Origin of the sequence: Gramella sp. MAR_2010_147 (assembly GCF_900105135.1) — a bacterium.
Lineage (GTDB): Bacteria > Bacteroidota > Bacteroidia > Flavobacteriales > Flavobacteriaceae > Christiangramia.
In genome coordinates this window covers 807,399-865,069 of sequence record NZ_LT629741.1, presented here as the reverse complement: position 1 = coordinate 865,069, position 57,671 = coordinate 807,399, and the positions used below count along the sequence as shown (strand labels likewise).

The window sequence follows — 57,671 nt, the reverse complement described above, 5'->3', positions numbered from 1 at the left end:
GCAGGTAATCAAGGATGAACTTATTGAAGTAAAAGAGAAGTATGGTGATGAGCGTCGTTCTCAAATAGAGTATGCGGGAGGAGATCTTAGTATTGAAGATATGATCCCAGATGAAAAAGTGGTAATTACTATTTCTCATGCAGGTTATATTAAAAGAACATCACTTAATGAGTATAAAACTCAGAATAGAGGAGGAGTTGGGCAAAAAGGATCTAATACCAGAAATGAGGATTTCCTTGAATATCTTTTCGTAGGAACTAATCATCAGTATATGCTTTTCTTTACTCAGAATGGTAAATGTTACTGGATGCGTGTTTATGAGATTCCAGAAGGAAGTAAGGCTTCCAAAGGAAGAGCCATTCAAAATCTTATAAATATCGAACCAGAGGATAAAGTGAACGCATTTATATGTACGCAGGATCTTAAAGATGAAGAATATGTAAATGATCATTTTGTGATCATGGCCACTAAAAAAGGTCAGGTCAAGAAAACCCGACTTGAAAAGTATTCTCGTCCTAGAACCAATGGAATTAATGCTATTACTATTAAAGAAGGTGATGAATTGCTTGAAGCAAAGTTAACTACTGGTAATAGCCAGGTAATGCTTGGTCTTAGAAGTGGGAAAGCCATTAGGTTCGAAGAATCCAAAACCAGACCTATGGGAAGAAATGCCTCAGGTGTAAGAGGGATCACACTGGCAGACGATAGTGATGAAGTTGTAGGAATGATTGCTGTTAATGATTTTGAGTCTGATATCCTGGTGGTTTCTGAAAATGGATATGGAAAGAGATCCAGTCTTGAAGATTACCGCATCACGAACCGTGGAGGGAAAGGAGTGAAGACGATCTCTGTAACCGAAAAAACAGGACAACTTGTCGCAATTAAGAATGTTTCAGATGTTGATGACCTTATGATCATTAATAAATCCGGGATAGTAATTCGTATGGCTGTAGAGGATTTACGCGTTATGGGACGTGCTACCCAGGGAGTTAGACTTATCAATTTAAAAGGTAATGACGCAATTGCTGCGGTGGCAAAAGTTTTACATGATGAAGACGACGTTGAGAATATGGAAGATGCGGAAAAGCCTGTAGGCGGTGAAGATTTGGCGAATGGCACAACTATTGCAGATGATAGTGAGGAATAAATAAAAACCAAAATAAAAATGAAAACTAATATCTTGACAGCGGCGGCAGTCTCATTTCTAACCATGACTGCAGTTGCACAAAAGGACGAAGTAAAAAACGCTGAAGACGCAATTGAAGATGGTAATTATACTGAAGCAAAAGCTCAGTTGAAAATTGCTGAACCAAATCTTGGCGAATTAAATGATAAGTGGAAGGAAAACTTCTATCTATATAAAGGAAAAGCCTATTCTGCGGGTAGCCCTACTGCTGAAGATATGAAAACAGCTGCTATGGCCTATCAAAAAGCAGTAGATATGGGAAGTGATGATGCAGCCGAGGAGCTGAATGCTCTTAGAAATAATCTTATTCAAGATGCAATTTCAGATCAGAACAAAGAAGATTATGCAGCTGCAGCAGATAAGCTGTATACGAGTTATGAATTGAGCAAACAGGATACGATCTATTTGTATTATGCTGCTAATAACCTGGTGCAGGCAAAAGACTATGATAAAGCAGTGGAATATCTGGAGCTATTAAATGAATTGGATTACGACGGTTCTGGAAAAGCATATACTGCTGTAAATATTGAGAGTGGCGAAAGAGAAAATTTAGGTTCTAAAGAACAAATGGACTTAATGATCAAGACTAATCAATATAAAGAACCACAGGTTGAAGATATTCCTTCGAAAAAAGGAGAAATAGCCCAGTTAATTGCAAGGATATATATGAGTCAGGAAGATTATGACAAGGCTATTATTGCAATAGACAAGGCAAAAGCTACTAACCCTGAAGATCTAGGTTTACTTCAGTCTGAAGCTAACATGTATTATCAAATGGGAGAAAAAGATAAGGCAAGAGAAATTCTTGAAGAAGTAGCTTCCAAAGATCCAACTAATCCTGAGACTTTTAACAATATCGGATTAATGTATACTGAAATTGAGGATACTCAGAAAGCTGTAGAGTATTTCAATAAAGCTTTAGAGATCGATAATGAATTCAACCAGGCCAGAGTAAATTTAATTGCGGCTAAGCTAAGTAAGGAAAGAGCAATTATTGACGAAATGAATGACTTGGGAATGAGCAAAGAAGATAATGCTCGTTATGATGAATTAGATGCCAAAAGAAAAGAGCTTTATAAGGAGGTTCTTCCAGACCTGGAAGAAGCAATGAGAATTGATCCTGACAACAAAGAAATTGTAAGAACTGCAATGAATATGTACACCAATCTAGGTAATCAGGAAAAAGTTGATGAGCTAAAGGCTAAATTATAAGCTTAATAGACAAGCATCAGATATAAAAAAACCACCGGATTCCGGTGGTTTTTTTGTGCTAAAATTTGAGTTTCTAAATGATCTTTTTAATAACCCGAAGCTTGTGGGTGTGTCGTTTTAATTCAGCGTTAAAGATTCCGGAATGATCTATACGGTCTATTCTTACCTTTCCATCCACATGGATTATATAATTATCTTTCATGATAAGACCTACATGGTTAATTATTCCGTCGTTATCATCAAAAAATGCAAGATCCCCAGGTTCACTTTCTTCAATAAAGCTTAAGGCTTCCCCTTGTTTAGATTGATCGGCTGCATTTCTATGAATTACATAACCATTCAATTTATACACAGTTTGGGTAAATCCGCTGGAATCTATACCAAACGGACTTTTTCCTCCAGAAATATGAGGGGAATTCAAATATAAAGCTGCTGTATTGATTATATTATCTTTATTTAAAGCCATAGGTTTAGTTCCTGCGCCTTCAAATTTGTGACCTAATTTTGCCGTAAAATTTAAAACCGCACCTAAAGGAACAGGCATGAGCAAGCCATTTTCATCGGTAATATATTCAATAAGATCAGAAGACACCTGAATATCATCCTCTTCCAGAGAATAATATTCAGTTTCTTCAATTTCTTTATACTGCTTTTTATCTATCCAGGCTTCAAAACCGTCATAAGAATTTCGAATCCTGCTCCATTGGGCCCTTTCTTCCAAAACTTTAAAATGTTCCCCATATAACAACTGAGAAGTCATTTCACTATGATGGGTTGCAGAAGCCCTAAGCGGTACAATACTTAAATGGCAAATCCCGTATTGCATTAAATCTAGTTAATTAACTTTTAGGAATTGCGTTCAATTATCATTGCAGAAGCACCACCACCACCATTACAAATAGCAGCAGCTCCCAGTTTTCCGTTATTTTGTTCCAGAACATTTAATAAAGTGATAAGGATTCTTACCCCACTGCATCCAAGAGGATGACCTAATGAAACGGCTCCACCATTCACATTAGTATTTTTATCATTTAGTCCTAAAATTTTCATATTGGCAAGGCCAACTACAGAGAAAGCTTCATTAAATTCAAAGAAATCTACTTCATCCATTTTTATTCCGGCTTTGTCAATTGCTTTTGGTAATGCTTTAGATGGAGCAGTAGTGAACCACTTAGGTTCTGTGGCGGCATCTGCAAAACTTTTAATTGTAGCCAATGGCTTTAAACCTAACTCTTCTGCTTTTTCCCTGCTCATTAGAATAACCGAACCTGCACCGTCATTAATAGTAGAAGCATTTGCAGCTGTTACGGTTCCATCTTTAGAGAATGCCGGTCTAAGAGAAGTGATCTTATCCATTCTAACATTCTTAAACTCCTCATCTTCTTTTACAACAACAGGATCACCTTTTCTCTGCGGAACTTCAACAGGAACCACTTCGTTATCAAATTTACCTTCTTTCCATGCTTTTGCTGATCTTTCATAAGACTGAACAGCAAATTTATCCTGGTCTTCCCTGGAGAAATTATGTTCAGTGGCACAAAGGTCTGCACAAACTCCCATCGCATTATGATCGTACGCATCTACAAGTCCATCCTTTTGCATCCCATCTTCAAGGGTAGCAGGACCAAACTTCTTCCCGTTTCTCATATGCACGTAATGGGGGATAAGACTCATGTTTTCCATTCCTCCGGCAACAACAATTGAGGTATCTCCTAACATAATTGATTGTGCTCCTTGCATCACAGCTTTCATACCGCTGGCACATACTTTATTTATTGTGGTACATGGAACCGAATCTGGTATTCCTGCACCTAGAGAAGCCTGTCTTGCCGGAGCCTGACCTACACCAGCCTGAACAACATTTCCCATTAAAACCTCTTCTACCATTTCAGGTTTAAGGTTGATCTTTTCTAATGCTCCTTTAATGGCTATGGATCCTAATTTTGTGGCTGGAATGCTTGATAAGCTACCTAGAAAACTACCAATTGGAGTCCTCGCAGCGCTTACTATTACTACTTCTTTATTCATGTTTTAAATTTAATTAATTCAAGAGTTGCGAAGTTAGTGATTTTATAAGGAATTAAATAACCTAAGCTTATTCAGACCTATTTTTACTACATTTGAGCATTACCTGAATATCTATGAGCGATTTCGTTAATAAGCTTTACAAAAATCAGGCGCTTTTCTATAAAGTTTTCCTGTTTGTGCTTACCTCTGTTTTAATCGTTTACCTTCTTCCTAAGGGCGGTAAATTTAAATACGATATCCCAAAGGGTAAGCCCTGGCAGTACGAAAACCTTTATGCCCCTTTCGATTTTGCCATTTTAAAGACAGACGAAGAAGTATCGGCAGAAAGACAGGATATAACAAAATCGCATATACCTTATTATAACTTTGATACAAAAAAACCTGAAAAAGTTAATGAGGACGCATTAAATGAGGTGAAGAATGTTTTTGCTGATACGACCTTAAATGTCTATGAAACGATTATTGATGATTTTGTTACTAAAACCGTCAATGATATCTATGAGTTTGGTTTGTTACAGGAAAGTGAACGCTTAGATCCAGATCAGTCAGTTTATCTGTTAAAGGGAAATGAAGCCTCTGAAGTTGCCTATAGAAGGATATTAAAACAAAGCCAGATTAGAAGTTTTTTAAATGAAGAGATTGCAAATGCCGGCTTCTCATCCTTTAAAATTGAACTGCTTGAGGTGTTTTTTAATTCGGTAGAGCCTAACGTAACTTTTAATAATCAGCTTACTCAAAAAGAACTTGAAAGCAAATTGAATAATATTTCCTATACCCGGGGAATAATAGAACAAGGCAGTAGAATAATAGCAAAAGGTGAGGTTGTTGAAGGTAATAAATATAATGTTCTTAGATCTTTAAAAGCAGAATATGAGTCACAGGTTTGGAGCAAATCTAACTATAATTGGATCATCGTTGGTTATAGTACGCTTGTTGCTTTAGCTTTATTAATGTTGCTACTGTTCATGAGAAAATATCGAACCGCGATATTCGAAAATAATGTAAAAGTAACGTTCATTTTTTTCAACATCATCTTTATGGTGATGCTTACTACCCTGGCTGTAAATTTTAATATAGATTATGTATATGTAGTTCCGTTATGTATACTGCCATTAACATTAAAGGCATTTTTTGATGCCAGATTAGGACTTTTCACCCACGTGATCACCGTTCTTCTTTTAGGGTTTATTGTCCCCAATAGTTATGAGTATATGTTTTTGCAGATTATTGCAGGGATTGTGACCATTCTTACCGTTAGTGAGTTATATAAAAGAGCTAATTTATTTATTTCGGTTGGACAGATCACGCTGGTTTATATTATCGCATATTTTGCTTTTACAGTTATTCAGGAAGGAAATATTGATGATATGAAACCTGAGGTATTTCTAACCTTTTTGCTCGGTGGTTTAGCGACATTGTTCGTTCAGCCACTGATTTATGTTTATGAAAAGATCTTTGGAATGGTAAGCGATATGTCTTTACTGGAACTTTCAGATACGAATTCAAAATTATTAAAAGAACTTGCAGAGAAAGCTCCGGGAACTTTTCATCATAGTTTAAACGTGGCAAATCTGGCTGAAGCTGCTGCTAATGAAATTAATGCAAATGCCATGCTGGCCAGGGTAGGAGCATTGTATCATGATATAGGGAAGATGTATAATCCAACGTATTTTACAGAGAATCAAACTACCTCTGTTAATTCTCATGACGAATTATCGCCCAGGGAAAGCGCTCAGATCATTATAGAGCATGTAATTAAGGGTATTGAAATCGCCAAAAAGAACAATCTGCCAGATAGGGTAATAGATTTTATTAGAACGCATCACGGTACCAGTACGGTTTACTATTTTTATATGAAAGAAAAGGAAGCGAATGAAAATACGTCTTCCGAAGATTTTAGATATCCTGGACCCATACCGTTCAGTAAAGAAACGGCAATACTAATGATGTGCGATAGTGTGGAGGCTGCCAGTAAAAGTCTTAAGGAGCCAACGTCGGTGCTTATAGATAATTTTGTAGAGAAGATCATCAATAAGCAAATGGAAGAGGGACAATTCTTAAATTCTAATATTACGTTTAAAGAAATACAGATGGTAAAGAAAATCCTTAAGCGTAAACTTAAGAATATCTACCATCTGCGTATTGAATATCCTGAATAGTTCTAGTGAACATTTAAGATTTTATGCTCCTTATCGTTAAATTTAAAGCTTTCTCCGGCTTTTTTTCCTTTCATTTCTTGATAGATAGGCGCATCTGTAGAAATTGCATACACTGTGCTGCCTTCCTCTAATGTAATTTGTCCTAGCGCAGCCGAGATAAAATAATAATTTTCAGAAGTTTCTATTACACTTCCAAAGTCGATCTCTTCTGTATAATGTTTTCTATCTATCTTACTAATCTTTTCTTTCATTTTTCTTGAATTATCGAGATATCCAGCATATTTCTCAAAATCTCCCAATAACTGCCCTTTGCTATCGTCTTCATCATAATCTGTATGCGCATCATTATTTTCCATGGATTCTTTTATCTGATCCATTTCATTCTGATATTTATTGATCTGCTTATTTACCGTTTCCAGGCATTTGTGATATAATTCCTCTTTATTAGCTACCATTTTTATTTTATTTTCAAAATTGAACTTAAAATTACTCAAGGAAATTTTGCTTACCGAAGATTTAGGAAATATTTAATACCAGGTTTTTAATTAGCCTATAAGCTTATATTTGTGCTTTATAAGCCTTTAAACTTATTTATTAGTAAAATAAGCTTATAAACTTATTTTTTTGTATATTTGGATATGATTTCAGTAATCTCAGCCGATTTATTATCCTCATCCAGTTATCCAGAAGCTTTACTGGGAAAGGTTATTACTGTGCTAAATCAAGAGTTTCAATATATAGATAAACAGACAAAAAAAAATACTGGTTTTAAGATTTTCAGAGGAGACAGTTTCCAGGGGGTAGTTTATGAGCCTTCACAGTCTTTACATACTGCATTAACGCTAAAAACCTCTATCAATAGACTTCATTTAAAAAGTGACCTCTCTAATAAGGCATACAAAAAGGAAGTTGATCTAAGGCTGGCAATAGGTATTGGAACCTACGATTTTAAAAGAGATTCTATATTGGAGTCAAACGGGCAGGCTTTTCAATTTTCTGGAAGAACCCTGGATGACATGAAAAAAGAGAATCGCAAACTTCAGCTGAAATCTCCTGATGAGAACATTAATAACGAATTCAACACATCTTTATATCTTTTTGATACCATTTCAGATAAATGGAGTACAGCTTCTGCAGAAGTAATATATTACCTTTTAAAGGGATTTAAAGAGACTGATATTGCTTCTGAACTTGGAATTAGCCAGTCTGCAGTAAACCAACGAAAAAAAGCCGCAGGCTGGGATGCAATTGAAGCATTGCTTATTCGTTATGAAACCGTAATAAAAGAACATTTTCCTCAAGCAGAATAGTATGCTTATATTTTTACAATTATTATTGGCACATATTATTACCGATTTTGTTATACAACCAACTAAATGGGTGAACCATAAAAGACACTATAAAGGAAAGTCAAAATTTCTATATATACATTCTTTTATCGCGGGAATCTTAACCTTCCTGTTTCTTGCAAAACTAGAATGGTGGTACATCGCAGTATTTATAGGGATAACCCATTATTTTATTGATCTATGGAAATTGCAGTTTAAAAAGGACAATCTTAAAATGTTTGTGGCAGACCAGGTATTGCACCTTTTTATTATCATTTTGGCCTGTTTATATCTTGTTTCAGGATTTGGAGAAATACTTCCCTTTTTCAGCAGATTATTTAGTTCTGAAGCAGTCCTGGCAATTTTAACAGGTTATTTAATTATCATTTTCCCTACAGGATTTTTAATAGGAAAAGCAACTAAAAGATGGCAAAATGAGGTGGAAGACGATCTTCGGAAAAATAGTCTGGATGCGGCAGGTAGATTTATCGGGATCTTTGAAAGGGTTTTAGTGCTTACGTTTATACTTACCACTAATTTTTCAGCAATTGGTTTTCTAATCGCAGCAAAATCTATACTTCGTTTCAGCGATAAATCTGAAACCGGAGCAAGAAAGCAAACCGAATATGTGCTCATAGGAACCCTTATGAGTTTTACAATAACGATCTTAATAGGCTTTCTAATACGCCATATCGCTTTCTAGAAGCTGAATATTGCTTTGAATTCTTTCCTTTACAATATTCATCATCCTTTTATTCAAAGCAGAGGAATTTTTAATATAAATATCATATTCCTCTAAAGTGAACTGTCCAATAATAACCCCCTTAAGACTATTTCTAAACTTGATATCTCTTTGAATAGCATTTTCAATATACTCAAACCTTTTTTCGAGTTTCAGTTCATAGAACCTGTTCTTGTGTTTGGTAATATAATTCCTGAAAATAGCCAGTAAAAGTTCATTCTGTAATTTAGCAACAGGACGAAGGGTTTCATTTTGAAACTTTTCATCAGAACTCATATTATTGGTAATTCTTGCTGAAGGGATCTCAGGCCTTAGATCCTTTAGGTTAATATCTCTCGGATTCATGGCAGTAATGTTTCTTAAATATAATTAATAAAATAGCTGCATTTACTATGCCGTGATGAGACTTGTAAACCGTTTATAAACAATAGGAGTTAAATATGTCTTAATCGCCCATCTTTCTTTTGTTCATCTTATTATATTTAAAAGAAAAGCTAACGAATACAAAAGAATGATAGAATCTAAAAACCCATATACAGGCGAAATTCTTGAGAAATTTAAAGAATTAACCAAGCCGGAAATAGATAATGCTCTGGAAAAGGCAAATTCCAGATTTAAAGAGTGGAAAAAGACCAGCTTTAAGGAAAGAGCCGGTTTAATGAATAAAGCAGCAGCTGAGCTTAAAAAGAATAAAGAAGAATACGCTAAAGACATTAGTCTGGAAATGGGAAAGCCCATCACACAGGCAATCACTGAAGTTGAAAAATGTGCCTGGGTTTGCGAATATTATGCTGAAAATACTGAAAAACACTTATCTTCTAAAAATATAAAAACCGATGCTGCTAGAAGCTATGTTAATTATGAGCCTATAGGAGTGGTACTAGCCGTTATGCCGTGGAACTACCCATTCTGGCAGGTATTTAGGTTTGCAGCTCCAGCTTTAATGGCAGGTAATATTGGAGTTTTAAAACATGCCAGTAACGTAATGCGTTCAGCCAATAATATTCAAAAAGTATTTGAACGAGCAGGATTTCCGGAGGCTTGTTTTCAAAATATGGTTTTAGGAAGTAGCAAAATTGAAGATATTATAAGAGATCCCAGAATTAAAGCAGTAACTCTAACAGGGAGTAAACCTGCCGGCGCTGCCGTAGCATCTACGGCTGGTCAAGAGATTAAAAAATCGGTTTTAGAACTGGGAGGCAGTAATGCACTGGTAATTTTTAAGGATGCCAACATCTCTGAAAGTGTAAAAACCTGTGTGCAGGCGAGATTCCAAAATACCGGTCAAAGTTGTATTGCGGGAAAAAGGCTCATTATTCACGATAGTATCGCTGAAGAATTTACTGAAGAATTTGTAAAACAGGTAAGGGAATTAAAAAGTGGAGATCCATTAAATGAAGATACATTTATTGGAACCCTGGCGCGTGTTGATTTAGCTGAAGATCTCGAAAACCAAATTCAGGATTCGGTAAAAGCAGGCGCAAAGATAGTCTTAGGGGGAAATAGAAATAAAGCCTATATGGAGCCCACAATATTAACCGATGTTACTCCAGAGATGAGTATGTTTAAAGATGAAACTTTTGGACCTGCGATTGGAATAACTACATTTAACAAAGATCAGGAAGCTATAGATTTGGTGAATATTTCAGATTTTGGATTAGGAGTCTCCATCTTTACCGAAGACATGCAGTTTGCTGAAAAAATAATTCCTGAATTTGAAGACGGGGCTGTTTTTGTAAATGAGCTTGTAAAGAGTGATCCAAGGCTTCCTTTTGGAGGAACTAAAATATCAGGATATGGTAGAGAACTTTCTGAAGACGGAATAAAAGAATTTGTAAATAAAAAGACAGTATACTTTAAATAATTATAGATGAAATTTGGAAAAGTAGACGATCCGGGAAGTATTGATTTTAGCCTCCCGCCAACCCATAAACAAACTAAAGAAGTTCTTAGTGCTCAAAGTGCTTCTCAATTTAAGGATGTAAGAATAGGTTGTGCAAAATGGAACAGGGCAGATCTTAAAAATTTTTATCCAAGGGGAACTAAAGATGAGCTTGAATATTACTCCTCTCAGTTTAATTCTATAGAGCTCAATGCTTCTTTTTACCGTATGTTTCCTGAAGAACAGTTTGCAAAGTGGGAAGGAAAAGCAAAAGATGATTTCAAATTCTTCCCAAAAGTTCCAAGAATTATAAGTCATATTAAAAGACTTAATGAAACTGAAGAGATAACGGACGATTTTATAAAGAATATTCTACCTCTTCAAGAGAAGATGGGAATGGTATTTCTTCAGTTAAGAGAAGATTTTGGACCAAAAAACATGGAAAGGGTTGAAAAATTCTTTCAACACTGGCCAAAAGAGGTTCCCTTATCTGCAGAATTTCGTCATGCTGATTGGTACAAAGATGATGATGTGGCAGATGAACTGAACCTGCTCATGATGAAATACAATATTTCTCACGTCATTACAGATTCTGCAGGAAGAAGAGACTTACTACATATGAGGTTAACTACAGATTCGGCTTTTATCAGATATAATGGAGCAAATCATAAAAGCGACTATACAAGATTAGATGACTGGTTAGAACGCATTGTTGAATGGCATGAAATGGGTTTAAAGAACCTCTACTTTTTTGTCCATCAAAATGTAGAAGAAGCCTCACCATTATTATCGGCATATTTTATTGAAAAGTTCAATAAAAAGTTTAATACAGGAATTAAGATTCCAGAAACATTAAAATAAAATGGCACAAAAGATATCTGTAACCGTAGACAGTGTTGTTTTTTGTAAAGTAAACAACCAGTTTAAAGTATTGCTAATTCAAAGAATGAAAGAGCCTTTTAAAGATGAATGGGCTTTACCCGGAGGATTCGTAAATGAAGGGGAAGATCTGGAAACGGCAGCAAAACGAGAATTATTAGAGGAAACAGGCGTGAAGGTCGAGTCTATGCAACAAGTTCAGGCTTTTGGCGAACCGGGGAGAGATCCCAGGGGACATACGATTTCTATTGCATTTTTAAGCAGAATATTTTGTGAGGAAGATTTAAAAGCTTCAGATGATGCAAAGGATGCGAAGTGGTTTGAAATTGAAAAGCTTCATGAGATGAAATTGGCATTCGACCATGATGAGATCATAAATGTTGCACAACAATTTTTATAATCAAACAAACATTAAAAAGAACAATTTTTAATTTTAGAATATCATTTTGAGAATTACGTAATTTTAATAGCAGACTTGTAATTACTCACTTTTTCTCTTTATTTTCGAAACAAAAACATGAGATTTCATACCCGTAAATGGATCAAACCTGAAGATCTTAATCCTAACGGAACTTTATTTGGAGGTCGCTTATTGGAGTGGATTGATGAAGAATGTGCATTGTATAGTATTGTACAATTAGAAAATCCCAAAACAGTGACTAAATATATGAGTGAGATAGATTTTAGAAGTTCTGCTCACCAAGGCGATATTATAGAAATAGGGATTGAGGTCACAAAATTTGGATCGGCTTCCCTAAGCCTGAAGTGTGAAGTTCGTAATAAGATGACCCGGGAAACGATCATCACCGTAGACAAAATTGTAATGGTCGCGCTGGATAAAGATGGCAAACCGAAACCGCATGGAAAAACTGAGGTTGAATTTGTAAAGGATAGACTGAAATAGGGATTAGTCCTTTTTTGAAGTAGATTCCACATTAGAAGCCAATCTAACCGGAAATTCCTTTTCTCCACCGTAAAGTTTAATTTCCTGGATATCGGCTGGCATATAGTAACCATTTTCTTCTAAAGCCTCCTTAACAACTCTAACTACATTTCCCTTTGTAATAAGTGCTTGCATCCTGAAATCTGTAGTGTCTACCCAAAAGAAAACCTTTAGATTAACAGTGCTGGTTGCAAGTTCATCTTCAATAACAAAATTTTGATGTTCTTCATTCTCAATTACCATTGGCTCTTTTCTTAGAGCTTCCATCACCGTTTTCTTAGCACCATCTATATTATCTTCATAAGCAATACCTATGGTAAACGTCCATCGAAAAAAACCATCTTCAGTATAATTTGTAACAGGCTCAGTTAGTACATCGCTGTTAGGGATATACACATCTTTGCCGTCAAAAGTTTTAAGCTTGGTATATCTGAATTCCAAAGTTTTAACCTTACCAAAATTTTCTCCAATCTCAACAGTATCATTTACATCAAATGGTCTGTTAAATGCTAAAATAATTCCGGCAATAAAATTTTCGCCTATATCCTTAAATGCAAAACCCAGCACTACGGCACTTGCCCCAGCAGCTGTTAAGATTCCTGTAGCAATTCCTCCAAGACCGGCAGCCTGCAGCCCAAGCATAATGGCAGTGATTATAATAATAAACCTGATCGCTTTCCCCAGGAACCTACTCATTAATGGATCTGATGTTCTGGCAGAGATCCTTCTTTGGAAAAATTTTCCCAGCCAAATTCCAATAAGCACTCCAAGAATAATAATTAAAAGCCCCATTCCAATTCCCGGGAGTTGATCTATGAAGTTATTATAGAATTGATTAAAGGAGTTTGAAACAGTCTCTGTTTCTTCAACTTCAGAATTTTTCATTTTAAGGTTTTCCCTAAATTTAATTATTAGATAAGATAGAATATCCTAATAAACTGTTAGTTTTTACTGATTACTTGAACCATTCTGCCCTTTTTCAGCATTTTCTGTTTGCTCATCGGCGATTTGTTGTTTTGCATTTTTAACTTCCGACTCACTGGCAGGTTCAGGTTTTTGCTCCTCGGCAAGTTCCTTCTGAAGGTATAGTTCTGCATAAAAAGGGAAATGATCAGATTTAATATCACTTCCAATTCCAATTTTCTCAACTCTAAATTCTTCAGAAACAAATATGTGGTCTAGAGACCACCTCATAATAAGACTTTTAGCATTGAAGGTATTATAAAAACTTCTCCCTTTTCTTACGTCCAGAAGCTCTCCAACACTTTGGAAGAGGCTGGTAGTATTAGACCATGCAACGTCGTTAAAATCACCAATAACCACCACCGGTAAATCTGAATCTATAGCTTCAAAGGCTGTTTTCATCATTTCCGCATCCCTGTCTGAAGAAGATGGATTGTGTTGTGGCATTGGCGGGGTTGGGTGAATCGCATGCAATTGGATGCGATCCCCAGAGCGTAACTCTATTTCAGCATGTATAGATGGAATACTATCATCTACCACATATTTAACCTGGGGTTTGATCAATTTTAACTTGGAATAAAGGATCATTCCGTATGTGTTGTCCAAAGGCACTTCAACTTTATATGGATAATCACTTCCCAGTCCAGATTTAATAGCATCATTCCAACTGGCATCTGTTTCTGTAAAAACAGCTACATCCGGGTTTAGTTTTTTCATTTCAGCTATTAATAAATCAGGTTCTTTATTCTTCTGCAATACATTAGAAGTGAGCAGCATAAACCCAGTCTCCTTATTCACTGCTTCAGTAGGTTTCCCAATATCATACGGCGCAAAAGGAGTGTAAGGATATATTTTTGCAAACTGAAAAATAAAACAGGCAACGAGAACTGCCATAAATGTATAATCCCGCCAGGACTTAATTTCGAACCTGAAAAAATAGGCGGCAATTGCAGTTAATGTTAGTAAGGTGAGCTGAATATGCGGATAATCAAACATTCGAATCCACCAAAAGTCGGCAGCAATAAGGGGAATTAAAGTGATTACAACTGCCAGGATACCGAAGCCCTGAAGAAAAGGTTTTAATTTCATGTTTGATTAGTTAGTTAAGACTCAGATTTTTCTCCTAGAAAATTTCGAATATCATCTCCCGAGGGAGCTTCAAAAAGCTTAAGATCAAAATAGGGGATAGCTGCGATAAGGTGATCGAAAATATCAGCAGAAATATACTCAAAATTTTCCCAGCGCTTGTCTTTACTAAAACATAATATCTCCAAAGGAATTCCATTGGCTGTTGGAGCCAGGTGTCTAACTATAATATACATCTCCTTATGTATGGCAGAATGCTCATGCAGGTAAGAATCGGCGTATTTTCTAAAAATCCCTAAATTGGTTTGGTTACGCCCGTTGATAAGTAAACTCTTATCTATATTATTAGATTCATTGTATTTATCAATTTCAGTTTGGCGAGTTTCAAGATAGGGGGCGATTAGTTTAATTTTTTTAAGTTCGGTGATTTTTTCAGAAGTAAGAAATTTCACAGAATTCTGCTTGATAAAAACTGACCTTTTAATTCGCCTCCCCGGAGATTCCTGCATTCCTCTCCAGTTCTGGAAAGAGTCTGAAATTAAACTGTAAGTAGGGATAGTGGTATAGGTGTTATCCCAGTTCTGAACCCTTACGGTCGCGAGATTAATTTCGGTTACAGTACCATCAGCTCCGAATTTTTCAAAAGAAATCCAGTCTCCAATTCTAACAATGTCATTTACTGAGACCTGGATAGAAGCCACTAAACCAAGGATAGTATCTTTAAAAATCAACAAGATCACGGCAGAAGCCGCACCCAGAGAAATGGCAAATCCAACTACAGATTTACCAGTAATTTCTGAAAAGATAAACATAAGACCCACGATCCAAATGAAGATCATAATGATCTGGCTAAAGCTCTCTATTGGCTTGTCATTAAACTCTTCCCTCGTTTTAAGATAATTTCTGGTGGATCTTAGAATACTTCTGCAAATCCATATCACCAGAATTATAACATAGATCTTTAATACAAAATAAAAGACTTCAAGAACTTCCGGGAAATCAACAAAAATTAGTGGAAAGGTTTTATAGACCACCAATAAAGGTATAAACCGGCCAACATATTTTGGAAAATTGCTCTTTATAAGAAAATCATCAATAGTGGTCTTTGTTTTATTGGTAAAAAGCTTAAAGCCTTCAATAATAAAACGTTTTATGAGGTAGTTTATCCCCAGGACAATTAAGGTAAGCGCCACCAGATTAATAAGCAAATTGAGGTATTGAGCGGCAACCGGATTCATCCCATGGTCAACAAACAATTCTTCAAGAAAACAGATAAGGTCTATTAATCCTTCTTCTATATCCATGTATTACAGGTATTTCTTTTCAACATAAAATGGTCCAAAGGGTAGTACAGAGCATCCAAGAATGATCCCCATTTGTTTGAGACTCCAATTCATGGGTCTATATAATAAAACACCCCCAAGAACATAGGCTATAAAAAGAATGCCATGAGCCATCCCAACCTGTTTTACCATTTCTGGCATATCAAAAATGTACTTCAATGGCATCGCAATGAATAATAGCAGTAAGAATGAGATTCCTTCAAGAATACTAATCCATTTAAAAAACCTGACCTGACTTTTAAGAGACATAAACTATATTTAAATCTGGACAAAGATAATTTATAAAATAGACATGACATTAAGGAGTGATAATAGCTTTAAGATGTTTTTAATATAATTGAAGGTTGGCTATTTGCTATTTTTATTAATTTGCAGCGGTAAATTAATTTTATGAGTTCTAAAAGAGTATTGGTTACTGGGGGATTAGGGTTTATAGGGTCACATACAGTGGTCGCCCTTCAGAATGAAGGTTTTGAAGTTGTAATTATAGACAATCTTTCTAATTCTTCTATTGATGTGCTGGGAGGTATTACTCAAATTACAGGAAAAACACCTGAATTTGAAAATATTGATCTTAGGGATAAATCGGCGGTAAAAAGCTTTTTCGAAAAATATCCAGACATAGAAGATGTAATTCATTTTGCAGCATCAAAAGCGGTGGGCGAAAGTGTTTCAAATCCGTTATTATATTATGAGAATAATATTTCAACGCTTGTATATTTACTTCAAGAACTCAATAAAAAGGAAAGTTCAAGATTTATATTTAGTTCCTCATGTACAGTGTATGGGCAGGCAGATAATCTTCCCATTACAGAAGACGCTCCGGTAAAAGAGGCAGAATCGCCTTACGGAAATACAAAGCAAATAGGAGAAGAAATTATTAAGGATACCTGTAAAACCAAAAATTCTTTCAAAGCTATTTCTTTAAGATATTTCAATCCTGTTGGAGCTCATCCTACAGCGGAGATTGGGGAATTACCAATAGGAACTCCTCAAAATCTTATTCCGTTCATTACCCAAACAGCCATTGGTAAAAGAAATAAATTATCTGTCTTTGGAGATGATTACCCTACTGCTGATGGAACTGCTGTTAGAGACTATATACACGTTATGGATCTGGCAGAAGCCCATGTCCATGCTCTGGAAAGATTAATAAACGGGAAGGAGAAAAACAATTATGAAGTTTTTAATTTGGGAACAGGAAAAGGAAATTCTGTTTTAGAAGTGATCAATTCATTTGAAAAAGTTTCTGGAGAGAAGCTGGCTTATCAAATTGTAGGTAGAAGGGAAGGTGACATCACGGCGGCCTATGCAGATACTATAAAGGCAAATACAGAGTTGAACTGGAAAGCTAACAGATCTTTAGATGATGCTTTGAAAAGTGCTTGGAAATGGCAACTCGTAGTTAAAAACAGGGAAGAGGAAGATCATTAATGAATGAAAATCTTTCTATAAAATAAAAATACCGGCCAAAAGCCGGTATTTTTATTTTATAGAAAACTGTACTATCTCGTTCCATTAACTAGAAATGCATGGATAACTCCCGGAATCCATCCTAAAGCAGTTAGTAGTAAACTAATTAAAAAAGTGACTCCTAATCCATGCTTCATAAATACCGCTAATGGTGGTAATAGAATGTTCAGTATAATTGTAAGTAATGACATAATTTTGGTTTTTTGGTTAATCGTTAGATTTAATACAATCGAAGATAATACGATTAAAAGGCTAAACCTTAAACCTTATGATAAGTTTAGAACTTTGTTTAGGAAAGAGTTAAACCATTTCAAAAATGACTAAAGCATACAGATAAAACCTTGCAAACCTTAATAAGCCAAAGATTAAATAGCTGGAAAAAGGAAATCTGATTATTCCTGCCGCGATACTTGTCATTGCAAACGGAATAGGTAAAAGGGCTCCTACAATGATTAAAAAGCCTCCCCATTTTCTTGTATTCTTGATATGTTTGGCCATTTTAAGCTCCATCGCTTCATGAACCGCCGGTATTTTGGTGATACCAACGCCAATCCAGTAAGATACTATCCCTCCAAGGTAAGACGCCGTGGCGAGCAGAGTTAAAAATAGAATAGGACTCACAGATTTTCCTGCCCAGGCAATAAAAAGTTCAGGTGGTACTAATCCAAGAAGTGATTCAGATAGAAAGAAAATGCTTAACACCTCCAATGGAGCATAGGTCTGTGTAATGGTTACCAGCATTTCTTCTATATCCAGAAGATAACGATCTATGGCCCATAAAGCTCCTACAAATAATACAATAGGTAGAATAGCCTTTTTAATACTTTTCCAAACAAAGGAATAAAAACCAGTGTAATTGTAGTATTGATGTAATAAGCGGATTCGCGACTTCTTTTTAGATTTCGCTTTTTCTTTCATCAATTAATTTCTTTAATAGCAATTTCAGAAATACTTCTGAAGATATAATTGAAGACTAATAATCTTCTCCGGCATCTTCTTTTAATGCCTTTACATACTCACGAAGTTCCATTTCATTCAGTTTATTAGAATGTTCGGCCATCAGGGAAAGCATATACTCTAAACTTTCCTGGCCTGTAACATCCTCTGTTTCTATAACCTCAGTTTCCTCTTCACCTTCTTCATCCAATTCCAGAGGTTCATCATCTGGGATCGCTATTAAAAAGTCATCATTTTCATTGATGTGTTCATAAGTTAATCTAGTGACCTTGGCAAGCAAAGGGATGTTCTCTTCAACCACAAGTTTTCGAAGCTCTTTTAGATCTTCAACAATTGTATTTGTGATAATTCCATTACGCATAAGATCGCGCTGAATTTTATTGAGTAACTTCTGTGCTTTTATATTTTCCAAGGTATCTATATTAAATTACTAAGTACTGAGTTTACGAAAATTCAATTGTAAACAGCTGAATTTTTCTCAGGGACAAAGTTAGTTTTTTTACGATTCTATAAAAGTCTTTTGTGAGGTTTTATAAAGTATTTAACCTTTAAAATTAACACAATCTTAGAGCTTTAAATTTCAGGAGCATAAGTGTCTTTACTAGCTTTAAATTTCAAAAAAAAACAATTATGAGTACGAAGAATAAAACTGCTTTAGTAACCGGCGGAAGTAAGGGTATAGGTTACGGAGTTGCAGAAACTTTATTGAAAATGGGATATAAAGTTGCTGTAACTAGTAGGTCGCAATCTGCAGCTGATAAAGCAGCTGAAAAATTAGCAGGTCATGGAGAAGTAATAGGACTGGAAGCTGATGTTAGAGATTATGATAGCCAGAAAAAGGCAGTAGATCAATTAATTGCTAAATGGGGGCAGCTTGATGTTCTTATTGCTAATGCAGGGATCGGTAATTTTGGATCTGTGGAAGATTTAACGGTAGCTGAGTGGAATGATACTATTGATACAAATTTAACCGGAACATTTTTTAGTATTAAAGCTTGTGTTGAAGCGTTAAAAAAATCTGAAGGATATATTATTACCATTTCCAGCCTGGCAGGAACAAATTTCTTTGCTGGAGGCGCTGCTTATAATGCCAGTAAATTTGGTGTTACTGGCTTTACACAGGCTGTTATGTTGGATCTTCGTGATAAAGGGGTAAAAGTGAGTACTATTATGCCGGGTTCTGTAGCGACTCATTTTAATGATAATGAGCCTTCTGAAGCCGATGCCTGGAAAATACAGAGTGAAGATATTGGAGAATTAGTGGGAGATCTCTTAAAGATGAATCCAAGAACGTTGCCAAGCAAGATCGAGGTTAGACCTTCCAGACCTCCTAAAAAGTGATTATTTATCATTTAAACTTTTACAAAGCCTTATCATTTTGATAAGGCTTTTTTGTTTTAACATGGCTTGGGAATTCTGGTTAAAATATTTACAAAACCTTGAATTTTCTTAGGGTTTAGACTGATTTCAATTAATTTAGAAGGAATCAAAAAAATAAATTGAAATGAGTATTAAAGGAAAAACTTATGTGATTACCGGAGCATCAAGCGGTATAGGGGAAGCAACAGCTTTAAAATTAGCAAAGGAAGGAGCGAATGTGGTTTTAACAGCCAGAAGAGAGGACAGGCTTAAGGAATTAAGATCTAAAATAGCCAAGGAGAACGCAGGAAAAGCTTTAGTTGTTCCAGGAGACGTAACTAAAAAGGAAGACTTTAAAAATCTTGCAAAAAAGACCAAAGAAGAATTTAATAGTATAGATGGCTTGATCAATAATGCAGGTCTAATGCCTTTATCTTATGTAAAAAATCTTCATACAGATGAATGGGATAAAATGGTTGATGTAAATATTAAGGGAGTTTTGAATGGAGTTGCCGCGGTACTTCCAACGATGATGGAACAGAAAAGCGGTAATATTATTAATATTTCGTCAAGCGCAGGCCGAAAAATATATCCTGGCGGTGCGGTATACTGTGCCACGAAATCTGCTGTAAGAATGTTTTCTGAAGGTTTAAGACAGGAATTAGCACCAAAATTTAATATCAACGTAACCTCTATTGAGCCTGGTTTTGTAGAAACTGAATTAACCGATACGATCACCGATGATGAAATAAAAGAAGACCTTCTTTCTAATTTTAAGGAAATGACGCCTTTACAGGCAGAAGATATAGCAGAGTCTATTTTTTATGCTTTATCTCAACCGAAGCGTGCTAATATCAATGATGTATATATTATGCCTACAGAGCAGGAACAATAATTAAGAAATATATGATCTAAGAAAGAGGTCTAAAAAGTCTTGTTTGAGTAAAACTGAACTCGTTTCAGCTTTTAAACTGTGGAGATATTAAAGTAACTCCATGATGCGTTTTCCGGACTTTTTAAACCTCTTTTTATTTATACTTTCACTACCATTTTTCCGAAATTCTTACCATCAAAAATATCGATAAAAGCTTGTGGAGTTTGCTCAAAACCTTCTACAATTGTTTCATCGTATTTCAGTTTTCCCGAATTTAACCAACCGGCAAGATCAGAAATCGCTTTTTGATAATCTGCAACATGATCCCTTACCAGGAACCCCTGCATTAAAGCTGATTTTTTGATCAAAATTCCTTCAGGTCTTGGGCCTTTAGGAATTTCAGTTTCATTATAAATTGAAATTGCCCCGCAATTGATGATTCTGGCAGCTTTATTAATATTTTGTAGAGCGGCATCTAAAATCTCACCACCTACATTGTCAAAATAAACATCTACACCATCTGGACAGGCTTCTTTTATCGCTTGAGTCATATCTTCGGTAGTTTTGTAATTGATACCAGCATCAAAGCTGAATTTCTCCTGAATATGATCTATCTTTTCATCACTACCCGCGATTCCAACTACCCGGCAACCTTTGATCTTCCCAATTTGACCTACTACGCTACCAACAGCACCTGCAGCTCCAGAAACCAGAAGTGTCTCTCCTTTTTTTAAAATTCCAATTTTATGGAGTGCGAGATAGGCCGTGAGTCCGGTTAATCCAAGTACACCTAAATATGCCGAAAGTGGAGCGATAGAAGGATCTATTTTCCGAAGATCTTTACCGCTATGCGATTGTTGTTTTTTCCAGTCCAGCATTCCCATTATATGATCACCTTTTTTAAAATCGCTATGGCTGGAATTCTTAACTTCTGCAATTACCATCGATTCTAAAGGTTCACCAACCTTAAAAGGTTCTATATAAGATTTCTCATCTCTCATTCTACCGCGTAAATAGGGATCTACTGAAATAAACTTAGATTCCAGAACAATCTCGCCATTTTTGACTTCCTCTATTTCCTCAATTTGAAAATTCTTAAGGGCAGGCCTGCCTTCAGGTCTTGAATTCAGTAATATTTGCTTATTCATTTTCCATATGTTTTAACCTCAAATTAAACTGAATCATGAAATATGACAAATAACAGATGCCAAATTCTCCTTAAATATTGAAAATTGTACAATTGCCCTTATTAATTGAGGTTAAAGCTTTAATTTCAAAGCTTAAAATTAAGTTGACTTGACCATTCCGTTTAAAAAATACCAAAACGATTTTATTAAATTTTTGAGGAGTACAGACTTCTCAAAAGCCATTGTACTCACCATTGCAATTGTGACTCCTATCGGGATCTTTTCAGAGGTTGGGAATCTTGAAATAGGTATTAGTATTGCCATGGGCTGCCTTTTATCTTCCCCAAGTGATGTGCCCGGAAGTTTCAAGCATAAGGTTAATGGGGTGTTAGCGGCAGCATTGCTTGGAGCTACTTCATTTCTAATTGCAGGTTACGCAGCTACGTTTCTATGGGCGGTAATCCCCATGTTACTTCTTATGATTTTCTCCATATCTTATTTATCTGTATATGGGTTTAGAGCTTCCCTGGTTACTTTCGCAGGATTGCTGGCTGTAGTATTGAGTTTTGCCAATCTTTCATCTGGTATAGAAATCTGGCAAAAATCGCTTTTAATTCTATCCGGGGGTATATGGTATTTAATCATTAGCATAGCATGGTATTTCATTAAACCTGAAAGAGCTACAGAACAACTTCTAGGGGAAACAATGGAGATCACCGCCGATTACTTGAGATTAAGAATTAAGTTATTAAGATCAGACCACAACAACCAGGAACTTCAAAAGGAATTATTTCAGCTTCAAACCGATCTAAACGAGCATCACGAAAGTCTTCGGGAAATATTAATCCGCTCCAGAAAAACTTCCGGAAGTTCCGGGTATGCACGAAAAAGATTATTGATTTTTATAGACCTTGTGGATATGCTGGAACTAGCTATGGCTCATCCAATAGATTATGAAAGAATGCGAAAATCTTTTGAAAATGATGGAGAAACTTTAAAGATATTCGGTGATTTCACTTTAAAATTGGCAGATCAGCTTGAGAAGATTGGACTTGCAGTACATAAACATATTGAGTTACCAGAAAATAAAGTTCCTGATGAACTTAAATTGGTAAAAAAAACCTTGAATGATTTTCGGAATAGTATACAAATTGAAGAACGAAGGGAAGCAATGCTTTTGCTTAGAAATCTTTTTGACTATCAATCTAAACAAGCTCAAAAGATCAATAATATAGATAGGATCTTAAGAAACCTTGACAACAAAAAGAAGTTTCTATTTAAGGAGAAAGAAGTTCAAAAATTCCTGACACAGCAGGATTATAGCTTAAAAACAATTTTTACAAATTTAAACTTTAGTTCGGCCATTTTCAGGCATTCTTTAAGGCTGGCTTTGGTGGTTTTAATAGGATATTTAATTGGTAATTATTTTTCTGTTCAGAATTCATATTGGATTTTATTGACCATTGTCGTGATCATGAGACCTAATTATGGTTTAACCAAGGTTAGAACCCGAAAGAGAATCGTAGGCACCTTAATTGGTGGCGCAATTGCTATTGGTATTGTTTTTTTTACTCAGAACACTATTGTTTATGCAATCCTGGGAATTCTTTCTTTAACCCTTGCTTTTTCCTTAATTCAGCGTAATTATACCACCGCAGCAATATTTATTACCCTGAGTATTATTTTTATTTATGCTTTACTTCAGCCAGAAGTACTTAACGTAATTCAATTCAGAATAATAGATACATTGATTGGTGCCGGTCTCGCTGCTTTTGGGAACCTTATTTTGTGGCCAAAATGGGAAGCTCAAAATATCAATAATGTGATCGCCACATCTATTAAAGCAAACCTTGACTACCTGGATCAAATTGATGAGTATTATCATAAAAAGGAAAATTTACCATTGTCCTATAAATTGGCAAGAAAAAAGGCTTTTATTGAAATGGGAAATTTGAGTGGAGCTTTTCAAAGAATGACCCAGGAGCCAAAATCAAGACAAAAATACCTGCCTACAGTTTATGAGATCGTTGGGTTGAACCATACATTTTTAACAGCTTCAGCATCTTTAGGTACTTATATTAGAACGCATCCTACAACAAGAGCTTCTGCAGATTTCGATATTTATACCAGTGCGATCTCTGTAAATCTTAATAATAGTGTAAATATTCTGGAGAAAAGAGAGTTATTAAAAAACGTGACAAATGAAACTTCAAAAGCCGGAGAATCGCTCCACAGGAAGTTTGATGAACTTGCCAATGAAAGGAATGTTGAAATAAAGGCTGGAAAAGAAAAAATAGATGAGCAGATGCGGTTAAAACTTCAGGAAGCTCATTTGGTGACCGGGCAATTGGAATGGCTGCTGGATATTTCAGAAAAACTTCAGGATAACGTTGGGAGTTTAAACAGAAAAGAGAATGAGTAAAAGAGATTTTAAAAAATATATACGATCACTGGAGAAAGAAGATCTGGAGGAACAAATTCTGGACCTTTACAATCGCTTTGATGACGTGAAGATTTTTTACAATTTCGTTTTTAATCCAAATGAAGAGAAGCTGGTTAAAGAAGCGAAGTTTAAGATTTCAAAAGAATATTTTCCGCCAAATAATAGAAAACCAAAAAAACGGAGATCTATAGCCCATAAATTAATCAAGCATTTTCTAAAGTTAGAGATGGAAGCTCATTCCCTGGCAGATGTAATGTTTTATAATATCGAGATCGCCCAGACTTTTTCTAAGGATAAAGAAAATATAACCGAGTCTTTTGAAAAAAGCATGCTGAAATCTTATGAGCAGGCTACAGAATATGTTATAAGTAATGGGATATCCTCAGAATTTGGAAGCAGAATTAATAATATTGCCGAAGAAGCAGGTTCTCAAAAATGGAAAAACGCTTATCAGTTTGACAGGCTAAGAGATCAATTTTTATGATTACTAACTGGTAAAGCGATGATATGCGTAATTATATTTTGCTTTGAAAAATTTAAAACAATAAGCCATCCTTTAGAGATGGCCTTCAAAAACAATTAAATTCACTAAAAATTACTTTTTAGGTTTTCTTTGTTCGTTCGATTTTGGAGCCTGCTTTGGCTGACTCTTCTGATCATTTTTCGGTTTTTTTTCTTGTGCCATTATATAATTATTATACTTCTAAAAGTACTTTAGAAATTGTCAGGTTGTTTTCTCATTAATAAATATTTAACCATAAGTTTTAATAATATTATTTTATCCCAAAGCCTTTGACTTATAGCTTTCTGAGTTCCCCGTATTTCAGTAAATTTGAATTAGATTACTGCATTGCTATGAAATTAGAAAATATTATAAAAGAGATTGAAGATCAAAAACATCTCCCAAATCTCAATTTTAGCATTAAGGAAAAAACAGAGGCTTTCACAAGAAAGCTTTTTTATACGCTATTTGATAGGCAAACTCCTGTTAAGGATAATCTTATGGAATTAGGGATGGATTTTGAGGTGCTTGCAAAATTGGTGTGTTGGGAGCCCGGTTCACCATGTCAGGATATTTGGAGTGATTATTTGAATAAACTTCCCGAGATTCTTGAAAAATTGAATCTAGATGCCCAGGCAATTGCTAAAAATGATCCTGCAGCTAATTCGGTAGAAGAAGTTTACCTTTCTTACCCAGGATTTTTTGCAATCGCCATTTATAGGTTAAGCCATGAATTTTACAAATTCGGGCTGCCTCTTGTTCCACGACTAATGACGGAATGTGCTCATAGTATCACCGGTACAGATATAAATCCAGGTGCGAAGATTGGTAGTTCTTTTTTTATAGACCATGCCACAGGAGTTGTGATAGGGGAGACCGCTGTAATTGAAGATAATGTTAAGATATATCAAGGGGTAACCCTGGGAGCATTAACGGTTAGCAAAACTTTAAAAAACATAAAACGTCATCCTACTATTAAAAAGAATGTTACTATTTATGCGAATGCAACTATTCTGGGAGGGGAAACCATCATAGGTGAAAATAGTGTAATTGGTGGAAACGTCTGGCTTACCAAATCGGTTCCTGAAAATTCAATGGTTTCTCATACTCCTCAAATTAATATCAAAAATAATTCAGATAAATGAACAATTCAATCATAGATCTTGTTGGAAATACGCCCCTTGTAAAAGCAAATAGATTAATTGATAAACCAGGTGTTGATCTATACTTTAAGCTTGAAGGTCAGAATCCCGGGGGAAGTGTAAAAGATCGTGCCGCTTTCAATATGATTAAAAGTGCTTTAGATCGTGGAGATATAGATAAGAACACCAAACTTATTGAGGCCACCAGTGGTAATACGGGAATAGCACTGGCTATGATTGCCGGGATCTTTGGTTTGAACATAGAGTTAGTAATGCCAGAAAATTCTACCGTAGAGCGGGTACAAACAATGAGGGCTTATGGAGCAAAAGTTATTTTAACCAGTGCTGATGACGGGATTGAAGGTTCCAGGGATTTTGCCGAGGAAAAGATGAAATCTGGAGACTATTTCATGCTGAATCAATTTGGTAATGATGATAACTGGAAAGCTCACTATAGCACCACAGGACCCGAAATATGGAATGATACAAATCATGAGATCACGCATTTTGTTTCATCTATGGGTACAACCGGAACGATTATGGGAACAAGTACGTTTTTAAAGGAAAAGAATAAGGATATCCAGATCGTGGGTGTTCAACCCACAGACGATTCCAGGATTCCAGGAATTAGAAAATGGCCTGAAGCATATCTGCCAAAGATCTTTAACCCGAATAAAGTTGATAGGGTTTTAGAGGTTAGCGAACAGGACGCCGTTGAAATGAGCCGCAGATTGGCTGAAGAAGAAGGGATTTTTGCCGGGATGAGTAGTGGTGGTGCAGCAGCTGCTGCCGTAAGGCTTTGCAATGAACTTGATAGGGGACTTGTGGTAAGTATAGTATGTGATAGGGGAGACCGGTATCTGTCTTCAGATCTATTTGAACAATAAATAAGCTGTATAAATTTTAGCGTCAACTCTGTGTATATCGATCTGAGAGATCTATGTTTATTAACTACTATTACATTTTAACATTATTAATTCCTGTCTATTAAGATTAGACAGCTGCTAAAATTTATACAGCCCTTTCATTACTTTTGCTAATCTAATGATGCTACTCCACTATAAGAGCTACCTGGAGTAAGCTTCATTTTTGCCTTTTCATTTCCTCTCTCTAAGGTAAAAATATACTTCTGCTTATTTATTTGATCGCCGTTACCAAAAGCAATATATTTATTAGAGGTCATGGTCCATCCTTTATACTGAGCATAAACCTCATTCCTTACGTTGTATGGTAAAGCGATATCTTTAAATTTTTGCGAGTTTTTGATCATTTGACCATCTTCATTGTAAGTAGCCATAAGATATCCTTTAGCACTCTTTGCGATTACAATAATGTTGTTTCCCGATAAATCACCTTGAGCCTCAAGGAAGCTGAAAATATCAAAATTTTCTTTCATAAATGCGATAGCATCGGATTGAAATTGAGTAGAAAATTTTTCTTTGACTTTAACAATTCCATTTTCGTAATCTTCAAATACAACTTCTGCAGTTGGATCAAAATTCACTCTGGCTTCCTCCAGCTGAATAACTTTTTGAGAATAGGCGGTAAGCACCCATCCAGCGACTAAAATTAATGTGATAAGTTTTTTCATTATAAAAGATTTTAATTGATGAATAAATGTAATTTCGAATGTGCAAGATAAAGGTTAATGGTCTATGCAAGAATTACTTAAGTAGCACAAGAAAGTTATTTTCTATCTTTCAAATTGTTTTCTAACTCTTTCAGAAGGAGTGAAATATCTTTGATTTCAACCTGATTCCTTTGAAGTGATATAGATCCATTTTTTTTTAACTTTTGAAGATGCCTGTTCACCACGGCCCTGGTAGACCCTATTAAATGAGCCAGTTCTTTATTCGGCAGGTTATTAATAAGCTTTAATTGCTTTGATTTTTCATCTATATTATCAACTAAGAGCTTTAATAGCCGGGTTGAAATATCAGCAAAAATCAATTGAGAGACGCTTTCTTCCAGGGTTCTCATTATTTTCCCGGAATAGGATAAGAAATTCTTATAATATAAAGGGTTTTTATTTAGCCAATCCCTTAATTGATCCATGGGGATCGCTAATACATTAATAGTATCAAGGCACTCGTAGTAAACTTTATGTTTAGAACCATCTAGCAGGCAAAAAAGATCAAAGACATCGCCTTTCTTAAGCAGAAATAAAGTATGTTCTTTCCGGCTAATTCCATCAACATTGTACATTTTTAGTCTTCCGGAAGTAATAATGTAGAAGTGAAAAAGAAACTTTTGATGATTTATAATACAGGTGTTTTTTTTCCATTTTTCTTCATGAAAATAATTCAATAAACCAAGCCAGTCAGCCTTATTCATATTTGAAAAAAGCTCGCAAACTAAAAGTGTTCTTTCATATTTAGAAAATATACGCTCTGCTGAAGTCAAATCACCGGATTTTTAGTTAATAAAATAACGGGGGATTTTACAGAGTAATTTTTTCAGGGATTGAAAAAATTAAGATCAAAAATAAACCTTGCTAATTTACAATATTTTTGAATGAAAGATTAATTTTTTGGGAGCTCATAAACATCAATAAATTTTTGAGTAATACTTAAAATGGCTTATTTTTGCAAAATTGCTTACTTAAAAAAATCTATGGCGTCAGAAACATTTGGTATTGAAAAGAAGAAAGTAGACAAGAAGTTATACGACTATCAGCAAAAAGATATAGATAAAATATTTGGGGTGATAGAACAACACCCTGAAAACTACAACCTTCTTTATCAGCTGCCTACGGGTGGTGGGAAAACAGTGATTTTCTCTCAAATGACGAGAGAATATATTCAACGAACAAATAAAAAGGTTCTTATACTTACCCATAGAATAGAGCTATGTAAGCAAACCTCTAAAATGCTGTCAGGTTTTGGCGTTCGGAATAAAATAATCAATAGTAAGGTAAAGGAATTACCAGATCAGGATGATTATATGTGTTTTGTTGCTATGGTGGAAACACTTAATAACAGACTGAATGATGAAAAACTGGAAATTCAGGATATAGGATTGGTGATAATTGATGAAGCTCATTACAATTCATTCAGAAAATTATTCAAGTTCTTTGAAAAGTGTTTTATTCTAGGGGTTACTGCCACTCCTTTAAGTTCCAATATAAAACTTCCTATGAAGGATAATTATAGAGAACTTATTGTAGGAGATTCTATTTCGTCTTTGATAGAAAAAGGTTTTTTGGCACAAGTGAATATTTTCAGCTACAATGTTGGTTTAACGAATCTTAAAGTGGGGATGAACGGTGATTATACCGTAAAATCTTCTGAAGAGTTGTATTCCAATTATAGCATGCAGGAAAAGCTTCTTACCGCCTATTATGAGCGTTCTAAAGGGAAGAAAACCCTAATCTTTAATAATGGAATCAATACTTCTGTAGAGGTTTATTATACTTTTAAAAATGCAGGTTTGCCTATTAGGCACCTGGACAATACTACGAGCAAGCAGGACCGTAAAGATATTTTAAAGTGGTTCAAGCATACGCCAGACGCTATTGTTACTTCTGTAAGTATCCTTACTACAGGATTTGATGAGCCTACTGTAGAAACTATTATCCTGAATCGTGCCACCAAATCGCTTACGCTTTATTTCCAGATGATAGGTCGTGGTTCGCGAGTATTGAAAGACAAAGATGAGTTTAATGTAATAGATCTTGGAAATAATATGGCCAGATTTGGTCATTGGAGCGCTCCTGTTGACTGGAAACAGATATTTAGATCTCCAGATTTTTATTTTGAAAATCTGCTAAGTGACGAAGATATTGAAAGGGATTTCCAATACCAGATGCCTCCAGAAATTCGTGAACAATTCGCAAAGACCGAAGATGTAACTTTTGATATTGAAGAAGCTTATGATAAAGTGATTCAAAAAGGACTTAAATCTAAAGCTGTACTTGAGTGGTCTATGGAGCAACACGTAAAGATGTGTGTAGAAAACAGCGAAGATGTATTTGACGCAAGGATTCTTGCGAAAGAGTTAAAAGACGATATATCTTCCCGTATCAAACAATATTCTTATTGTATAAGTAAAAGCACTAAGAATTACCGGGACTGGCTCGAAGAAGATTATTCTCGTAAATTAAGAATGCAAATTAATAAGGAATTCTAATTATCGTCTTTTCCACCAAATAGACGTTTAAAGAAGCCTTTCTTTTTCTCTTCTTTTTTGTTGCCTTGATTGTTATTAGATCGCTTATCCTTTTTTCCGGAAAAGAGTCTCTCAAAAAAGTTATCCCGTTCTTCGGGAGGGCATTCCATCAATTCAGCCAGGTCTGAAGGCAATGTTTGAAATTTTGCGTTAGTGATATTGTTGAACTCTGAATCTGCGTTCATTTTCTGCATCAGTTTTGCAAATACAGGTAAAGCTGAGTTCGCACCCTGGCCAATAGCTGTATTTCTGAATCCAATTCTATGATCGTCTGCACCCACCCAGGTCACACAAACAAGTTGGGGTGTAATACCTACAAACCAACCATCTTTATTGTCCTGTGTTGTTCCGGTTTTACCTGCAATATCATTTTGAAGACCATATTTATATCGTAGTCTTGTTGCTGTTCCTTCATTTACCGTAGCCTGCATCATATTTAGCATAATTTTTCTGGTATCTTCAGAAAACGCTCTGGTTTTGGAAACTTCAGGTTTGAATTCGGCGAGCAAATTACCTTTCCCATCTTCAATTTTAGTGATATAATATGGTTTTGAATAATGACCGTTATTAACAAAACTGGTATAGGCTGATGTAAGTTCCCCTAGATTGAGTGAAGCCGTACCTAAGGCAATAGAGGGTACTTGAGGGAGATCAGATTCGATCCCCATGCTACGGGCCTGACTGATAACATTCCCAATTCCAGTTTCCATAAGTACTTTTACCGCAATGGTGTTCATAGATCTGCTTAAAGCAGTTTTAAGGTTATAATTCATATTAGGATCATCACCTTCTGAAGATGAGTTTGAAGGTGTCCATCCATCTTCGTAGGTTACTTCCCTAACAGAGAAATAGGAGCAGGGATCCATTCCATTTTCAAGGGCAGCAGTATATACAAAAGGTTTAAACGTAGAACCAACCTGTCTTTTACTTTGTGCCACATGATCGTATTTAAAAAATCTAAAATCCACACCACCAACCCAGGCCTGTACTGCACCATTTTCAGGGCTTACGGCTAATAAACCGGAATTAAGGAATTTTAGATAATGGGAAATACTATCTATAGAACTTACATTTCTGGTTTCCATCCCTGTATATTCAAAAAGTTCTGTAGGATGCTTTTGCTCCATTTTTTTTAAAATTTCGCTTTCATCAAACCCTTCTTTTTGAAGATCCTGATATCTTTCAGATCTCTTAATGGCAGCATTTAAAATATCTTTGTTGCGTATCCAGGGAGCATAATTTCCATAAGAATTTTCATGTTCCACTTGCAATTCAGACATATGCTCTATCATAGCTTCTTCAGCCAGTAATTGCATTTCGTAGTTAAGCGTGGTATGAACTATAAGACCATCCCGATAGATATTATATTTCTGGCCATCTGTATTCTTAAGAGTATCTAGTATTTTACTCACATCTTTTCTAACCTGTTCTCTAAAATATGGCGCAACTCCTTTGTTATTGCTATAACTTTTATAATCCAGGATAAGCGGTCTCATCTTAGCTTCTTCAGCTTCCGTTTCACTTAGATAGTTATATTTAGCCATTTGCATGAGAACAACATCTCTTCGCAAACGACTGCGTTCAGGGAAAATTCTTGGATTATAATAATGACTTGCCTTTAGCATTCCAACCAAAACAGCAGCCTCTTCCATATTCAATTCAGAAGTATGCTTATTAAAGAATTTCAGTGAAGCACTTTCAATTCCATAAGTATTATCGCTAAAAGGAACCGTGTTAAAATATAGTTGAATAATTTCGTCTTTGGAATAGATGTTTTCAAGCCTTTTGGCTATCACGGCCTCTTGCATTTTGTTAATCACTATTCCAAACATTCCAAAGTCACGGCGACCGTAAATATTCTTAGCAAGTTGCAATGTAATAGTACTTCCTCCACCGGCAGAATCATCCTGAAGCAGAATAGATTTAAAGAAAACTCTAAGGAGACTACGATTATCTATCCCGTCATGTTCATAGAACCTTGCATCTTCAGTTGCAATAAGGGCCTGGATTAAATGGGTGGGGAGTTGGTCGAATTCTATGGGTTGTCTGTCAAAAATATAAAATTTCCCAATGAGATCGCCATTAGAGGCAAGTACCTGTGTTGCTTTATTTTGTTCAAGTTCGGTGAGTTCTTTAGTGCTGGGGATCTTTCCCCACATACCAAAATAGATGCTCCCAAAAAATAAAAAGAATAGAGCTATTAAACTAATTAAAATGACCAGAGCCCATTTAAGCCTGGGGTTCCTTTTTATCGTTGCTAACATTTGTTGAATGTAAATTCTGCAAATAAACAAATGTTTAAGCCGGGAGGTAAAATTTTAAGCTAATTTTAATGTTTTCACCAAAATTTAAAGCCGGTAATTATGAATTTACCGGCTAGATTAAAAAGAGTTCCATAAGATGAAATTTTGAAATTCTAGATATGTCGCCTGCGGTGGTACCAACACGCATGTCCGCTAGAACTTTTTACATTCAGGAAAGGTTTTCTATGAGTTAAATTTGGTTCATTCCCAATACTGAATTCCTGAATAAAATTTGATAAAGATGTCATGATTGATGAGATTTTGATTGATGAATAATCTATGTTAGGCCCTATGGTTATAAGAATTAATATAAGCATTGGTTTCCTTTAAGTTCAAAAAAGGTCGGCGATGAGTAATACCTTCTTTACTGTTTCCAAAATCCTGTAGGATACTGTCTAATGATTTCATGGTTGATGATTTTTGATAATTTAAACTATTTATGAAAATCTTCTTCTTCGGAAAAGTCTTGATGTTTCAGTACTTGCTTCAGTACTCATAAATGATTTTCTGCTTTTTGTGTTACTTACTAAAGTTGTCATAATTGATGATTTTGATGATTGATGAATTTTACTTTTTTCGCTTAGGCGAATCTTCTTCGATTAATGAAACCTGTTCTTTCAGAATTTGCTTCGGTATTCATAAATGATTTTCTGCTTTTTGTGTTGCTTACTAAAGTTGTCATAATTGATGATTTTAATGATTGTTTCTATTTAATAGACGATCAGAAAAACAAAGCGTTACAGTACTATGTTATAAAAGGTACTATTTTAACATATTTTTAACTTATACTGATTTTCAGTGATTTAAATAAAATAGGCAGAGTCTTCAAAGTATTGTTAATCTTTTTGAGACCGATACTCATTAATGTAATTTTAAAATCCTAAAAATAACTTCATGAATAAATGGGCAATCGGTATTATCGCATTTACATTAATTCTGGCCGGAATAGTATATGCTATTTATGAGAAGAATGATTATGATTTTGATGATGCGACAAAATCCTATGAAATTTTAAACAAATGGGAATTACCACAGGAATTGGATGAAGTTTCAGGGATTTACTGGATGGGCGATAATAAAATGGCCTGTGTACAGGATGAGGACGGGATAATATTTATATATGACCTTTCAAGCTCAAAAATTATTAAAGAATATAAGTTTGCAGATGCTGGCGATTATGAAGCATTAGGTTTTCAGGATGGTGAATTTTGGATAGCAGAAAGTAATGGAAAACTTTTTAACGTAAAAAGCCTGGATGGAGTGGAAGATCAAGCAGAGATTGTAGAGTTAGAATTTGAGTATCGAAATAATATTGAAGGTCTTGCTGCGAGTAGGGATGGAAACCTATGGTTATCTGTAAAAGACAGAAACCTTGATAATAGTAGTGGTTATAAGGGAATTTATTCTTTTAATCCCAAGACAAAGAGACTGGCAAAAGAACCTGTTCTTAAGATCATGTATAATGATCCAAAATTCGATGTTCTTAAGACAGACAATCCAAGAAAACTAATTAGACCATCAGATCTTTCATTTTCGCCGGTGACCAATGATCTATATGTTCTGGATGCTGAGTTCCAAAAAGTACTGATATTAAATCGTAACGGAAGTATTAAAGATTTACATTTATTAGACCCTGCAGAATTTACACAGCCGGAAGGTATATGTTTTAGTCCGTCAGGGCGAATATTTATTTCTAATGAATCTTTAGGTGGTCCCGCAAATATTATCGAAATAAAAATTAACTAATCAGGATTTTTGAAAACTGGCAGCCACGGCCTGCACTTCATCCAGTACCCTCAATAAATTTTCTCCCCATAATTTTTTGATCTCTTCATTGGTATAACCTCGCTTTACCAATTCTATGGTGATATTAAGGGTTTCAGAAGCATCGCTCCAACCTTCAATTCCACCACCGCCATCAAAATCTGAACTAATACCTACATGATCAATTCCTATTTTCTTCACTAGGTAATCTATATGGTCTACAAAATCTGAAACATTTACCGGGATCACTTCTTTCTTTAATTGAGCAATATCAGATGCTGCAGCCAGCTTTACTTTCTTTAGTCCTGTATAGTAATTCTCACGTTTTTCATCGGAAAAAGTTCTAACCGTATCCCTGGGAAGGATACTGAAATTCATTTGAGTAGCTATATTTTCATAAACTTTATTACTTGCATTTTCAAATGCTTCATGCTTTTCGGTATTTAAATAAGAACTGAAAGCCACCGTTTGAACTACACCGCCATGCTTTTTAAATAGTGCAAGAAGTTCATCATCCAGGTTCCTACTATGGTCACATAAAGCCCTGGCCGAAGAATGTGAAGCGATAAGTGGCGCTTTGGAATATTCAAACATTTGCCTGATAGCTTCTTTGCTAGGATGGGAAACATCTATCATGATCCCATATTTATTCATTTCAATTATGGCCTCTTTACCAAGTTCACTCAAGCCTCCATATAACCATTCATCATTCTCTTCACCTGTGTTAGAATCACAAAACTGGCTATGACCGTTATGAGATAATGACATATATCTGGCGCCGCGATCATAGAACTCCTTAATTCTACTTAAGTCTGTCCCGATAGGATACGCATTTTCCACCCCTATCATCGCAACTTTTTTACCTTGCTTTACAAGCTTTCTTACTTCATTAGAGCTCGTAGCCAAACCAATTTTATCGGGTGCGATTTCTTCGGTAAGCCTTTGGATAGCTTCAAATTTACTTATAGCATTAGCATAGGCGACCTTGTATCCATTTTCATCCAGTTCCTTCTGACCTGTATAAACGATCAGCCATGTCACGTCCATTCCGCCTTCCTCCATTTTGGGAAGGTTCACCTGGGTATCCAGGTTCATCGTATAATTTTTATTGCTTGTAAAATCATCTATATTAATATCATTATGGGTGTCTATGGTAATGGCGTCCTGATGAATTTTCTTCGCTCTGTTAATAATCTCACTGTCTGTAGTTTGTGCATTGAGAGAAAGAAGGCTTGAAAAAAGTATTAATCCTGCTATTTTTAGTTGCATATATAAGTTCTTATCAAATTATAAAGCTGAATTTAAGAATTAATATTAAGCTATACTTAAAATCTGAAATCGGATTAGTTTTTAATCTAAATTTGATCAAACATTTCATTTTTAATGAACAAATATATTATTGTAAATCAGCCGGAAACCTGGACAATGTCTTCGGAGCATTTTAGTATCATTTCGTCTAAAGATTATCTCACAAATCCAGAATATTCGAGGCTCAGGAAAGCCAGGGTTTTTAACCTCTGTAAGGATTATTCCTATCAGTCTAAAGGATATTATGTATCACTTTTAGCCGAAGCCCGTGGACATTTGGCAATTCCAACCGTGAAGAACCTTGTAGATCTGGGAGAACCAAAGCTTGTGAAAATTGTTTCTGAAGATTTTGATGATCTTATTCAGCAGTCTCTCAAAAATATCAAATCACAGGAATTCACATTGAGCATCTATTTTGGTCAGAATGTCGCTGCCAAATACAGGGAACTTAGTGCTATGTTTTTCAGGCATTTTCAAATTCCTTTTTTAAGAGTAAAATTCAATTTTACAACCCGATGGAATATAAGAAGCATCAAAGCTATTTCAGAATCTGAAATTCCTTTGGATCATAAAGAAAGCATGTTGTTTTTTGCGGAACAGTATTTTGCTAAAAAGCGTTACGATACTCCAAAATCTAATGCTTCAGAATATGATCTTGCTATTTTAGTACAACCAAATGATATTGCCCCACCAAGCAATTCCAAAGCTTTAAAAAAGTTTGTTGAATTAGGGGAGAAAATGGGTTTTTCTACTGAAATACTGGAGCCAAAAGATCTATCAAGACTTTCGGCATTTGATGCATTGCTTATAAGACAAAGTACTGAAGTAAATAACGAGGCCTATGCATTTGCGAGAAAGGCACAGCAGGAGGATATCGCGATCCTGGACTATCCAGACGCCATCTTGAAATGTTGTAATAAGGTTTTTATGGCAGAGGCTTTAGAAAATGCAAAGATACCAACACCCAAGACCGTTATTGTTCATAAGGATAATATCAAGTCTGTTCTCTCAATTACAAAACTACCAGTAGTATTAAAGTCTCCAGATTCTACCTTCTCTTTCGGGGTTAAAAAAGCAACTACAGAAAAAGAATATTTTGATCTGGTCTCTGAAATGCTAAAAAAATCTGAACTTGTTATTGCCCAGGAATTCTCACCTTCAGATTACGACTGGAGAATTGGAGTCCTGGACGGAAAAGCTTTTTATGCCTGTAGGTATTATATGGCTAAAGGGCATTGGCAAATTTATAACTGGGATGCAAAAAGGAAAGACGATCAGGATGGAAATGCAGATTGTATGCCTGTTGAAAAGGTGCCAGATAATATCCTTAAAAATGCGATAAAGGCTGCCAAATTAATGGGGAAAGGTTTGTATGGCATTGATATAAAAGAAGTGAATGGGAAAGCACTTGTAATAGAAATTAATGATAACCCCAATATAGATGCAGGGGTGGAGGATGAATATTATGGAGACCAGGTCTATATAGAAATCCTTACTGCTCTTAAAAACCGATTAGAAAATAAATTATAATGGCATATCACCTTTTTGAAGTTTATGGGATTGAATTAGAATATATGCTGGTAAGGCAATCTAATCTTGAAATAAATCCTATTGTAGATAAACTTTTTATTGAAAAGAATGGATCTATAACTTCAGATATAGAAAATGATAAAATAGAGTGGAGCAACGAACTTGTAGCACATGTGGTGGAGATGAAAACCAATGGGCCAACCAGTGATCTCTCAGGTCTTGACATATTGTTTTCTAATAATATTAAAGAGATGAACGCTCATCTGAAGAAATTTGACACCTGCCTTTTACCATCAGCCTCTCATCCTTTGATGGATCCACATACCCAAACGAAATTGTGGGAGCACGATCATAACGAAATTTACAGCCTCTATAATAAGATATTTGATTGTAAAGGCCATGGCTGGAGTAATGTGCAAAGCATGCATATTAACCTTCCATTTTTTGATGATTTAGAATTTGAAAGGCTTCATGCGGCTATTAGACTTATACTACCAATAATTCCTGGTCTTGCGGCAAGCTCACCGGTGCTGGATGGGAAATTCACCGGTTTTAAGGATACCCGGATGGAATATTATAAAACCAATCAGAAGGAAATCCCGCATATGACTGGGAAAGTTATTCCTGAACAGGTATTCAATAAAACCGATTATTATAAGAAGATCTTTGAACCAATTAAAGATGCTATCAAACCTTTTGATGCCGAAAATATTTTAGATCATCACTTTTTGAATTCACGTGGAGCTATTTCCAGATTTGACAGGAATGCAATCGAGATCAGGGTAATAGATATTCAGGAAAACCCGTCTGCAGATATTGCTATAGCTGCTTTTATTATTGAGGTCTTAAAATTGTTGGTAAGTGAAGAGCTAGTCTCTCTGGAAGACCAGAAGTCGTGGCATGAGAACGATCTGTTCTTAATTTTTGATGAAGTAATTAGAAATGCTGAAAATACCCTTATCACAGATAAGAAATATCTTGCGATTTTTGATCTTCAAAAAGACGGCGATGTTAAGAAAATATGGAAGAATCTTTATAAACGGGTAGGTGATAAACTAAGTGAGAATCATCAAAGGCATATTGAGTTCATCCTTCAGCATGGGAGCCTGGCTACCAGAATACTTAAAGCAATACGCAATGATTTTTCCAAAGAAAATATAAAGAAAGTTTACTTCAGGCTTACAGATTGTCTTGCGGAGAATAGAATGTTCAGGCCATGAAATTAGTGCTAAGCTGTGAACATGCTTTTCCAGATATTCCCGGGAAGTACCGGTATCTTTTTGATCACGAACCTGAGGTTTTAAAAACTCATGAAGCCTATGATCCAGGTGCATTTCATCTTTTTCAGGAATTAGAGCAACTTGCAGAATTCAGTAAATATCAAAGCATTGGAAGATTGCTGGTTGAAACCAACAGGTCTACTTTTCACAAGAATATTTTTTCAAGGTATTCAAAGAAGTTATCAAAATTAGATCACACTAAAATTTTAGAAAGCTATTACACACATTACCGCACAGAGATAGAGAATAAAATAGAAGAATTTATCCATTCTGGGAATACAGTTCTGCACTTATCTGTACATACATTCACTCCTGTGCTTCATGAAGTGGAGCGAAATTGTGACATTGGGTTGTTATATGATCCCGGCCGGTATTCTGAAAAAGAATTCTGCAAAGATTGGAAAACGGCAATTTTAATTGAGAATCCCGACCTAAAAGTAAGATATAACTATCCTTACCTTGGGAAAGCAGATGGTTTTACAACCACCTTAAGAAAAAATTTTCCCGAGAATTATATGGGAATAGAAATAGAAGTAAACCAAAAGTGGGTGCGTGGCAATAAAATGGATACTAATAATAAAAACGTGATCCTTAAAGCTTTGAAACGCATGAATCCTAGTGATTAAAAGAGGTCTTAGCCTACTATGATTCGTTTATAGACTTTATACATATTATTAAAGAAACCATCAATACATTCATGGTTATAAATTATTAATGTATTGATGGCATTAAACTTTGATTCTCTATTTAAGATCGTACTCCAAAGTAATTTCAGCTTTTAACAACTTGGACAGTGGACAACTTTCTTTTGCCTTATTAGCGATCTTATCAAATTTATCTTTGTCAATACCTGGTACAACTGCATTTAATATTAGATGGGATTTTGTGATCTCCCCATCTTCAAAAGTAACTTCTGAAGTTGTTTCCAGTTTATCAGGTGTAAATCCATCTTCGGTTAAGAAAGCTGAAAGTTGCATGCTAAAGCATCCTGCATGAGCTGCTCCAACAAGTTCTTCAGGGTTGGTACCCTTTCCATTTTCAAAACGGGTCTTAAAAGAATATTGAGCATCTTTTAGAACACCGCTTTCAAGACTTACAGTTCCATTTCCTTCTTTTAAAGAGCCTTTCCAAATGGCCGATCCTTTTCTTTTCATAATTGTTTTTTTTGATTTCTCTCTAAATTAAGGCGCATTGCACGAATTAGAAAGGAATTATAAAAATCTTAACCAAAATAGAACTGCGTTAATAAAAAAAGCCTGAAAGAGAAACTTTCAGGCTTTTTAATATAAATGATATTGAGATTACTTGATCTCAACAACTTCAAGATCAAAAACAAGATCTTTCCCCGCAAGTGGGTGATTTGCATCTACTACGATGCTCTCATCTTTAATTTCTGTTACTACAAGGTTGATCTCACGACCATCAGGTCCTTTAGAAACAAGTGGCATTCCAACTTCTGGTTTAAGCTCTTCCGGTAGCTGATTTTTTTCAACTTCCTGAATTAACTCAGCTTTAGGCTCACCATAAGCTTCTTCTTTTGGTATATTGATAGTCTTCTTTTCTTTCACTTCCATACCGATAAGACCTTCCTCAAAACCCGGGATAAGTTGACCCTGTCCTAGAGTAAATTCTATTGGCTCTCCACGTTCTACTGAACTATCGAAAACCTGACCGTCTTCTAACTTTCCTGTGTAATGTACCTTAACGGCGTCATTTTGCTTTACTTGACTCATAAAAAGTATTTTTTCAATTTTAATTTTGGCTAAAAATTAATCTTAACCATTTAATGCCAGAAATTGCAAGTACCCTGCCGAACGTCTAATTAACCGACAGAATAACCGATAATGATACATTTTGTCATATTTTAATTAAATTAGAGACTCAATTTAAATTTTATGACCTCAATTCTGTCAAACTAATTGATTATATGATGAATAAACCTAAGGAAGAAACAAATAAAAACTCTCGCAGGGATTTTATGAAAAAGTCGGCTATTGCGGCCAGCGGAATAATGATCGTACCACGGCATGTACTTGGAGGACCGGGATTCACCGCTCCAAGCGATAAACTTTTAATTGCTGGAATTGGGGTGGGAGGTAAAGGACAGTCAGACCTGCTTAGTTTCTATGAAAGTGGAAATGCTGAAATTGCGTTTTTATGTGATGTCGACGATCGCAGAGCAGCAATTTCAAGAGAGCGTTTTCCAAAAGCAAAGTACTATAAAGATTACAGGGAATTATATGATAAGGAAGCTAAAAATTTTGATGCGGTAAGTATTGCAACCCCAGATCATAACCACGCTGTACAAACGATGGCGGCCATGGAGCTTGGGAAGCATGCCTATGTTCAAAAACCCTTAACTCACGATATTTATGAGGCCCGAAAATTAACCGAAGCTGCTGAAAAATATAAGGTAGTGACACAAATGGGGAATCAGGGAGCATCTGGAGACGGTGTAAGATTAATGAAAGAATGGTACGATGCCGGTTTAATTGGAGAAGTAGAAGAAGTTTATGTTTGGACCAATCGCCCTGTATGGCCCCAGGGAATATCCTGGCCTAAAACAACTTCAGCCATACCAACTGAACTTGACTGGAAGCTTTGGCTGGGAACCGCGCCATATAAGGAGTATGTAGACGGACTGGTTCCCTTTAACTGGAGAGGCTGGTGGGATTATGGAACTGGCGCACTAGGAGATATGGGCTGCCACTTGATTGAACCACCGTTTAGTGTACTAGGTTTAAAATATCCTAAAGATGTTGAATGTAGTGTTGGAAGCGTTTATGTAGACGAATTCAAAAGAGGATACTTCCCAGAGAGTTGTCCACCTTCAAGTCATGTAATTATGAGTTTTGATGGAAAAGAATCAACTTCAAAAGATATTAAATTACACTGGATGGATGGTGGTATTAAACCGATGCGTCCAGAGGAACTGGGTCCTGATGAAACTTTTGGTGATGGCGGAAATGGAGCCTTAATTATTGGGTCTAAAGGAAAAATGATGTGTGGAACCTATGGCTTGAATCCAAAATTATTGCCAACCTCAAAAACAGCAGAAGTAAATGTACCTGTAAAGTATGAAAGGGTAGAGGATGGTATGGCCGGGCATTATGCACAATGGGTAAATGCCGCTATAGCCGGGTATGGGAATAAGACATTAAGTTCTCCATTCGAGATTGCCGGTCCCCTTACAGAATCTTTGTTGGTTGCTAATCTTGCCATAAGAGGTTATGATATTCAAAAAACACGTAAAGATGAAGAAGGGAATGATCAAATTTATTACCCTGGAAGAGATATTAAAATGATCTGGGATGCAGAAAATATGAAAGTAACCAATTTTGATGAAGCGAACCAATTTGTAAAGCGTGACTATCCTGAAGGGTTTACTTTATAAGTAGTATGAAATGTTTAAAAAAATATTTTTTAAGTTTCTGCAAGCTTTTCCATGTTCCGGGAATTTTGGGGATACTATTAATTATAATATCCTCATGTAATAAACTGGACTCAGAAGAAGATGCTTTGGACTGGAATACTATATGTGTGACGGCGACAGCATATAATTCTCTTGAATATCAAACCGAAGGCCATCCTAGTATAACAGCGTGGGGAGACACTCTTAAACCAGGAATGAAAGCTATTGCTGTTTCCAGAGATCTCCTGAAATTAGGTCTGGATCATAATTCGAAAATTAAAATTGAAGGATTTGATGGCGTATTTTTGGTGAAAGACAAAATGCATTATCGCTGGAGAAACCGAATAGATATCTACATGGGAAAAGATGTGAACAAGGCTAAAAAATTCGGAAGAAAAAAAATTAATATCTCATATGTCTTTCAAAAGGACGAAGCAGTCAAAGAATAGAAGTCTGAGATCTTTATATTATATTCGACCTTTAAAAATTTATTGATGCCCATTTTTCGAAATATCCTCCTTTTACTAACACTATTATTAATCTTTTTTAAAGGATTTTCTCAAGAGCAGGACTCGCTTAGAATTCAGAAAAAACTTGTAATTGGTATTACTGAAACTCCTCCTTTTGTAGAAAAACGTCCGCAAGGATATTCTGGTTTGAGTATCGCTTCCTGGAAGATGGTAAACGAACAACTTCAGGTAGAGTACGAGTTTAAGGAGTATGACGATCTTGGTAGTTTATTAAATGGAGTAGAGAATGGTGAGGTAGATCTAAGCGTAAATCCCATTACCGTTACCGATAGTCGTATGAAACGGATGGACTTCTCACAACCTTATTTTATATCACATACAAGTGTTGCAAAAAAGAAAGAATCAACATTTTTAAAGCATATAGGAAACTTTTTTAGCTGGGATTTTTTCTCTGTTATATTACTATTATTACTGGTGATATTCATTTTTGGAATATTGGTCTGGTTTTTTGAACGAAAGAAAAACCCTGAGGAATTTGGAGGCAGTTTTAAAGGAATGATGCAGGGATTCTGGTGGAGCGCAGTTACAATGACCACTGTTGGGTATGGTGATAAATCTCCAAGAACAACTGGAGGCAGGATTGTTGGCCTCATATGGATGTTTATGGCGGTAATTATCATTTCCAGTTTTACTGCTGGGATAGCTTCCTCCCTTACTGTAAAAAGTATTAATGAAGAAATAACAAATATTCAGGATCTGGAAAGGTTTGAAGTAACTACTGTTAGAAGTTCCAGTTCTCAGGAATTACTTGAGCTGTATAATATAGAAACCAATTTGGTGAGTAATGGAGAAGAAGGATTACAAACAATTTTAAATGACGAGGCCACATTGTTCGTCTATGATGAACCAATTTTAAATTTTGAAATTGAAAGAGGACAGCTATCTGATGATCTGGAAATATTGGGACAAAGCCTAAAAAAAGACTATTATAGCTATGCCTTTCCAAAAAATTCTAAACTACTGGAGGAGGTAAACCCGGTACTTATTAGAACGTTGAAAAGTATGGAATGGGCAACATTAATTAAAGACTATAATTAACTACCTAATCCAAGATATCCCAGGAGGATCCAGAGAATAATAAAAACTACGATTATACCAACACAACCGCAACCACCTCCCAATTTCTTAGCTCCCCATCCAGCAATGAGCGCTCTAATGATATTTTTCATAGTTTATCAATTTTGAAATAAATTTAAATACTAGCGCACTGAAAATAACAGGCTTTATGAAATAATTAATTCTGACTTATTTAAATAATTGATTTTTAGTATATTGTATGCCTTTTTATAACCAACCAAACAATGTTTATTCAAAATAATTCAAAAAGAAAGTCTGATTTAGAATTCTTACGGGTCGCAAGAAAAGGAGTGAATAAAGCGATATACATTGCTATTGCCTTGATAGTGATTGTTGCTGTGATCGCTATGACTGGTGTTTATTATGAATACTGGTAAATTACTGTTTTATCTCATTCATTAATAAAAAAGCCTTGTTTACATACTCCTTCTCCAGGAATAAGGCAAAGTAATTGGAAGTAGAAATCATTTCAAATACCGGAATTCCTTCATACGCCAGTAGTTTAAAAATATAGAAGTAAAGTCCTACACTTTGAGAGCTATTTTTAGGCAATTCAATAGTAATTGAAGAAAGTTTTTCTTTAATAGAAACTCTCACTTCACTTCTAAAGCACTTTTCCACAAGGTCGGTTAAAGAAGAGGAAACCAGAATATTGCTTTCCTGGTAATTGCTAGAATAATTTAAGTAAACTCCTGTTTGATCTTTTACGCCTTCCATCAACTTAATTTTACTGGCAATAATCGTCTTTGAATTAAGAAAAGTGTATTCGGTTATTCCTGAACGTACTATAATATCTCCCAGTTCACGTAAACTTTGCATGTTTACCTTTGTCCTGCTCGGTGCATAACGCCTCAGGGCCATTATGATACTTCCCTGTTTAACCGGCTTTCTCATTTCCTTTTCTACCTGTACCTGAATATCAGCGGCTAATCCGCTAAAATTTACAATATCCCTGGCAATAGCATCATCTAAAAATGGTTGATGCCTAATAATATCGTGAACACATGTTGTAATGGTCTTCATTGTTAAATATTATACATTTTGTACAAATGTATATAAAATGAAATACAATTTTTGAGTCACTTTATTTTAATAATACCTATGCAACCTGAATTAAAGGTTATGAAAGTTTTAAAATTTGGAGGTACTTCTGTTGGATCTGCTGCCAGTATTAGAAATGTGAAAAATATTATTTCCAATCAACAGGGGGATAAGTTATTGGTGCTTTCGGCTATGTCTGGTGTGACCAACCAACTGGTTGAGCTATCTGAATTAGTGAAAAATAGAAGTTCAGAAGAAATTTCTGAAAGAATTAATAGGCTTCAAACAAAGCATTTCTCATTGATAGATGAATTAATAACTGAAGAAGTTTCTAATAAATTAATTAAAAAGCATATTAGTTCAGAGCTAAAAGCACTCGAGAATGATTGTCAATTAGATTGGAATTTAGAGATCGACTCAAAAATAACCACTACCGGTGAAAGGCTTTTAACTTCTATATTCAGTAAATATTTAGAATTTGAATCTCTTGGAAATACTTTGCTGGATGCCAGGGAATTTATGCATATAAGTAATCTTGAAAATCCAGATACCGGTCTTGTTGGAGAGTTGTTGAATGATAGTCTCAAATCTGCTGTAGGGAATGAGATCTTAATTACTCAAGGGTTTGTCCGTCTTAATTCAGAGAAGAAAATCAGTACCTTAAAAAGAGGAGGTAGTGATTATACGGCAACTATCCTTGGAGCTGCTATTAGAGCTTCTGAAATCCAGATTTGGACAGATATAAGCGGTCTGCATAATAACGATCCAAGATTTGTAGAGCAAACCCATCCTGTTTCTCAACTAAGTTTTGAAGAGGCAGCTGAACTTGCTTATTTTGGCGCGAAGATCCTTCATCCACAAACCATATCCCCTGTAATTGGTAAAAACATTCCCGTTTACCTAAAGAACACTTTTACACCAGAAGCAACGGGTACCTGTATTAGTGCTATCGCAGAACGTAAAGGACTTAAAGCTATCTCTGCCAAAGATGAAATTACGGCAATTAAGATTAAGTCCAACCGTATGTTAATGGCTCATGGGTTCCTGAAAAGGATATTTGAAGTTTTTGATACTTATGAGACTTCTATAGATATGATCACCACCTCAGAAATCGCCATTTCTTTAACCATAGATAACACATCTAATTTAGATCTAATTCTTTCCGAACTCGAACAATATGGAGAGACAAGTGTTGATTCGAATCACAGTATAATCTGTGTGGTTGGTGAAGGGCTTATAGAAGATAGAGGTACTTCAAAGCTTTTTGAGATTTTGCAGGATGTACCTGTAAGGATGATATCTTATGGAGGAAGCAATAACAATATTTCACTTCTGGTGGATACCAGAAACAAAATAGAAGTGTTACAAAAGTTAAATGAAAAACTATTTGTAAACCACCTTAAACCTGTTTAACAGTTTTGTTTAGAGTTTGATTAAACTGTTTTTTTGTGTAGTGAAAACCGTCATATTGCTTTTGCAAATGGCGGTTTTTTAATTCTTGTTTTTATTTTTTTCTTCAATAAACCTGGACATAAAATAAGTGCTTCTATGTAAATGGTGTTTCAGCATTTTTCCTGTAAAATTTTTACTTCTATGAAATTTCATATCAGTGAGAATTCTTTTTAATTTTTGCCTGAAGTTGACATGGTGTACTTCTTTATTAAAACGATGATTAATAATATCAAATCCAGATTTTTGCTTTGTTTCCCAATGATTCCTGTCTGTATATAGATCAATTGATTTTTGAATAAAGTCTTTATCAGATTGGGTTATATAGCCATTCCATTCAAATTCAGCATTAATACCTTCAGCACCAATCTTGGTAGTAACAGAAACGGTTCCCTGTTGCATAGCCTCAACAAGTTTGCCTTTTAATCCCGCTCCATAATGAATAGGAGCCAGGCATACCCGTGCATTCTTCGTTGCTTCCTGTGAATCTTCTACCCAGCCATTTACAATAAAATTCTCTTCTGGATTATGTAGATTCAAAACCTTTTGAGAAGGGTAGGCTCCATAAACCTGCATTTTTGCTTCAGGAAGTTTTTTCCTTATCTCAGGCCATATTTTTTCTTTTAAATATAATACTGCGCTCCAGTTGGGCTCATGAAGAAAATTACCAATACTTATAAAATCTTTGCGATCTGGATAAGCCGGAAGATTATTTTGATCACTTTCAAAAATAGGCTTCAATAAAAACGGCAAATAGAAAAGAATATCCTGTGGAATTTGAAAATCAGAAGTTAACAGCGAAAATTCTTTTTCAGAAATTATAAGGCTAAGGTCACACCTGTAAATAGCTGCCACTTCTCTTTTAGCGAGGTCTGAATCTAAATATATTTCCTGTGCAGTGCCTTTCTGCTTATAGGCTTGCTGTCGGGCATTTCTTAGAAAATGTAAATCTTCAGTATCCAAAATCTTTAAAGTATCTGGACAAATAGTATCTACTCTCCAGCCAAATTGTTCTTCCATCATAAAACGATCAAAAAGAACGGTATCTGGCATTAGATCCTCTAGAAAAGCATCAAATTCAGGATCGTTTAATCTAATGTTCCTGGTGTCTATACCTAAACTTTCAAGATCTGCTTTATTCCTGGTCTTACGTGCCGTAGTTGCAAAAGTGATTTGATAGTCCTCATTTTTAAAGAAATCTAATAATTGCATCATTCTCGTTCCCGCAGCAGAAGATTTTGGTTCGGGCCAGACGTATCCAATAACAAGCAGTTTCAGCATTAATTTTTTATCAAAAATAACATTTTATAACTGCCCCGAAAGAAGTAGGGTCGCCGTGATCCAAAGTGCGATGGAAAGCACACCCCCAATCAATAAAAAGTGCTTGAATTTATAAATTCCCATTCCATAAATTATCGTATTGGTTTGATAACCTACGGGAGTGAAGAAGCTAAAGTTAGAGGCAAAAAGAACTGCCAGAATAAACGGTTTAGGATCTAAATTTAAATTTGCAGCAATGGTAATTGCGATGGGCGCAATGATAATGGCAGTGGCATTGTTTGAAATAAAACCACTCAGGAACATGGTCACCAGGAATAATAGACCAATGATCACAAAATTAGCCTGACCTTCAAATATTCTCAAAAGACTATCTGAAATCCACTGGTCGGCACCTGTATTGCTCATAGCGACACCAAGAGGGATCATACCTGCCAGAAGGAATATAATTTGCCAGTTAACCTGTGAATATACCTTACCAAGGTTTATACATTTTAAAAAGATCATAAGAAAACAACCTATAAGAGCACTTTTTAAAATGGGGAATATCGAAAATGCAGAAAGACCAATGACCAGGAGGAGTATACCAAAGGTTAAATTTCTCTTCCAGATGCTGCTAACCTTGATATCACTGTGCTCCTGCAGAATACTAATGTTATCCATTTTGCTAAGGTTCTCCAGATCATTTTTTGTTACCTCTACTAGCAACCGGTCACCAACACGTAGTTCAATATCATCAGATTTTTTGTCGAATATTCTTCGTCCTGGATTTCTTAAACTCCTTCGCTTTCTTATGGCCAAAGGAACTGCTCCGTGAAGATCGTACCAGCCAACTGTTTTAATACTTTTACCAATCAAAGGTGAATTGGGAAGCATAAGTAATTCTACTACTTGAATATTTTCTTCTATACTATCATCTATTGAATCTTCTAATTCAGTACTTTTTTGATCTATCTTTTTAATGATGGTTAGGTCCCCAGATTCTTTGAGTTTTATAAGTTGTTCAATATTGCATCTTAATAATAACTGATCGCCTTCTTTAAGTGTAGTATATTTTCCAGGGTGCTCATTAATCACCGCTTCGCGTTTCATTCTAATTACCTCAATCCCTTCAGCCTCATTCCCAAAAACATCCTGAATGTTCTTTCCAATAAGTCCGGAATCCTTTGCTACAATCCCTTTGGTGATAAATTCATCAAGATCATATACATTAGAAATACTGTTTTTTTGCTTTTTAGGTAGAAAATGAGCCATCAGACTCACAATGATAATCGTGATCACAAGAAATATCCCACCTAGCCAGGTAAATTCAAAGAAACTAAACCTTTCAACTCCTCTTTTAACAGCGACGGCATTTACAATAAGGTTGGTAGAAGTTCCCATAAGTGTACAACTACCACCGATAATTCCAGCAAATGATATGGGAAGTAAGAGCTTGGAATTAGGGATATCATATTTCTCTGTTAATTCGTTGATAATCTTTACGAAAACAAGAACAACCGCGGTAGTATTAATAAATGCTGAAATGCCACCGGCAATAAACATAAAGACCGGAACCATAAAGAATAAAGGCAGGCCACGTAATTTTTTCAAACCATTAGCAAGCCAGTCTATAACCCCATTATCTTCGAGTCCAATCGCAATGATCATTAAGGCTAGTACGGTAATGGTTGCCGGACTTGAAAATCCTGAGATGGCCTCCTCCGGACTAATTAAATTCGTGAGTAAAAGGCTTACCATTATAAAAAACGCAATCTTATCAACTGGGAAAACCTCCAGAGCAAAGAGAAATATTACACTAATAATGATACCGAAAAGAATGATAATCTCCAGAGACATGATTGGCTTTTAAATCATTAAAAATAGATTTTAGTTTGTTTATCTCTCTTACTTTCTGAAATATTTATGATTCCTGTTTTGGTTATGATAATTGAATTGATCTAATTTATAGATAGAATAAAAACTAACTTATGAGCAGAGGTTTTGTAAAAGAAGAAGATCAGGAAGAACCGGTTCTAATTCCTCCCAGAGCAGCCATTCCTGAGGGAGTTATAAATTATGTAACCCCCAATGGTCTTACTGAATTAAAACAGGAATTAAAAGATCTGGAAAATGAAAGAGCAGAGGTGAAAGCTGAAAATGATACTGAAAAAAGAAGATCTCAAAGTTTGATCGATGGGAAAATAAATTTATTGGCTGAAAGATTGCAAACAGCCAGACTATTAGATCCTAAAGATCAGCCTGAAGATGAAATCAGGTTTGGTGCAAATGTGAAACTTCAAAATGAAAATTCAGGACAGATCCGGGAATTTCAGATTGTTGGAGTAGACGAAGCCAATATTAAAAAGAAAAAGATCGCTTTCGTGGCGCCTATCGCAAAAGCAGTTACAGGAAAGAAAGTAGGCGAGGAGATCAACTTTACATTGGGTGCTGAAACGAGAAAGCTGAAAGTACTGGCTATTTCCTATTAATTATTAGCTTCTTCTTTAGCTTCAATCGTAAATTCAAGAGTATCAACAATATCACCATATTCACTTACTTCAATTTGAAATGATTGGGGTTTAGAACTTCTGAAGTTTAGTTTTTCTAATTGTTGTGCATCAACTTTCGCTATATAATTTCCAGGGCCAAGTCCCAGATAATTGAAGTAACCATCACCTTCTGTTAGTACTGAAGCTACTTTTTGAGAGTTTTCATCAAAGATATTTACGAGTATCCGGCCCTGACCTTTAAGTCCAGATTTACCTTTTAAAGACACAAACCCTGCAACTTCTCCAATCACCTTTACCGGAATATAGATCGCTTTATATTGATTGGGAACCGTTTCCACTGAAATATTCGGGTTATCAACCGTCCATGCAATATTATCCAGGCTATTGGTATCAATTTGCAGTAACATATTTAAATAGGGCTGGAGATCATTCAATCGAATCACGGTTTTATCTTCATTATAACTGGCGATCCCTGGATTAGATTTAAGTTTAACACCTGCAACTCCTTTTTCCATAGCATCCATTTTACCGTTATTATTGAGATCCAGAAAGGGGATAAGTGTAATTCCACCGCGGGCAACCCCGGGTCTGTTAGAGACTTCTAAATGACCTGTATTATCATCCCATCTCAAACTTCCTCTGGCAGATTGTATATATGATGAATTTTTATTTCCAATTCTTGAAGTAGCAGATGTTTGTGCAAAATTGAAAGCATATCTTAAACCTATCTCAAAGGTGTGGGCATTTCTAAGAAAATTATTTTCATAAGAAAGATTCAGAAATCCCTTTTTAAAGATCACACGTTCCACTTCCAGGTTAATATTTCTCAGTGCTTGTTCTGATAGATCATACTGTATCTGAGGAGAAAACAAAAACTGATATGGCAATCTATAGGTTTGGGATAGCGAGCTGTAAATTGTTGGTCTGTCTAGCCTGTCGTTGTAGATCGCATAGGTAGTTAGATTTGTACTAACTCCTAAAAGGCTGCCAGATAATAAAAACTGTGCCGTTGTAAACTCTGTGTTTGGCAGGAGGATCTGGTTTAGACTAAAACGAGTGTATGCAGAAAATGCCTTTGTTTTAATAGGAGCAGAAAAACGAAATTCCCGTTCTTCTAAATAGTTATAATTAATAGCTGTCTGATCTTCGTGATATTTTGTATAATTAAGATCAAATTGCATATTTGAAGGAGTTCTATAACTTAGTAATCCTTCTCCTTTCACACCATAAGTATATTCCCCTGAAAATAGCAGGTTTGATGCCAGTCTTATGGAGGTATTTAAAAATGGCATTACTTCTCCGCTACTAGTTTCAGAAAGATATTCTACACCACCACCTATGGTTATACTGTTTGATAGACCATAATTTAGATTGAACCGGGAGAATCTTTTGTTCTGTCTATCTTCAACCACTCCGGCGCTCAAGGTATATTCAAGCTCATTTTTGGGAACAAAATTATACGGGATGTTAATTATTCGGGTTTCAGTAAGCTCCTCCCCATATGGACCAAAAAACCTAAGATCTACATTTGTATTACCGTACATTAACGGGACATCAAAAGAATAAAAACCGGAGGCATCTGCCTGTACAAAGTCTATTAAAACATTGTTTACATACAACTCCACGGTCCATCTGGGCTGTGTATAATCATTCAGAACATAGGTTCCATAAGACCTCCTGTTTATCAAGGGGGAGTTGGTAAGCTGGACACCTACTACGGGTGCAAATAGCGAAGAGGTAGCACCCGTAAAAATCTTACCCGCCGTTACCTGCTTAAAAAGGGCACTTTCGTTATTTACATATTTCCATTGATAGAATTGATTTCTACTGGTAAATGGAATACGATTGGAATAATTCAGTAAAATATTGGTTTCTCCTCCAGCGATCATCGTACCCACGCCTAAATTTAACCTGTTATCTTCAGGCCCATTAGTTTGTTGGGTGGTGGTTACTCCCCAATCCAGAATCCCTCCTTTAAAGAATGGATATTTTCGGTTAATAGTGGTATCTGGTTCTATTATTCCCCTTACTTTATTCAGATTACTACGAGCTTTTTCCCGACGCAGTTCTTTAAATAAGGGCAGATCTAATTCGGTATCGAATTGTATTGAAAGTGCTCTAAAACTAAAATTGGTATTTAGGCCGAAAATTTCTCCGAAGAGTTCTGATCTTAAATAAAAGGTCGTTGGTGTTTTAATAAAATCATTTTCCGAAAGACTAATAGATTGTTCTCTAAAATTTAAAATGCGATTCTCCAGATCTATTCTGTATGGTGATTCAGGATTTATAATATAACCAGAAATCGCCCCGGTTTTGGGATTCAATTCATTCTTAAGCTTAAAATAATCAAAGAGGTCTGAAAACGAAATATAGGCCTTTTCATTTTTTATAGCGATTGGAATCTCCAGGGTTCCGGTTCTTGGAGAAGTTAATTCAACAACCAGTTCGTCGTACTCCGGATACTCCTGAGCAAACATTCTTGAATTACTAGGTAGAATTAAGAAGACAATTAAAAATTGAAAAAATAATCGTAAGAATTTGTTTGGGGTAACAGAATTCATTGAAACTTAAATCTATTTTATTCCTGAATAAAAGTGATTGTAAAGGACCCGCTATATGCTCCGGGACCATTGGCCGAAATCGCCCCTAGATTTAATGTGCCACCTACATAAACCGGTGTAGGTGTCTGGGAGTTTGTATTAGTAATAAAAGTTTTTCCAGTACTATAACTGTCAATTTTCAATTCGATGGTTTGACCACTTGTGCCAGATAATGTGAAGCTTGGAGCATGGCTAATATTGATGAGAGTTCCGGGATTCGCATAAACATCGAATAAAGCAGGAGAAACCGTAGCGCCTGTATTAAGTAAGGTAGCATCTCCAGTCCAGGTCCTGGTCCCATTAGAATCTACACTTACCGTCCCAATAGAATTTCCTACCGCAAAAGCACCAAAATTTAGAAACTGTACGGTACTAACTTCTACTTCTATAGGAACTGGAGGGTTCTCCTGAGCTTCCGCTTTATTTACTGTCATAAATGCCAGAGTAAGAACCAGAATAAAAATTTTTCCTGAATGTTTCATTTTTATCATTTTCTTACGATTACTTTTTTAGAAAACTGGCGAAGGTTCGAAATAAAAGTCACCAGGTAAATTCCTGTACTTTGTATATTACTAAAGTTGATATCTTCACCGCCAGTTACCTGAATTAATTTTAGTAATTGACCGTTAATATTGCTAATTCTTAAATGACCGGATTCCCGTTCATTCAGATGCATGCGAACTCCTATCTTTTCTGAAGTATCCATAAGACTGAATGGGTCATTGAACAGTATGGAAGGATCGGGAAATCTATCTGGTGAAAATGAAAGAAAGAACCTATTCTTATACGTTCCCTTTTCGAGATTCAGACTATAATTTTCTTCTTTTAAATTAACTGAAACCCTTCTTTCCTGATCTATCAGAAATACCTGAATATCTTCCTCTATATTCTCCAGATCTTCTAATTTAATGTTTAGTCTTCCCTGTTTTTCTGTCTTGATCCCTAGCGGTATTCTAAGTTTATTCTGTGAATCAATAGCAGGCATTCCATTAATAGATGTCTCTTTCCCATCATTAGTAATCGAATAGAAATTTGGGAGATCTTTATTAGAGTTATATAGTTTTAAAGCGTCATTCTCCCGATCAAAATCTAATGATAAATTGTTATTAAAATAAATAACCAAAGGATCTGAATAGTTTTTATTCCCAAAGCCGGCTGAAATTCTAATCAAGCCAGGTTCATTTACTGTAACCTGATTTTTATAAAATTCCTGGGAAAAATCATTGACTCTTACACCATTATTCATCCTAAGAACTGAGCTCGAAGTGCCATCGCTTGCGTGTATAAAAAAACCTTGCATAGATGGGACTATACTGCCTCCAGTTCCAGAGCTGCTTATATCTGCAACATACGAAGTATAGGCTCCACCATATTCATCTGTTGCATCTGCCCTAAAAAAGTAAGCAGCATTATCTATATTGGTTGATAAACTAGGTATCATATTCCAGTCAATAGGAGAGGGGTAGGGATTGGATACAAGATGAAAGCCTTTTGTGTAGTCTCCATTAGAAGTGTTCAAATTCCGGGTAACATCACCATTATTTACCGTTCCATTAATATCTAAAATTAATTCACCTCCTGCAGTACCAAAATTCAATGCATATCCTTCCAGAATATTAAACCCAGAAACAGAATTTGTATAGGCTTCCCAGCCAGAGAGATCATTTCCATCTGCATCTTCTCTGTCTTCCATATACTTGAAGACTGAAGGAAACTCTGAGTTTAGATCTACATAGGAAGAGAAATCACCTACAGTGGTGTTGCTGAATGGAGAACCAAAATATTTATACCCAAATGCCGGGTCAATATATCGCTGCATGCTCACATTGCCAATAATCTCGCCGTTACCAGAACCATCAATCAAAGCAGTTTTGGCAGCATTGGAAATTAGCGTAAAATCATCATTAGTAAAAAGGTTACCATTAGTCAATTTTAACCAACCAGAAAGCTCTATAGTTGTATTTGATATCACTGAATTAAGATTGTCAATCTCAAGATTCAAAATTCTATTATTTCTGAAGAGACCTGAAGGTAGACTTTGTGCTGAAGAAGAACCTTTCATAACCAAAGTCCCTGCATTAGCAATAATTTCACCGTTATTTGAAATAGAGCCGTAAATTTCAAGGTTGTTATCAGAAATCTCCAAAGTTGCACCAGATTCAATAGTAAGATTATTCACTGTGGCAGAACCTCCAGAACTAATTATAGGATAATTGGTAAGTCCAGACGAAATTGTGGTGTTAGAGTTAATGTTTGGAATAGTATTACACAACCAATTTCCTGGGTTGTTCCAATCTGATCCCAAAGCCCCCGTCCAATCAAATACTGTATCTATAATTAAGGCTGCAGGTTTGGATATAGAAACCTTACATCCTGATCCTGTTTCCTCAGCTCTGATTTTTACGCGATAGAGGTTTCCGCCCATGTCATTGGTAATATTATTTAAAGATAAATTTATAGTGTTCGCGCCCACAATATCGGTATAAGCATCACTCCCTGATGCCTTAACTTGCCATTGATAGGAAACGTTGCGACTTGTAGATGTTTGAATATTGAATACAACATTATTACCCTCGCAAGAGGTTTGATCTTCTGGATTAGTTAAGTTGAAACAGTTAAGTTTGTCTGCGATTTCTGATGGAAAATCTTCAATATTATCCTCATAATCACTTTCTGTTCCATATTCACATTCCTCATTGGATACTCCTGACGTATTGCCATTATAATCATCACAACTCGTAAACTCATCCTGCCATCCATCAACTTCACCAAAAATATAGACATTCCCATTATCTATATCAATATTGGATTGATTTGAACCTGTTCTTCTTGTAAAGTTTCCCTGGACAATCAAATATGAAGAAATAGAAATGTCCACCTTATTTGAACCTATAAAATTCCCATAAACTATGACCACAGCAGAACTTCCCATGGTAAACTGTGATTTATTACCACTCATGTCAAGGTTGCCATGAACTATAAGTGTTCCATTTACTATTAGGTGACTTGAGTTCGTTGTAAGGTTAAGGTTTTCGTACTCTTCAGATTCATTTTCTGAAATAGTATAATTTCCAGTTAAAGTAAAATCTTCCTGGGCATTGGTTATTGATACTGAAAACAGGATAATTAAAATTAAAAGTAATATTTTCCTATGATGTTTGATTAGCATAGTTTAATCCAGTTCGTGAATAGTTCTGGCAAAGACTTCTCCCTTTTCAGATTCATAGGTTATTTCCAATACTCCTTTAGTGAGGTCTACATTCTCAGTATTCTGTAGTATAAATGAAAATTCACGTTTTTTATTCGGAGTATAAATAGCGATTCCCTTAACTATACCTATGTTAATGGGATCGTTTCCGTCTACAATATGTTTCACGGATAAATTCCCGTAAACTGACATGTTTCCTTTTCTATGAATATCCATAGACAATATAACGTCATTGTCTGTGTCTAGATCGATATTATTCAATTCAATTACGGTAGAAGATTTTCCATTTCGTATAATCACAGGAATGCTAATACCAAAAACCGTTTTTATATTGATGGAAATGTTGTTTTCTGCCTCACTGGTTTCTTCGCTGCCCAAAGCTGTTTGCTTTTCAACCGCCCTGAAATATAAATGAGATCTATATTCTCCATTTTCAAGATTTCCGGTTCTTGTAACCTGAACTTTTAAGGTTTGAGCTTCATTGGGGCCCAGAGAAACTCGTCTTGGGTAATATCTAAGAAAATCATTGGCGAATCTTTGTCCCTCTTCCGGCTCATTAATTTGCTCAAAACCTCCATCTTCCTTCATTTTATACTGGATAAATGAAATAGCATACGTTGCAGAGTCACTGCCGGTATTAACCAGATTCACTTCCTGTGATCTTTGAGATCCATCAAAAACTATCCGCTTAGGCATGATCATAAGGTCTCCCTGTGCAAATGAAATTCCCTGAAAACAAATAATAAGAAGTAGAGTAGGTAGAAAGTTAGATTTTGAGATCATTAGGAGCATTGAAATTTAATGTAATCTAATTATAGGTTACTGTGACGTTGAAACCGGTAGCATTTGTGTAAAACCCAGAAGCCTGATTAGCTTCCAGATTAAGAGTTGCTCCAATCTTCAATATATCTATTTCTTCGCCGGTGACTTCAGGTTGCACTGTGAAATCATCGATCAAAAGAAATTGATTAGGGTTATCTTCGTTAAAAAGTTTGAAGGTCTCCGGCAGTGTGATTGAATAATCGTAGTTTCCGTGCTTTACAATAGCTTCGGCAGCACTTACCTGACCAGGACTACCTGTTGACAATTGAAGACCAAAAGCTGTTCGAGTACCTTCAGGTGATAAAACAAGCCTTCCAGGATTATATCCGCTTATAACATTTCCAAAATGAAGATCTAAGCTCTTAGAAATCTCTATAGGTTCAACGATTACTGCCGTACTGTTAACTTCTGCAGTAGATGATTGTTGACCAAAAGCGAACGCGTTCAAAAAGAACAAAAAGATATATAAGAAACTGCGCATTTGGTTACAATTTAAATTAAAAATAATTTAATTGAAAAAATCGCCGCCATTTCCAGACAGCGATTTAATAAATTTAATATTCTAACTTAATTGTAATTTACAGTTACGGTCACTGTTCCTTCATAAGCACCAGCAGCCTGGGCATCATTCACAGTTAAAGTACCTCCAACATTAAGTTCCTGAGCAGCTCCAGAACCAATTCTTTCGGCAGGCCCTGTTCTATCATGAGCAAAAACCAGGTTCATATCAGTACCTGCACCAGTAAGAACGGTAGAAGGTATAGAAATATCATAGCTTACACCATTACCAGCGGTTATAGAGAATTGTGCAGCGGTAACGGTAGTAGTAGAAGTAATTTCCATATCGGTATTTCCGAAAACCCGGTTTCCATCTGTTTTTACTGTAACATCTCCTCCGGTAGCAGTACCATTAATAGATCCAAAGTTTAATGCAGTCCCATCATTTATTTCAATTGGACTTACAATTTCAGCATTCACATCTGCAGTTCCATCTGTTTGAGCAAACGAAATTCCAGTTACAGCTAATAAAGCGAGTAGGGTAATTTTTTTCATAATTAGGTAGGTTTAATAGATTGTTAGCGGGGTAAATATGGGAGTATAAAGTAGGACATACCAAAAATTTTCGTTGAACAGTGGATTAAACTCGTTGAAGTGTGTATAATGATCGTTTAAGGATTGTGCAAATCATGGATTCATCAGAGGATTTAAGATCTCGACTGATGAATTAGAGGAAGAAAAAACTTACATTGGAAAAATTGTATGGCTTAATTGTAGCTTACCATAATTTCTATAGGAGAGGGAGTACTATATATTCCGGGCTTCTGTCCTGGCTCTATGTATAGTGTAGCACCTAGACTAATTACTTGAGAATCTGAATTTAAAGTGGCGCTGGAAGTGCTCATCTCAAAATCCTTTACTACAATTTCATTTGCACCATTTACCATTCTAAAAGAACCTTCTGGTAAATCAATATTGTAAGAATATCCATTCTGACCTTTTACTTCAAAAACAGCTGCTGAAACATTTGAAGCATTATCAAGTAGCACACCACCTATTGCTTCTCTGGTATGGTCTGGATTAAGAATAACAGATCCGCCGTTTCTTGCATCAATACTTGCAAAATTCATGTTTTCAGTAGTTTGTACAGATATAGGCTCTACTATTTTCACTGAAGCAGTAAAAGATGCAGAGGCACTGTTTTGTGCAATTCCGTAAAAGGAAAACATCAGAAGACTAAAAAAAAGAAAAAGATGTTTCTGGATTTCTAACATATCTAAATGT

General features: G+C 35.6%; 56 protein-coding genes (1 of these 56 only partly in view). 26 read left to right on the top strand and 30 right to left on the bottom strand.

Going from position 1 to position 57,671, the window contains the following annotated elements:
• A protein-coding gene (gyrA, locus tag BLT95_RS03820) for a DNA gyrase subunit A (protein WP_089664813.1) crosses the window boundary here: on the top strand, positions 1–1,147 show its final stretch. The gene continues 1,385 nt to the left of window position 1, outside the view; the window shows 1,147 of its 2,532 coding nt (coding positions 1,386–2,532); its start codon lies beyond the left edge, outside the window; the stop codon is at positions 1,145–1,147.
• An 18-nt stretch (positions 1,148–1,165) separates the two neighbouring features.
• Entirely contained in the window at positions 1,166–2,398 is a 1,233-nt protein-coding gene (locus BLT95_RS03815; RefSeq protein ID WP_089664812.1) for a tetratricopeptide repeat protein, read from the top strand.
• A gap of 73 nt (positions 2,399–2,471) precedes the next feature.
• Here the strand turns inward: BLT95_RS03815 and BLT95_RS03810 are convergent, their stop codons facing one another.
• Both BLT95_RS03810 and BLT95_RS03805 read right to left on the bottom strand, forming a co-directional pair.
• The gene (locus BLT95_RS03810; RefSeq protein WP_089664811.1) at positions 2,472–3,224 is read right to left on the bottom strand and encodes an NlpC/P60 family protein; all 753 of its coding nucleotides are present in this window, start codon (positions 3,222–3,224) and stop codon (positions 2,472–2,474) included.
• Positions 3,225–3,244: 20 nt separating this feature from the next.
• Positions 3,245–4,426, bottom strand: coding sequence for an acetyl-CoA C-acyltransferase (locus BLT95_RS03805; RefSeq protein WP_089664810.1), 1,182 nt, complete (start codon positions 4,424–4,426; stop codon positions 3,245–3,247).
• A gap of 113 nt (positions 4,427–4,539) precedes the next feature.
• Between BLT95_RS03805 and BLT95_RS03800 the strand changes: the two genes are divergently transcribed.
• Complete coding sequence (locus tag BLT95_RS03800) at positions 4,540–6,585, top strand: HDIG domain-containing metalloprotein (RefSeq protein WP_089664809.1); 2,046 nt, start codon at positions 4,540–4,542, stop codon at positions 6,583–6,585.
• Between the two features lie 2 nt (positions 6,586–6,587).
• Here the strand turns inward: BLT95_RS03800 and BLT95_RS03795 are convergent, their stop codons facing one another.
• The gene (locus BLT95_RS03795) at positions 6,588–7,040 is read right to left on the bottom strand and encodes a transcription elongation factor (protein WP_089664808.1); all 453 of its coding nucleotides are present in this window, start codon (positions 7,038–7,040) and stop codon (positions 6,588–6,590) included.
• A 183-nt stretch (positions 7,041–7,223) separates the two neighbouring features.
• On the opposite strand from BLT95_RS03795, the gene BLT95_RS03790 reads away from it, so the two are divergent.
• Together BLT95_RS03790 and BLT95_RS03785 are read left to right on the top strand one after the other, a co-directional pair.
• Positions 7,224–7,895: a hypothetical protein gene (locus BLT95_RS03790; protein WP_089664807.1), complete on the top strand. Its 672-nt coding sequence runs from the start codon at positions 7,224–7,226 to the stop codon at positions 7,893–7,895.
• 1 nt (position 7,896) lies between these two features.
• Entirely contained in the window at positions 7,897–8,616 is a 720-nt protein-coding gene (locus BLT95_RS03785) for a DUF3307 domain-containing protein (RefSeq protein WP_089664806.1), read from the top strand.
• On the opposite strand, the gene BLT95_RS03780 is transcribed toward BLT95_RS03785, so the two are convergent.
• Complete coding sequence (locus BLT95_RS03780) at positions 8,593–9,000, bottom strand: glyoxalase (protein ID WP_089664805.1); 408 nt, start codon at positions 8,998–9,000, stop codon at positions 8,593–8,595. The genes BLT95_RS03785 and BLT95_RS03780 overlap by 24 nt on opposite strands.
• 166 nt (positions 9,001–9,166) lie before the next feature.
• On the opposite strand from BLT95_RS03780, the gene BLT95_RS03775 reads away from it, so the two are divergent.
• From BLT95_RS03775 to BLT95_RS03760, 4 genes are all read left to right on the top strand, one after another.
• Positions 9,167–10,519 (top strand): NAD-dependent succinate-semialdehyde dehydrogenase, encoded by a 1,353-nt coding sequence (locus tag BLT95_RS03775; protein ID WP_089664804.1) that lies wholly within the window; start codon positions 9,167–9,169, stop codon positions 10,517–10,519.
• Between the two features lie 6 nt (positions 10,520–10,525).
• Positions 10,526–11,398 carry a DUF72 domain-containing protein gene (locus BLT95_RS03770; RefSeq protein ID WP_089664803.1) on the top strand — a complete coding sequence of 291 codons (873 nt, stop codon included), beginning with the start codon at positions 10,526–10,528 and terminating at the stop codon, positions 11,396–11,398.
• 1 nt (position 11,399) lies between these two features.
• A complete protein-coding gene (locus BLT95_RS03765) occupies positions 11,400–11,816 on the top strand; it encodes an NUDIX hydrolase (RefSeq protein WP_089664802.1) in 417 nt (138 codons plus the stop codon).
• A 117-nt stretch (positions 11,817–11,933) separates the two neighbouring features.
• Complete coding sequence (locus tag BLT95_RS03760; RefSeq protein ID WP_089664801.1) at positions 11,934–12,320, top strand: hotdog domain-containing protein; 387 nt, start codon at positions 11,934–11,936, stop codon at positions 12,318–12,320.
• Positions 12,321–12,323: 3 nt separating this feature from the next.
• On the opposite strand, the gene BLT95_RS03755 is transcribed toward BLT95_RS03760, so the two are convergent.
• The 4 genes from BLT95_RS03755 to BLT95_RS03740 all read right to left on the bottom strand — a co-directional run bounded on the left by BLT95_RS03755 (position 12,324) and on the right by BLT95_RS03740 (position 16,000).
• Complete coding sequence (locus BLT95_RS03755) at positions 12,324–13,244, bottom strand: mechanosensitive ion channel family protein (protein WP_089664800.1); 921 nt, start codon at positions 13,242–13,244, stop codon at positions 12,324–12,326.
• Positions 13,245–13,307: 63 nt separating this feature from the next.
• The gene (locus BLT95_RS03750; RefSeq protein WP_089664799.1) at positions 13,308–14,411 is read right to left on the bottom strand and encodes an endonuclease/exonuclease/phosphatase family protein; all 1,104 of its coding nucleotides are present in this window, start codon (positions 14,409–14,411) and stop codon (positions 13,308–13,310) included.
• A gap of 14 nt (positions 14,412–14,425) precedes the next feature.
• On the bottom strand, positions 14,426–15,712 hold the full coding sequence (locus BLT95_RS03745; RefSeq protein WP_089664798.1) for a mechanosensitive ion channel domain-containing protein: 1,287 nt from the start codon (positions 15,710–15,712) through the stop codon (positions 14,426–14,428).
• Positions 15,713–15,715: 3 nt separating this feature from the next.
• On the bottom strand, positions 15,716–16,000 hold the full coding sequence (locus BLT95_RS03740; RefSeq protein WP_089664797.1) for a DUF3817 domain-containing protein: 285 nt from the start codon (positions 15,998–16,000) through the stop codon (positions 15,716–15,718).
• 141 nt (positions 16,001–16,141) lie between these two features.
• On the opposite strand from BLT95_RS03740, the gene galE reads away from it, so the two are divergent.
• The gene (galE, locus tag BLT95_RS03735) at positions 16,142–17,185 is read left to right on the top strand and encodes a UDP-glucose 4-epimerase GalE (RefSeq protein WP_089664796.1); all 1,044 of its coding nucleotides are present in this window, start codon (positions 16,142–16,144) and stop codon (positions 17,183–17,185) included.
• Between the two features lie 71 nt (positions 17,186–17,256).
• Here galE and BLT95_RS03730 read toward each other — a convergent pair whose 3' ends face one another.
• The 3 genes from BLT95_RS03730 to BLT95_RS03720 all read right to left on the bottom strand — a co-directional run bounded on the left by BLT95_RS03730 (position 17,257) and on the right by BLT95_RS03720 (position 18,593).
• Complete coding sequence (locus BLT95_RS03730) at positions 17,257–17,415, bottom strand: YqaE/Pmp3 family membrane protein (protein WP_072552264.1); 159 nt, start codon at positions 17,413–17,415, stop codon at positions 17,257–17,259.
• A gap of 109 nt (positions 17,416–17,524) precedes the next feature.
• A complete protein-coding gene (locus BLT95_RS03725) occupies positions 17,525–18,142 on the bottom strand; it encodes a VTT domain-containing protein (protein ID WP_089664795.1) in 618 nt (205 codons plus the stop codon).
• Between the two features lie 55 nt (positions 18,143–18,197).
• On the bottom strand, positions 18,198–18,593 hold the full coding sequence (locus BLT95_RS03720; RefSeq protein WP_089664794.1) for a hypothetical protein: 396 nt from the start codon (positions 18,591–18,593) through the stop codon (positions 18,198–18,200).
• Between the two features lie 218 nt (positions 18,594–18,811).
• Here BLT95_RS03720 and BLT95_RS03715 point away from each other — a divergent pair, with 218 nt between their 5' ends.
• Both BLT95_RS03715 and BLT95_RS03710 read left to right on the top strand, forming a co-directional pair.
• Entirely contained in the window at positions 18,812–19,522 is a 711-nt protein-coding gene (locus BLT95_RS03715) for an SDR family oxidoreductase (RefSeq protein WP_089664793.1), read from the top strand.
• Between the two features lie 163 nt (positions 19,523–19,685).
• Positions 19,686–20,435, top strand: a complete 750-nt coding sequence (locus BLT95_RS03710) for an SDR family oxidoreductase (RefSeq protein WP_089664792.1) — start codon at positions 19,686–19,688, stop codon at positions 20,433–20,435.
• Between the two features lie 137 nt (positions 20,436–20,572).
• On the opposite strand, the gene BLT95_RS03705 is transcribed toward BLT95_RS03710, so the two are convergent.
• Complete coding sequence (locus tag BLT95_RS03705) at positions 20,573–21,562, bottom strand: NADP-dependent oxidoreductase (protein ID WP_089664791.1); 990 nt, start codon at positions 21,560–21,562, stop codon at positions 20,573–20,575.
• Positions 21,563–21,755: 193 nt separating this feature from the next.
• Between BLT95_RS03705 and BLT95_RS03700 the strand changes: the two genes are divergently transcribed.
• The 4 genes from BLT95_RS03700 to cysM all read left to right on the top strand — a co-directional run bounded on the left by BLT95_RS03700 (position 21,756) and on the right by cysM (position 26,515).
• Positions 21,756–23,963, top strand: a complete 2,208-nt coding sequence (locus BLT95_RS03700) for an FUSC family membrane protein (RefSeq protein WP_231896407.1) — start codon at positions 21,756–21,758, stop codon at positions 23,961–23,963.
• Positions 23,956–24,468, top strand: coding sequence for a DUF6155 family protein (locus BLT95_RS03695; RefSeq protein WP_089664790.1), 513 nt, complete (start codon positions 23,956–23,958; stop codon positions 24,466–24,468). The genes BLT95_RS03700 and BLT95_RS03695 overlap by 8 nt, the downstream gene beginning before the upstream one ends.
• Positions 24,469–24,839: 371 nt before the next feature.
• Positions 24,840–25,631 carry a serine O-acetyltransferase EpsC gene (epsC, locus tag BLT95_RS03690; protein ID WP_089664789.1) on the top strand — a complete coding sequence of 264 codons (792 nt, stop codon included), beginning with the start codon at positions 24,840–24,842 and terminating at the stop codon, positions 25,629–25,631.
• Positions 25,628–26,515: a cysteine synthase CysM gene (gene cysM, locus BLT95_RS03685; protein ID WP_089664788.1), complete on the top strand. Its 888-nt coding sequence runs from the start codon at positions 25,628–25,630 to the stop codon at positions 26,513–26,515. The genes epsC and cysM overlap by 4 nt, the downstream gene beginning before the upstream one ends.
• A gap of 149 nt (positions 26,516–26,664) precedes the next feature.
• Here the strand turns inward: cysM and BLT95_RS03680 are convergent, their stop codons facing one another.
• Both BLT95_RS03680 and BLT95_RS03675 read right to left on the bottom strand, forming a co-directional pair.
• The gene (locus BLT95_RS03680) at positions 26,665–27,219 is read right to left on the bottom strand and encodes a hypothetical protein (protein WP_089664787.1); all 555 of its coding nucleotides are present in this window, start codon (positions 27,217–27,219) and stop codon (positions 26,665–26,667) included.
• Between the two features lie 95 nt (positions 27,220–27,314).
• On the bottom strand, positions 27,315–27,962 hold the full coding sequence (locus BLT95_RS03675) for a Crp/Fnr family transcriptional regulator (protein ID WP_231896406.1): 648 nt from the start codon (positions 27,960–27,962) through the stop codon (positions 27,315–27,317).
• A 279-nt stretch (positions 27,963–28,241) separates the two neighbouring features.
• On the opposite strand from BLT95_RS03675, the gene BLT95_RS03670 reads away from it, so the two are divergent.
• Positions 28,242–29,756 (top strand): DEAD/DEAH box helicase, encoded by a 1,515-nt coding sequence (locus tag BLT95_RS03670; RefSeq protein WP_089666839.1) that lies wholly within the window; start codon positions 28,242–28,244, stop codon positions 29,754–29,756.
• Here the strand turns inward: BLT95_RS03670 and BLT95_RS03665 are convergent.
• Together BLT95_RS03665 and BLT95_RS14545 are read right to left on the bottom strand one after the other, a co-directional pair.
• Positions 29,753–32,059, bottom strand: coding sequence for a transglycosylase domain-containing protein (locus BLT95_RS03665; RefSeq protein ID WP_089664785.1), 2,307 nt, complete (start codon positions 32,057–32,059; stop codon positions 29,753–29,755). The genes BLT95_RS03670 and BLT95_RS03665 overlap by 4 nt on opposite strands.
• 321 nt (positions 32,060–32,380) lie before the next feature.
• Positions 32,381–32,506, bottom strand: coding sequence for a hypothetical protein (locus BLT95_RS14545; RefSeq protein WP_262490121.1), 126 nt, complete (start codon positions 32,504–32,506; stop codon positions 32,381–32,383).
• A 486-nt stretch (positions 32,507–32,992) separates the two neighbouring features.
• Here BLT95_RS14545 and BLT95_RS03655 point away from each other — a divergent pair, with 486 nt between their 5' ends.
• Complete coding sequence (locus tag BLT95_RS03655) at positions 32,993–33,844, top strand: SdiA-regulated domain-containing protein (protein WP_089664783.1); 852 nt, start codon at positions 32,993–32,995, stop codon at positions 33,842–33,844.
• On the opposite strand, the gene BLT95_RS03650 is transcribed toward BLT95_RS03655, so the two are convergent.
• Positions 33,845–35,131 (bottom strand): dipeptidase, encoded by a 1,287-nt coding sequence (locus BLT95_RS03650; protein WP_089664782.1) that lies wholly within the window; start codon positions 35,129–35,131, stop codon positions 33,845–33,847.
• A 114-nt stretch (positions 35,132–35,245) separates the two neighbouring features.
• Between BLT95_RS03650 and BLT95_RS03645 the strand changes: the two genes are divergently transcribed.
• The 3 genes from BLT95_RS03645 to BLT95_RS03635 are packed head-to-tail and all read left to right on the top strand — an operon-like array spanning position 35,246 to position 38,606.
• Positions 35,246–36,700 carry a RimK family protein gene (locus BLT95_RS03645; RefSeq protein WP_089664781.1) on the top strand — a complete coding sequence of 485 codons (1,455 nt, stop codon included), beginning with the start codon at positions 35,246–35,248 and terminating at the stop codon, positions 36,698–36,700.
• Positions 36,700–37,920 (top strand): glutamate-cysteine ligase family protein, encoded by a 1,221-nt coding sequence (locus BLT95_RS03640; protein ID WP_172822563.1) that lies wholly within the window; start codon positions 36,700–36,702, stop codon positions 37,918–37,920. The genes BLT95_RS03645 and BLT95_RS03640 overlap by 1 nt, the downstream gene beginning before the upstream one ends.
• The gene (locus tag BLT95_RS03635; RefSeq protein WP_089664779.1) at positions 37,917–38,606 is read left to right on the top strand and encodes an N-formylglutamate amidohydrolase; all 690 of its coding nucleotides are present in this window, start codon (positions 37,917–37,919) and stop codon (positions 38,604–38,606) included. Before BLT95_RS03640 ends, BLT95_RS03635 begins: the two co-directional genes overlap by 4 nt.
• 117 nt (positions 38,607–38,723) lie before the next feature.
• Here BLT95_RS03635 and BLT95_RS03630 read toward each other — a convergent pair whose 3' ends face one another.
• Positions 38,724–39,134 carry an OsmC family protein gene (locus tag BLT95_RS03630; protein ID WP_089664778.1) on the bottom strand — a complete coding sequence of 137 codons (411 nt, stop codon included), beginning with the start codon at positions 39,132–39,134 and terminating at the stop codon, positions 38,724–38,726.
• A 147-nt stretch (positions 39,135–39,281) separates the two neighbouring features.
• On the bottom strand, positions 39,282–39,713 hold the full coding sequence (locus tag BLT95_RS03625) for a peptidylprolyl isomerase (RefSeq protein ID WP_089664777.1): 432 nt from the start codon (positions 39,711–39,713) through the stop codon (positions 39,282–39,284).
• Between the two features lie 197 nt (positions 39,714–39,910).
• On the opposite strand from BLT95_RS03625, the gene BLT95_RS03620 reads away from it, so the two are divergent.
• Genes BLT95_RS03620 through BLT95_RS03610 form a run of 3 tightly spaced genes read left to right on the top strand, consistent with a single transcriptional unit; the run spans position 39,911 to position 42,960 of the window.
• Positions 39,911–41,374, top strand: a complete 1,464-nt coding sequence (locus BLT95_RS03620; protein ID WP_089666838.1) for a Gfo/Idh/MocA family oxidoreductase — start codon at positions 39,911–39,913, stop codon at positions 41,372–41,374.
• Positions 41,375–41,379: 5 nt separating this feature from the next.
• On the top strand, positions 41,380–41,841 hold the full coding sequence (locus BLT95_RS03615) for a 3D domain-containing protein (protein ID WP_089664776.1): 462 nt from the start codon (positions 41,380–41,382) through the stop codon (positions 41,839–41,841).
• A gap of 45 nt (positions 41,842–41,886) precedes the next feature.
• Complete coding sequence (locus BLT95_RS03610; RefSeq protein WP_089664775.1) at positions 41,887–42,960, top strand: transporter substrate-binding domain-containing protein; 1,074 nt, start codon at positions 41,887–41,889, stop codon at positions 42,958–42,960.
• On the opposite strand, the gene BLT95_RS14540 is transcribed toward BLT95_RS03610, so the two are convergent.
• Together BLT95_RS14540 and BLT95_RS03605 are read right to left on the bottom strand one after the other, a co-directional pair.
• The gene (locus BLT95_RS14540; RefSeq protein WP_262490120.1) at positions 42,957–43,091 is read right to left on the bottom strand and encodes a hypothetical protein; all 135 of its coding nucleotides are present in this window, start codon (positions 43,089–43,091) and stop codon (positions 42,957–42,959) included. The two genes, BLT95_RS03610 and BLT95_RS14540, sit on opposite strands and share 4 nt — an antisense overlap.
• 286 nt (positions 43,092–43,377) lie before the next feature.
• Positions 43,378–44,022, bottom strand: coding sequence for a hypothetical protein (locus BLT95_RS03605; protein WP_089664774.1), 645 nt, complete (start codon positions 44,020–44,022; stop codon positions 43,378–43,380).
• Between the two features lie 99 nt (positions 44,023–44,121).
• On the opposite strand from BLT95_RS03605, the gene BLT95_RS03600 reads away from it, so the two are divergent.
• Positions 44,122–45,453, top strand: a complete 1,332-nt coding sequence (locus tag BLT95_RS03600; RefSeq protein WP_089666837.1) for an aspartate kinase — start codon at positions 44,122–44,124, stop codon at positions 45,451–45,453.
• A 78-nt stretch (positions 45,454–45,531) separates the two neighbouring features.
• On the opposite strand, the gene BLT95_RS03595 is transcribed toward BLT95_RS03600, so the two are convergent.
• Both BLT95_RS03595 and BLT95_RS03590 read right to left on the bottom strand, forming a co-directional pair.
• On the bottom strand, positions 45,532–46,770 hold the full coding sequence (locus BLT95_RS03595; RefSeq protein WP_089664773.1) for a glycosyltransferase: 1,239 nt from the start codon (positions 46,768–46,770) through the stop codon (positions 45,532–45,534).
• A gap of 24 nt (positions 46,771–46,794) precedes the next feature.
• Positions 46,795–48,606 (bottom strand): SLC13 family permease, encoded by a 1,812-nt coding sequence (locus BLT95_RS03590; protein WP_089664772.1) that lies wholly within the window; start codon positions 48,604–48,606, stop codon positions 46,795–46,797.
• 131 nt (positions 48,607–48,737) lie between these two features.
• Between BLT95_RS03590 and BLT95_RS03585 the strand changes: the two genes are divergently transcribed.
• Positions 48,738–49,238, top strand: coding sequence for a GreA/GreB family elongation factor (locus BLT95_RS03585; protein ID WP_089664771.1), 501 nt, complete (start codon positions 48,738–48,740; stop codon positions 49,236–49,238).
• On the opposite strand, the gene BLT95_RS03580 is transcribed toward BLT95_RS03585, so the two are convergent.
• The 7 genes from BLT95_RS03580 to BLT95_RS03550 all read right to left on the bottom strand — a co-directional run bounded on the left by BLT95_RS03580 (position 49,235) and on the right by BLT95_RS03550 (position 57,661).
• Positions 49,235–51,736 carry a hypothetical protein gene (locus tag BLT95_RS03580; RefSeq protein WP_231896405.1) on the bottom strand — a complete coding sequence of 834 codons (2,502 nt, stop codon included), beginning with the start codon at positions 51,734–51,736 and terminating at the stop codon, positions 49,235–49,237. The genes BLT95_RS03585 and BLT95_RS03580 overlap by 4 nt on opposite strands.
• Positions 51,737–51,837: 101 nt before the next feature.
• Complete coding sequence (locus BLT95_RS03575) at positions 51,838–52,341, bottom strand: DUF4402 domain-containing protein (protein WP_157718010.1); 504 nt, start codon at positions 52,339–52,341, stop codon at positions 51,838–51,840.
• Positions 52,342–52,346: 5 nt separating this feature from the next.
• On the bottom strand, positions 52,347–55,028 hold the full coding sequence (locus BLT95_RS03570; RefSeq protein ID WP_089664768.1) for a T9SS type A sorting domain-containing protein: 2,682 nt from the start codon (positions 55,026–55,028) through the stop codon (positions 52,347–52,349).
• A gap of 3 nt (positions 55,029–55,031) precedes the next feature.
• Positions 55,032–55,850, bottom strand: coding sequence for a fimbria/pilus periplasmic chaperone (locus tag BLT95_RS03565; protein ID WP_089664767.1), 819 nt, complete (start codon positions 55,848–55,850; stop codon positions 55,032–55,034).
• A gap of 25 nt (positions 55,851–55,875) precedes the next feature.
• Positions 55,876–56,370 (bottom strand): DUF4402 domain-containing protein, encoded by a 495-nt coding sequence (locus BLT95_RS03560; protein WP_089664766.1) that lies wholly within the window; start codon positions 56,368–56,370, stop codon positions 55,876–55,878.
• Between the two features lie 86 nt (positions 56,371–56,456).
• Entirely contained in the window at positions 56,457–56,942 is a 486-nt protein-coding gene (locus BLT95_RS03555; RefSeq protein WP_089664765.1) for a DUF4402 domain-containing protein, read from the bottom strand.
• A gap of 212 nt (positions 56,943–57,154) precedes the next feature.
• Entirely contained in the window at positions 57,155–57,661 is a 507-nt protein-coding gene (locus BLT95_RS03550; protein WP_157718009.1) for a DUF4402 domain-containing protein, read from the bottom strand.
• Positions 57,662–57,671 lie beyond the last annotated feature (10 nt).

Excerpts from the sequence above, each read along its gene's own strand:
- BLT95_RS03815 (WP_089664812.1), top strand. The coding sequence starts at position 1,166 with ATGAAAACTAATATCTTGACAGCGGCGGCAGTCTCATTTCTAACCATG.
- BLT95_RS03810 (WP_089664811.1), bottom strand. The coding sequence starts at position 3,224 with ATGCAATACGGGATTTGCCATTTAAGTATTGTACCGCTTAGGGCTTCT.
- BLT95_RS03805 (WP_089664810.1), bottom strand. The coding sequence starts at position 4,426 with ATGAATAAAGAAGTAGTAATAGTAAGCGCTGCGAGGACTCCAATTGGT.
- BLT95_RS03800 (WP_089664809.1), top strand. The coding sequence starts at position 4,540 with ATGAGCGATTTCGTTAATAAGCTTTACAAAAATCAGGCGCTTTTCTAT.
- BLT95_RS03795 (WP_089664808.1), bottom strand. The coding sequence starts at position 7,040 with ATGGTAGCTAATAAAGAGGAATTATATCACAAATGCCTGGAAACGGTA.
- BLT95_RS03790 (WP_089664807.1), top strand. The coding sequence starts at position 7,224 with ATGATTTCAGTAATCTCAGCCGATTTATTATCCTCATCCAGTTATCCA.
- BLT95_RS03785 (WP_089664806.1), top strand. The coding sequence starts at position 7,897 with ATGCTTATATTTTTACAATTATTATTGGCACATATTATTACCGATTTT.
- BLT95_RS03780 (WP_089664805.1), bottom strand. The coding sequence starts at position 9,000 with ATGAATCCGAGAGATATTAACCTAAAGGATCTAAGGCCTGAGATCCCT.
- BLT95_RS03775 (WP_089664804.1), top strand. The coding sequence starts at position 9,167 with ATGATAGAATCTAAAAACCCATATACAGGCGAAATTCTTGAGAAATTT.
- BLT95_RS03770 (WP_089664803.1), top strand. The coding sequence starts at position 10,526 with ATGAAATTTGGAAAAGTAGACGATCCGGGAAGTATTGATTTTAGCCTC.
- BLT95_RS03765 (WP_089664802.1), top strand. The coding sequence starts at position 11,400 with ATGGCACAAAAGATATCTGTAACCGTAGACAGTGTTGTTTTTTGTAAA.
- BLT95_RS03760 (WP_089664801.1), top strand. The coding sequence starts at position 11,934 with ATGAGATTTCATACCCGTAAATGGATCAAACCTGAAGATCTTAATCCT.
- BLT95_RS03755 (WP_089664800.1), bottom strand. The coding sequence starts at position 13,244 with ATGAAAAATTCTGAAGTTGAAGAAACAGAGACTGTTTCAAACTCCTTT.
- BLT95_RS03750 (WP_089664799.1), bottom strand. The coding sequence starts at position 14,411 with ATGAAATTAAAACCTTTTCTTCAGGGCTTCGGTATCCTGGCAGTTGTA.
- BLT95_RS03745 (WP_089664798.1), bottom strand. The coding sequence starts at position 15,712 with ATGGATATAGAAGAAGGATTAATAGACCTTATCTGTTTTCTTGAAGAA.
- BLT95_RS03740 (WP_089664797.1), bottom strand. The coding sequence starts at position 16,000 with ATGTCTCTTAAAAGTCAGGTCAGGTTTTTTAAATGGATTAGTATTCTT.
- galE (WP_089664796.1), top strand. The coding sequence starts at position 16,142 with ATGAGTTCTAAAAGAGTATTGGTTACTGGGGGATTAGGGTTTATAGGG.
- BLT95_RS03730 (WP_072552264.1), bottom strand. The coding sequence starts at position 17,415 with ATGTCATTACTTACAATTATACTGAACATTCTATTACCACCATTAGCG.
- BLT95_RS03725 (WP_089664795.1), bottom strand. The coding sequence starts at position 18,142 with ATGAAAGAAAAAGCGAAATCTAAAAAGAAGTCGCGAATCCGCTTATTA.
- BLT95_RS03715 (WP_089664793.1), top strand. The coding sequence starts at position 18,812 with ATGAGTACGAAGAATAAAACTGCTTTAGTAACCGGCGGAAGTAAGGGT.
- BLT95_RS03710 (WP_089664792.1), top strand. The coding sequence starts at position 19,686 with ATGAGTATTAAAGGAAAAACTTATGTGATTACCGGAGCATCAAGCGGT.
- BLT95_RS03705 (WP_089664791.1), bottom strand. The coding sequence starts at position 21,562 with ATGAATAAGCAAATATTACTGAATTCAAGACCTGAAGGCAGGCCTGCC.
- BLT95_RS03695 (WP_089664790.1), top strand. The coding sequence starts at position 23,956 with ATGAGTAAAAGAGATTTTAAAAAATATATACGATCACTGGAGAAAGAA.
- epsC (WP_089664789.1), top strand. The coding sequence starts at position 24,840 with ATGAAATTAGAAAATATTATAAAAGAGATTGAAGATCAAAAACATCTC.
- cysM (WP_089664788.1), top strand. The coding sequence starts at position 25,628 with ATGAACAATTCAATCATAGATCTTGTTGGAAATACGCCCCTTGTAAAA.
- BLT95_RS03680 (WP_089664787.1), bottom strand. The coding sequence starts at position 27,219 with ATGAAAAAACTTATCACATTAATTTTAGTCGCTGGATGGGTGCTTACC.
- BLT95_RS03675 (WP_231896406.1), bottom strand. The coding sequence starts at position 27,962 with ATGAATAAGGCTGACTGGCTTGGTTTATTGAATTATTTTCATGAAGAA.
- BLT95_RS03670 (WP_089666839.1), top strand. The coding sequence starts at position 28,242 with ATGGCGTCAGAAACATTTGGTATTGAAAAGAAGAAAGTAGACAAGAAG.
- BLT95_RS03665 (WP_089664785.1), bottom strand. The coding sequence starts at position 32,059 with ATGTTAGCAACGATAAAAAGGAACCCCAGGCTTAAATGGGCTCTGGTC.
- BLT95_RS14545 (WP_262490121.1), bottom strand. The coding sequence starts at position 32,506 with ATGAAATCATTAGACAGTATCCTACAGGATTTTGGAAACAGTAAAGAA.
- BLT95_RS03655 (WP_089664783.1), top strand. The coding sequence starts at position 32,993 with ATGAATAAATGGGCAATCGGTATTATCGCATTTACATTAATTCTGGCC.
- BLT95_RS03650 (WP_089664782.1), bottom strand. The coding sequence starts at position 35,131 with ATGCAACTAAAAATAGCAGGATTAATACTTTTTTCAAGCCTTCTTTCT.
- BLT95_RS03645 (WP_089664781.1), top strand. The coding sequence starts at position 35,246 with ATGAACAAATATATTATTGTAAATCAGCCGGAAACCTGGACAATGTCT.
- BLT95_RS03640 (WP_172822563.1), top strand. The coding sequence starts at position 36,700 with ATGGCATATCACCTTTTTGAAGTTTATGGGATTGAATTAGAATATATG.
- BLT95_RS03635 (WP_089664779.1), top strand. The coding sequence starts at position 37,917 with ATGAAATTAGTGCTAAGCTGTGAACATGCTTTTCCAGATATTCCCGGG.
- BLT95_RS03630 (WP_089664778.1), bottom strand. The coding sequence starts at position 39,134 with ATGAAAAGAAAAGGATCGGCCATTTGGAAAGGCTCTTTAAAAGAAGGA.
- BLT95_RS03625 (WP_089664777.1), bottom strand. The coding sequence starts at position 39,713 with ATGAGTCAAGTAAAGCAAAATGACGCCGTTAAGGTACATTACACAGGA.
- BLT95_RS03620 (WP_089666838.1), top strand. The coding sequence starts at position 39,911 with ATGAATAAACCTAAGGAAGAAACAAATAAAAACTCTCGCAGGGATTTT.
- BLT95_RS03615 (WP_089664776.1), top strand. The coding sequence starts at position 41,380 with ATGAAATGTTTAAAAAAATATTTTTTAAGTTTCTGCAAGCTTTTCCAT.
- BLT95_RS03610 (WP_089664775.1), top strand. The coding sequence starts at position 41,887 with ATGCCCATTTTTCGAAATATCCTCCTTTTACTAACACTATTATTAATC.
- BLT95_RS14540 (WP_262490120.1), bottom strand. The coding sequence starts at position 43,091 with ATGAAAAATATCATTAGAGCGCTCATTGCTGGATGGGGAGCTAAGAAA.
- BLT95_RS03605 (WP_089664774.1), bottom strand. The coding sequence starts at position 44,022 with ATGAAGACCATTACAACATGTGTTCACGATATTATTAGGCATCAACCA.
- BLT95_RS03600 (WP_089666837.1), top strand. The coding sequence starts at position 44,122 with ATGAAAGTTTTAAAATTTGGAGGTACTTCTGTTGGATCTGCTGCCAGT.
- BLT95_RS03595 (WP_089664773.1), bottom strand. The coding sequence starts at position 46,770 with ATGCTGAAACTGCTTGTTATTGGATACGTCTGGCCCGAACCAAAATCT.
- BLT95_RS03590 (WP_089664772.1), bottom strand. The coding sequence starts at position 48,606 with ATGTCTCTGGAGATTATCATTCTTTTCGGTATCATTATTAGTGTAATA.
- BLT95_RS03585 (WP_089664771.1), top strand. The coding sequence starts at position 48,738 with ATGAGCAGAGGTTTTGTAAAAGAAGAAGATCAGGAAGAACCGGTTCTA.
- BLT95_RS03580 (WP_231896405.1), bottom strand. The coding sequence starts at position 51,736 with ATGTTTGCTCAGGAGTATCCGGAGTACGACGAACTGGTTGTTGAATTA.
- BLT95_RS03575 (WP_157718010.1), bottom strand. The coding sequence starts at position 52,341 with ATGAAACATTCAGGAAAAATTTTTATTCTGGTTCTTACTCTGGCATTT.
- BLT95_RS03570 (WP_089664768.1), bottom strand. The coding sequence starts at position 55,028 with ATGCTAATCAAACATCATAGGAAAATATTACTTTTAATTTTAATTATC.
- BLT95_RS03565 (WP_089664767.1), bottom strand. The coding sequence starts at position 55,850 with ATGATCTCAAAATCTAACTTTCTACCTACTCTACTTCTTATTATTTGT.
- BLT95_RS03560 (WP_089664766.1), bottom strand. The coding sequence starts at position 56,370 with ATGCGCAGTTTCTTATATATCTTTTTGTTCTTTTTGAACGCGTTCGCT.
- BLT95_RS03555 (WP_089664765.1), bottom strand. The coding sequence starts at position 56,942 with ATGAAAAAAATTACCCTACTCGCTTTATTAGCTGTAACTGGAATTTCG.
- BLT95_RS03550 (WP_157718009.1), bottom strand. The coding sequence starts at position 57,661 with ATGTTAGAAATCCAGAAACATCTTTTTCTTTTTTTTAGTCTTCTGATG.